Annotated in this window: 48 protein-coding genes (2 of these 48 only partly in view); 27 read left to right on the forward strand and 21 right to left on the reverse strand. The window is 72.4% G+C overall.

What is annotated here, in order from left to right; translation table 11 throughout:
- Both ACSMXR_RS00550 and ACSMXR_RS00555 read right to left on the reverse strand, forming a co-directional pair.
- Window positions 1-437 carry the 5' portion of a DUF4389 domain-containing protein gene (locus ACSMXR_RS00550; protein ID WP_381795979.1) on the reverse strand. It extends 355 nt beyond the left edge of the window, so only the first 437 of its 792 coding nucleotides appear in the window; its start codon is at window positions 435-437; the stop codon falls past the left edge of the window.
- A 112-nt stretch (window positions 438-549) separates the two neighbouring features.
- Window positions 550-1,266, reverse strand: coding sequence for a VanZ family protein (locus ACSMXR_RS00555; protein WP_473172494.1), 717 nt, complete (start codon window positions 1,264-1,266; stop codon window positions 550-552).
- Between the two features lie 147 nt (window positions 1,267-1,413).
- On the opposite strand from ACSMXR_RS00555, the gene ACSMXR_RS00560 reads away from it, so the two are divergent.
- Both ACSMXR_RS00560 and ACSMXR_RS00565 read left to right on the forward strand, forming a co-directional pair.
- Window positions 1,414-1,914, forward strand: a complete 501-nt coding sequence (locus ACSMXR_RS00560) for a tetratricopeptide repeat protein (protein ID WP_381854093.1) — start codon at window positions 1,414-1,416, stop codon at window positions 1,912-1,914.
- A 166-nt stretch (window positions 1,915-2,080) separates the two neighbouring features.
- Window positions 2,081-2,764, forward strand: a complete 684-nt coding sequence (locus tag ACSMXR_RS00565) for a DUF1275 family protein (protein ID WP_381796335.1) — start codon at window positions 2,081-2,083, stop codon at window positions 2,762-2,764.
- 208 nt (window positions 2,765-2,972) lie between these two features.
- Here the strand turns inward: ACSMXR_RS00565 and ACSMXR_RS00570 are convergent, their stop codons facing one another.
- Together ACSMXR_RS00570 and rpmG are read right to left on the reverse strand one after the other, a co-directional pair.
- Window positions 2,973-3,248, reverse strand: coding sequence for a type B 50S ribosomal protein L31 (locus tag ACSMXR_RS00570; protein ID WP_381854095.1), 276 nt, complete (start codon window positions 3,246-3,248; stop codon window positions 2,973-2,975).
- Window positions 3,249-3,328: 80 nt separating this feature from the next.
- Window positions 3,329-3,493: a 50S ribosomal protein L33 gene (gene rpmG, locus ACSMXR_RS00575; RefSeq protein WP_030086513.1), complete on the reverse strand. Its 165-nt coding sequence runs from the start codon at window positions 3,491-3,493 to the stop codon at window positions 3,329-3,331.
- 311 nt (window positions 3,494-3,804) lie between these two features.
- On the opposite strand from rpmG, the gene ACSMXR_RS00580 reads away from it, so the two are divergent.
- Window positions 3,805-5,235, forward strand: coding sequence for a PP2C family protein-serine/threonine phosphatase (locus ACSMXR_RS00580; protein WP_381854097.1), 1,431 nt, complete (start codon window positions 3,805-3,807; stop codon window positions 5,233-5,235).
- Between the two features lie 91 nt (window positions 5,236-5,326).
- Here the strand turns inward: ACSMXR_RS00580 and ACSMXR_RS00585 are convergent, their stop codons facing one another.
- Window positions 5,327-6,814 (reverse strand): DNA-binding protein NsdB, encoded by a 1,488-nt coding sequence (locus ACSMXR_RS00585; protein WP_381911157.1) that lies wholly within the window; start codon window positions 6,812-6,814, stop codon window positions 5,327-5,329.
- Between the two features lie 231 nt (window positions 6,815-7,045).
- Between ACSMXR_RS00585 and ACSMXR_RS00590 the strand changes: the two genes are divergently transcribed.
- The 3 genes from ACSMXR_RS00590 (at window position 7,046) to ACSMXR_RS00600 (ending at window position 11,735) form a co-directional block, all read left to right on the forward strand.
- On the forward strand, window positions 7,046-8,182 hold the full coding sequence (locus tag ACSMXR_RS00590; protein WP_137231241.1) for an aminoglycoside phosphotransferase family protein: 1,137 nt from the start codon (window positions 7,046-7,048) through the stop codon (window positions 8,180-8,182).
- Between the two features lie 516 nt (window positions 8,183-8,698).
- Window positions 8,699-9,367: a transglycosylase SLT domain-containing protein gene (locus ACSMXR_RS00595; RefSeq protein ID WP_381795987.1), complete on the forward strand. Its 669-nt coding sequence runs from the start codon at window positions 8,699-8,701 to the stop codon at window positions 9,365-9,367.
- Window positions 9,368-9,518: 151 nt separating this feature from the next.
- The gene (locus ACSMXR_RS00600) at window positions 9,519-11,735 is read left to right on the forward strand and encodes a terpene synthase family protein (protein ID WP_473170923.1); all 2,217 of its coding nucleotides are present in this window, start codon (window positions 9,519-9,521) and stop codon (window positions 11,733-11,735) included.
- A 147-nt stretch (window positions 11,736-11,882) separates the two neighbouring features.
- Here the strand turns inward: ACSMXR_RS00600 and ACSMXR_RS00605 are convergent, their stop codons facing one another.
- From ACSMXR_RS00605 to ACSMXR_RS00625, 5 genes are all read right to left on the reverse strand, one after another.
- The gene (locus ACSMXR_RS00605) at window positions 11,883-12,383 is read right to left on the reverse strand and encodes a hypothetical protein (protein WP_003971159.1); all 501 of its coding nucleotides are present in this window, start codon (window positions 12,381-12,383) and stop codon (window positions 11,883-11,885) included.
- A 76-nt stretch (window positions 12,384-12,459) separates the two neighbouring features.
- Window positions 12,460-13,626 (reverse strand): thiolase domain-containing protein, encoded by a 1,167-nt coding sequence (locus ACSMXR_RS00610; RefSeq protein WP_218527230.1) that lies wholly within the window; start codon window positions 13,624-13,626, stop codon window positions 12,460-12,462.
- Window positions 13,619-14,671, reverse strand: coding sequence for a thiolase domain-containing protein (locus tag ACSMXR_RS00615; RefSeq protein WP_473170924.1), 1,053 nt, complete (start codon window positions 14,669-14,671; stop codon window positions 13,619-13,621). The genes ACSMXR_RS00610 and ACSMXR_RS00615 overlap by 8 nt, the downstream gene beginning before the upstream one ends.
- Complete coding sequence (locus tag ACSMXR_RS00620) at window positions 14,672-15,637, reverse strand: Zn-ribbon domain-containing OB-fold protein (protein ID WP_473170925.1); 966 nt, start codon at window positions 15,635-15,637, stop codon at window positions 14,672-14,674.
- 15 nt (window positions 15,638-15,652) lie between these two features.
- A complete protein-coding gene (locus tag ACSMXR_RS00625) occupies window positions 15,653-16,453 on the reverse strand; it encodes a crotonase/enoyl-CoA hydratase family protein (protein WP_473170926.1) in 801 nt (266 codons plus the stop codon).
- Between the two features lie 166 nt (window positions 16,454-16,619).
- Between ACSMXR_RS00625 and ACSMXR_RS00630 the strand changes: the two genes are divergently transcribed.
- Window positions 16,620-18,242 carry an acyl-CoA synthetase gene (locus ACSMXR_RS00630; protein WP_473170927.1) on the forward strand — a complete coding sequence of 541 codons (1,623 nt, stop codon included), beginning with the start codon at window positions 16,620-16,622 and terminating at the stop codon, window positions 18,240-18,242.
- Between the two features lie 139 nt (window positions 18,243-18,381).
- On the opposite strand, the gene ACSMXR_RS00635 is transcribed toward ACSMXR_RS00630, so the two are convergent.
- A complete protein-coding gene (locus ACSMXR_RS00635) occupies window positions 18,382-19,377 on the reverse strand; it encodes an AraC family transcriptional regulator (protein WP_381795998.1) in 996 nt (331 codons plus the stop codon).
- Window positions 19,371-20,921 (reverse strand): alpha/beta fold hydrolase, encoded by a 1,551-nt coding sequence (locus ACSMXR_RS00640; protein WP_381796000.1) that lies wholly within the window; start codon window positions 20,919-20,921, stop codon window positions 19,371-19,373. The genes ACSMXR_RS00635 and ACSMXR_RS00640 overlap by 7 nt, the downstream gene beginning before the upstream one ends.
- Before the next feature lie 169 nt (window positions 20,922-21,090).
- On the opposite strand from ACSMXR_RS00640, the gene paaK reads away from it, so the two are divergent.
- From paaK to ACSMXR_RS00660, 4 genes are all read left to right on the forward strand, one after another.
- Window positions 21,091-22,386 (forward strand): phenylacetate--CoA ligase PaaK, encoded by a 1,296-nt coding sequence (gene paaK / locus ACSMXR_RS00645; protein ID WP_218527223.1) that lies wholly within the window; start codon window positions 21,091-21,093, stop codon window positions 22,384-22,386.
- Between the two features lie 109 nt (window positions 22,387-22,495).
- The gene (locus tag ACSMXR_RS00650) at window positions 22,496-23,374 is read left to right on the forward strand and encodes an ABC transporter substrate-binding protein (RefSeq protein ID WP_137231220.1); all 879 of its coding nucleotides are present in this window, start codon (window positions 22,496-22,498) and stop codon (window positions 23,372-23,374) included.
- Window positions 23,371-24,252, forward strand: a complete 882-nt coding sequence (locus ACSMXR_RS00655) for an amino acid ABC transporter permease (RefSeq protein ID WP_137231218.1) — start codon at window positions 23,371-23,373, stop codon at window positions 24,250-24,252. Before ACSMXR_RS00650 ends, ACSMXR_RS00655 begins: the two co-directional genes overlap by 4 nt.
- The gene (locus ACSMXR_RS00660; RefSeq protein ID WP_473170928.1) at window positions 24,249-25,013 is read left to right on the forward strand and encodes an amino acid ABC transporter ATP-binding protein; all 765 of its coding nucleotides are present in this window, start codon (window positions 24,249-24,251) and stop codon (window positions 25,011-25,013) included. The genes ACSMXR_RS00655 and ACSMXR_RS00660 overlap by 4 nt, the downstream gene beginning before the upstream one ends.
- A gap of 9 nt (window positions 25,014-25,022) precedes the next feature.
- Here the strand turns inward: ACSMXR_RS00660 and ACSMXR_RS00665 are convergent, their stop codons facing one another.
- Window positions 25,023-26,522, reverse strand: a complete 1,500-nt coding sequence (locus tag ACSMXR_RS00665; protein ID WP_473170929.1) for an acyl-CoA synthetase — start codon at window positions 26,520-26,522, stop codon at window positions 25,023-25,025.
- Between the two features lie 153 nt (window positions 26,523-26,675).
- Between ACSMXR_RS00665 and ACSMXR_RS00670 the strand changes: the two genes are divergently transcribed.
- The gene (locus ACSMXR_RS00670; protein ID WP_473170930.1) at window positions 26,676-29,090 is read left to right on the forward strand and encodes an acylase; all 2,415 of its coding nucleotides are present in this window, start codon (window positions 26,676-26,678) and stop codon (window positions 29,088-29,090) included.
- 100 nt (window positions 29,091-29,190) lie between these two features.
- On the opposite strand, the gene ACSMXR_RS00675 is transcribed toward ACSMXR_RS00670, so the two are convergent.
- The 3 genes from ACSMXR_RS00675 to ACSMXR_RS00685 form a co-directional block, all read right to left on the reverse strand.
- A complete protein-coding gene (locus ACSMXR_RS00675; RefSeq protein ID WP_473170931.1) occupies window positions 29,191-29,466 on the reverse strand; it encodes a hypothetical protein in 276 nt (91 codons plus the stop codon).
- A 112-nt stretch (window positions 29,467-29,578) separates the two neighbouring features.
- A complete protein-coding gene (locus tag ACSMXR_RS00680) occupies window positions 29,579-31,129 on the reverse strand; it encodes an acyl-CoA synthetase (RefSeq protein ID WP_473170932.1) in 1,551 nt (516 codons plus the stop codon).
- Window positions 31,126-32,235, reverse strand: a complete 1,110-nt coding sequence (locus ACSMXR_RS00685; protein WP_473170933.1) for an NAD(P)H-dependent flavin oxidoreductase — start codon at window positions 32,233-32,235, stop codon at window positions 31,126-31,128. Before ACSMXR_RS00685 ends, ACSMXR_RS00680 begins: the two co-directional genes overlap by 4 nt.
- A gap of 224 nt (window positions 32,236-32,459) precedes the next feature.
- Between ACSMXR_RS00685 and ACSMXR_RS00690 the strand changes: the two genes are divergently transcribed.
- Window positions 32,460-34,433, forward strand: a complete 1,974-nt coding sequence (locus tag ACSMXR_RS00690; RefSeq protein ID WP_473170934.1) for a serine hydrolase domain-containing protein — start codon at window positions 32,460-32,462, stop codon at window positions 34,431-34,433.
- A gap of 109 nt (window positions 34,434-34,542) precedes the next feature.
- Here the strand turns inward: ACSMXR_RS00690 and ACSMXR_RS00695 are convergent, their stop codons facing one another.
- Entirely contained in the window at window positions 34,543-35,664 is a 1,122-nt protein-coding gene (locus tag ACSMXR_RS00695; RefSeq protein ID WP_240805859.1) for a LacI family DNA-binding transcriptional regulator, read from the reverse strand.
- Window positions 35,665-35,889: 225 nt separating this feature from the next.
- Between ACSMXR_RS00695 and ACSMXR_RS00700 the strand changes: the two genes are divergently transcribed.
- The 11 genes from ACSMXR_RS00700 (at window position 35,890) to ACSMXR_RS00750 (ending at window position 50,038) form a co-directional block, all read left to right on the forward strand.
- Window positions 35,890-37,155, forward strand: a complete 1,266-nt coding sequence (locus ACSMXR_RS00700; protein ID WP_137231203.1) for an ABC transporter substrate-binding protein — start codon at window positions 35,890-35,892, stop codon at window positions 37,153-37,155.
- 12 nt (window positions 37,156-37,167) lie between these two features.
- Window positions 37,168-38,133 carry a carbohydrate ABC transporter permease gene (locus ACSMXR_RS00705; protein ID WP_308342439.1) on the forward strand — a complete coding sequence of 322 codons (966 nt, stop codon included), beginning with the start codon at window positions 37,168-37,170 and terminating at the stop codon, window positions 38,131-38,133.
- Entirely contained in the window at window positions 38,120-39,046 is a 927-nt protein-coding gene (locus tag ACSMXR_RS00710) for a carbohydrate ABC transporter permease (protein ID WP_137231199.1), read from the forward strand. The genes ACSMXR_RS00705 and ACSMXR_RS00710 overlap by 14 nt, the downstream gene beginning before the upstream one ends.
- Window positions 39,047-39,145: 99 nt before the next feature.
- Entirely contained in the window at window positions 39,146-39,910 is a 765-nt protein-coding gene (locus ACSMXR_RS00715; protein WP_473170935.1) for an SDR family NAD(P)-dependent oxidoreductase, read from the forward strand.
- The gene (locus ACSMXR_RS00720) at window positions 39,898-41,691 is read left to right on the forward strand and encodes a heparinase II/III domain-containing protein (RefSeq protein WP_473170936.1); all 1,794 of its coding nucleotides are present in this window, start codon (window positions 39,898-39,900) and stop codon (window positions 41,689-41,691) included. Before ACSMXR_RS00715 ends, ACSMXR_RS00720 begins: the two co-directional genes overlap by 13 nt.
- Window positions 41,692-41,694: 3 nt before the next feature.
- Window positions 41,695-43,680, forward strand: coding sequence for a hypothetical protein (locus ACSMXR_RS00725; protein WP_473170937.1), 1,986 nt, complete (start codon window positions 41,695-41,697; stop codon window positions 43,678-43,680).
- Between the two features lie 63 nt (window positions 43,681-43,743).
- Window positions 43,744-44,361, forward strand: a complete 618-nt coding sequence (locus ACSMXR_RS00730; RefSeq protein WP_381854137.1) for a hypothetical protein — start codon at window positions 43,744-43,746, stop codon at window positions 44,359-44,361.
- The gene (locus ACSMXR_RS00735) at window positions 44,358-45,437 is read left to right on the forward strand and encodes a DUF1565 domain-containing protein (RefSeq protein ID WP_473170938.1); all 1,080 of its coding nucleotides are present in this window, start codon (window positions 44,358-44,360) and stop codon (window positions 45,435-45,437) included. The genes ACSMXR_RS00730 and ACSMXR_RS00735 overlap by 4 nt, the downstream gene beginning before the upstream one ends.
- On the forward strand, window positions 45,434-46,582 hold the full coding sequence (locus ACSMXR_RS00740; RefSeq protein ID WP_473170939.1) for an SGNH/GDSL hydrolase family protein: 1,149 nt from the start codon (window positions 45,434-45,436) through the stop codon (window positions 46,580-46,582). The genes ACSMXR_RS00735 and ACSMXR_RS00740 overlap by 4 nt, the downstream gene beginning before the upstream one ends.
- Before the next feature lie 59 nt (window positions 46,583-46,641).
- The gene (locus tag ACSMXR_RS00745) at window positions 46,642-49,059 is read left to right on the forward strand and encodes a polysaccharide lyase 8 family protein (RefSeq protein ID WP_473170940.1); all 2,418 of its coding nucleotides are present in this window, start codon (window positions 46,642-46,644) and stop codon (window positions 49,057-49,059) included.
- Window positions 49,060-49,063: 4 nt separating this feature from the next.
- The gene (locus ACSMXR_RS00750; RefSeq protein ID WP_473170941.1) at window positions 49,064-50,038 is read left to right on the forward strand and encodes an acetylxylan esterase; all 975 of its coding nucleotides are present in this window, start codon (window positions 49,064-49,066) and stop codon (window positions 50,036-50,038) included.
- Window positions 50,039-50,047: 9 nt separating this feature from the next.
- Here the strand turns inward: ACSMXR_RS00750 and ACSMXR_RS00755 are convergent, their stop codons facing one another.
- The 3 genes from ACSMXR_RS00755 to ACSMXR_RS00765 form a co-directional block, all read right to left on the reverse strand.
- Window positions 50,048-51,667 carry a phytoene desaturase family protein gene (locus ACSMXR_RS00755; protein WP_240805856.1) on the reverse strand — a complete coding sequence of 540 codons (1,620 nt, stop codon included), beginning with the start codon at window positions 51,665-51,667 and terminating at the stop codon, window positions 50,048-50,050.
- Window positions 51,668-51,759: 92 nt separating this feature from the next.
- Window positions 51,760-53,988: a serine/threonine-protein kinase gene (locus tag ACSMXR_RS00760; protein ID WP_473170942.1), complete on the reverse strand. Its 2,229-nt coding sequence runs from the start codon at window positions 53,986-53,988 to the stop codon at window positions 51,760-51,762.
- Between the two features lie 48 nt (window positions 53,989-54,036).
- On the reverse strand, window positions 54,037-54,933 hold the full coding sequence (locus ACSMXR_RS00765; protein WP_473170943.1) for an oxygenase MpaB family protein: 897 nt from the start codon (window positions 54,931-54,933) through the stop codon (window positions 54,037-54,039).
- Between the two features lie 137 nt (window positions 54,934-55,070).
- On the opposite strand from ACSMXR_RS00765, the gene ACSMXR_RS00770 reads away from it, so the two are divergent.
- Window positions 55,071-55,517: a hypothetical protein gene (locus ACSMXR_RS00770; RefSeq protein ID WP_137231179.1), complete on the forward strand. Its 447-nt coding sequence runs from the start codon at window positions 55,071-55,073 to the stop codon at window positions 55,515-55,517.
- Window positions 55,518-55,568: 51 nt separating this feature from the next.
- Here ACSMXR_RS00770 and ACSMXR_RS00775 read toward each other — a convergent pair whose 3' ends face one another.
- Window positions 55,569-56,495 (reverse strand): SDR family oxidoreductase, encoded by a 927-nt coding sequence (locus ACSMXR_RS00775; RefSeq protein WP_473170944.1) that lies wholly within the window; start codon window positions 56,493-56,495, stop codon window positions 55,569-55,571.
- A 117-nt stretch (window positions 56,496-56,612) separates the two neighbouring features.
- Here ACSMXR_RS00775 and ACSMXR_RS00780 point away from each other — a divergent pair, with 117 nt between their 5' ends.
- Window positions 56,613-57,290: a TetR/AcrR family transcriptional regulator gene (locus ACSMXR_RS00780; RefSeq protein WP_137231175.1), complete on the forward strand. Its 678-nt coding sequence runs from the start codon at window positions 56,613-56,615 to the stop codon at window positions 57,288-57,290.
- A 103-nt stretch (window positions 57,291-57,393) separates the two neighbouring features.
- On the forward strand, window positions 57,394-57,465 hold the start of the coding sequence (locus tag ACSMXR_RS00785) for a TetR/AcrR family transcriptional regulator (protein ID WP_473170945.1). It continues 624 nt past the right edge of the window; only the first 72 of its 696 coding nucleotides appear in the window; it begins with the start codon at window positions 57,394-57,396; its stop codon lies beyond the right edge, outside the window.

The raw sequence follows: 57,465 nt of genomic DNA on the forward strand, positions 1-57,465 counted from the left end.
GCGAGGCTCTGCACGATCGCCGCCGGGATCATCAGGAAGACGCGGAACAGCACGGCCAGGCGGTTGAGCGGGGTGGGCCGTACCTCGATCTGCGCCGGATAGTCGGCCGGCGGGGTCAGGGCGAAGGGCGGGTAGCGGTCGATGAGCAGCATGTCGCTCGCCGATACGCGCATGTCGTAGCCGAGGACGCCGGCCAGGAAGCGGAAGACGGGGTCGGGCAGCCGCCCCAGCACCAGGGCCGCGAACCAGCCCACGATCACGGTGAAGAACGCCGCGATGTGCAGGACGAACAGCACGATGAAGTGCGGGATGAGCAGCAGAAGTCGCAGAAGGACGGTCAGCCGGCGCTGACGTGCCGGTTCGACGATGTCCAGGACGGGCCTGAACTCCTCCGCGTCCATCTCCTTGCGGCCCGGGCTCCACTGGCCTTCGGCCATGTCGCTCCTCCTCGGCAGGGGATCCGTACGGCATCCGCGCGCAGGACGTGTCCCCACCGTGCGTCCGGTCCGGGCCGCCCGCAAACGGCCCGGGCCCGAACGGGTGCCCCGCTCAACGGCTGCGGATGCGGGTACGGACGCGGTCGAGGAGGGAGCGGGACTTCTTCGTACCGGTGCTCTTCGTGGCGGCGGTCTTTGTGCCGGTGCCCTTCGTGGCGGCCGGCTTTGTCCTCGTGCCCTTCGTGCTCGTGCCCTTCGTGGCGGCGGACTTCGCACTCGCTGCCTTCGTGGCGGCCGGCCTCGTACGAGCGGGCTTCGTGCGAGCGGTCGGCCTCGGTGTGCGCTTCGGCTCGGGCTCGGGTTCCGTCGGCCGTTCGGAAGAGGCGGGAACGTCGGCGTACATGTAATAGCGGTGGGTGATCCGGCGGCCCAGCACGAAGTAGCCCAGCAGCGCGCCCGCCGTGTTGAGGATGACGTCGTCGATGTCGAAGGCGCGGCCCGTGACCAGCGCGCCCTGGATCAGCTCGACCACGGCCATGACGACGGCCGTCAGCAACGTCATCCGGATCATGCGCAGCCGGCGCGGTACGAAGAACGGCAGCAGGAGGCCGAACGGCACGCCGAGCAGCAGGTTTCCGCCCGCCTGCTTGCACGCGGCGAGGAAGGTGTAGTCCTCGGCGTACTGGCGCAGCGAGCGGCCGGGGCGGAGGTTCGAGGTCACGAGGTCCTCGGAGGCCGGTGAGGGTGTGAGCGTCACCTTGGCCAGCAGGACGGAGAACACCACCAGCCCCAGCAGCACCACCGTCAGGACTGCCCCGCGCACCAACACCCGTACCCATGTCCCCTGGCGTGTCCGGGGATTCGCCTCTGCTGTCATGGCCGACAAGTGCCCCCGCCCGGCCGGAACACACTCCCCGGCGGCCCCGTGGGACGAAATCTCACCTGCCTGTCCGCGACCTCCTGCGACGATGTGCGCATGAGCGCACGTACGAAGAAGGACCTGTTGGACGAAGCCGAGCGGTTGCGTACCGGAGGACGGCCCGAGGAGGCGCGCGAGCGGCTTCTCGCCCTGACCGCCGAGTACCCCGACGACGCGGAGGTGGCCTGTCGCACGGCGTGGATCCACGATGCGCTGGGCCTGGAGTCGGAGGCGGTGCCGTACTACGAGCGCGCGCTGGCCGATCCGGAGCTCGCCGAGGAGGACCGGCTCGGGGTGCTCCTGGGACTGGGCAGTACATACCGGGTCCTCGGCCGGTACGGGCAGGCGGTGGAGACGCTGCGCCGGGGCGTGGAGGAGTTCCCGGACCACGGCGCGCTGCGCGCGTTCCTGGCGATGGCCCTGTTCAACACCGACGAGCACCACGAGGCGATGCGGCTGCTGCTGGAGCTGACCGCCACGACCAGCCAGGACCCGTCCGTCCAGGAGTACCGGCGGGCGATCGAGCACTACGCGAAGGATCTCCACGAGACCGTGTGACGACGGGCTCCGGGACCGAGCTGTCGGCCGCGGCGCGCCGCAGCGTGGGCGACGCGCCGGTCCGGGAGGGGCGGGTGCCGAGAATGCTCGGGTGTCCACCGCTCCCCCGGCCCCTCCGCCGCCCCCGCCCTCCTCGACCTCTTCCGCCGCGCCCCGGGCCGGTGATCTGCCGTGGCGCGGCGAGGGGGCGCTGCTTCTCCTGTCCGCGGCTTCCGGGGCGGCGGACGCGTTCGTCTTCCTGTGCGTGGGGCAGGTCTTCGCCGGGGTGATGACCGGGAACCTGGTGCTGCTCGGGGCCTCGGCCGCCGGTGCGGGCGAGGACGGTGTGGCGCTGAAGGTGGCCGTGGCCCTGGGTGCGTACGTCTGCGGGGCGGCGGCGGGTGCGCTGATGACCGGGCGGCTCGGGCTCCGGGTTCCGGTGCTGCTGGGTGCGGAGGTCGTTCTGCTGGGGGCGGCGGCCGTGCTGTGGGGGCTGGAGCTGGTCCCGTCGTACGGGGACCGGCTCGGGCTGCTGGCCCTGGTGGCGGTCGCGATGGGCGTCCAGGGGCGGGTTCGGGTGACGCCGACGAACTACTTCACCGGGACGCTGACCTCGCTCGCGGGCCGGGTGGCCCTGCGGGAGCTGCGGGGCGGGGACGGCTGGGTGCTGGGGCGGCTGGCCGCGGTGGTGGCCGGGGCGGCGGTCGCGGCGCTGGCCGAGCGTTGGTGGAGCCCCGGGGCCGCGTTGGGCGCGGTGGTGCTGGCCGGCGGTGCGCTGGTGCTGGAGACGGCCCCGTTCCGGGGCGGCGGGCCGCGGCCGGACAAGGGGAAGCCCCGGCCGGATCGGGGGAATCCAGCCGGGGCGGCTTGAGTGCGGGCGTGAAGGGCGGTCGCCTCTCGGCGAAAGGCTCCATGGGGCTTCGGTGGTCCGATCTTCCCCATGGGCTATAGGTGAGGCCCGGGGACACTGTCCCCCTCACACCCACGTATAGATGAACGATAAACCATCTTGGACTGTTCCCGGGAATCCACCTCCGTGGATGTGATCCACGGCACGGAATCCCGGGCTCCGCCCCTGGTCAGCTCTCGTTCGGTCGACTTCCGGACGTCTCGCCGGTGCCGTAACGGCGCCGGAACTGTTCGACCCGGCCCGCCGCGTCGAGCACCTGGCGGCCGCCGGTGTAGAACGGGTGGCTCGCCGACGAGGTCTCGACGTCGATGACGGGGTAGGTATTGCCGTCCTGCCACTGCACGCGCTCGCCGGAGTCGGCGGTCGAGCGGGTCAGGAAGGCGACGTCGGCCGCGCGGTCGCGGAAGACCACGGGACGGGAGACGGGGTGGATACGGGGCTTCATCGATGCGTTCCTTCCTCACCACGGAGAGCGGTGACAAACAGGAGATGGACTTCTTCCGGCCGGTCGGCGGACCCGGTCGGTCAGCGGGTCTCGCGGAACAGGACGTGCCGGCCGGCGGCGGAGTCGAACTTGCGGAGCTCCAGCCGGTCGGGGGTGTTGCGGCGGTTCTTGCGCGTCACATAGCTCCGGCCCGTTCCGGCTGTGGAGCGGAGAGTGACGACGGGCCTGATCTCACTGCGTGCCATGGGCGCCTCCCTGATGCCTCTGCCGACCCCACTCCCGTATCGGGAATGGGATTCGTTTTCGTTCTGGTGAGGTAACGCGAGCCACCCCCTCGGCATTCCCGCCCCACCACACACCCCGAACCTTGTGGTCAACTCACCCCGAACGCATGCCTGTTCGGATTATCATCGCGCCGGAGAGCCGCTGGCATATGCCAGACGCAACAACGCATCGAGTGTTGCCAAATCCCTTACGGCCTGCCGTGGCCTGTGCGACAGTCGGTAGCGATCCACCCTTCAGAACCGGCTCGGCCGCGCCTGTATCGGAGTACGAGATGCCGTCCCCCCTCTTCGCGGACCGCCCCGCACCACAGCCTCCCGCGCACGACGCCGTCGACGACCTGATCCACCGGACGCGTCGGCTCCGGGGGGACGTGGACGCCGTGCGGCGCGACGCCGCCCTGTTCGACGAGGACGATCCCCAGCTGCGCTGGCAGCGCGCCCTGTGCGAGCTGGCCGTGCACCACCTGGACAATCTCGACGAGCACCTGGGCCAGCTCAGGGCGGGTCTGCCGGGTCCGCGCACCGAGGACTCCGCCCCCCGGGACGACGAGGCCCCGGCCGGGCCGGGTGCCGGTTCCCCGCTGAACCGGGTGGGCAGCGCCGAGTGGAACCTCCTCACCGACGAGTCCAGCTGGTCCGATGAGCTGTACGAGATCTTCGGCAGGCCGCCCGGGTCCACGCCCCTCTCGCTGGACGACCTGCCGTCCGTGCTGCTGCCCGAGGACCAGCCGCTGCTGACCGCCATGGTGACGGGCTGCCTCGTCGACGGCCGGCCGATGGACGGCGAGTTCCGCATCGTGCGCCCCGACGGCGACACCCGCACGCTGCACATGACGGGCGAGCCGGTCCTGGACGCCGAGGGCTGCACCGCCTCGATGTGGGCGGTGCTGCGGGACGTCAGCGAGCTGCGCCGCAGCGAGCAGGCCGTGAGCAGGAGCCGTGCGACGGTGCGGCGCGAGAAGCACATCGAGCGGACCGAGCACCGCATGGCCGTGGAGCTCCAGGAGACCGTCCTGCCGCCGTGGCGCGGCTCGCTCCGCCTGCCGCCCCAGGGCCCCGGCGCCCTGGACATCGCCGCGCACTACCTCCCTTCCGCGTCGAGCGGGCTCATCGGCGGCGACTGGTACGACGCGATGGAGCTCCCGGACGGACGCACCCTCCTCACCGTCGGCGACCTCACCGGGCACGGCATCCCCGCCACCTCGGCGATGGCGATGATGCTGGGCGCGCTGCGGGGCATGGCGGTCGCCGGCATCGAGCCGGGCGCGCTGCTGGGCCACCTCAACCAGGTCCTCGAAACGTCGGTCCAGCCCGCGCTGGGCAGCGCCCTGTGCTGCCGTTTCGACCCCGGCACCTCCCTTCTGTCCTGGGCGCAGGCCGGACACCCCGCACCGCTGCTCTTCCGCGACGGTTCGGGACGGCTCCTGCCGCCGCCGGACGGCATGCTGCTCGGCGCCGCGTCCAACGTCGTCTTCGAGCAGGACGACGTACGGCTGCTCCCCGGCGACGTGCTCGTTCTGCACACCGACGGCCTGACCCGACGCGGCGACCGGGGTGCGGGCCCGGAGGCATTGCTCGCCCTCGCCCCCCGCTTCGCCGAGGCCCGTACGGCACAGGAATGCGTCCGGAGCGTCGTCGAGGAGTTCGGCGGGACCGAGCGACCGGACGACGCGTGTGTGCTGGTCGCCCGTATCGGGGCATGACGAGGCGCTGACGTGTCGGGGCTGTGTCAAAGCCCTGCCGGAGAGCCCTGTCGGGGCGTGCCGGAGCGCGGAACAGCGCGGCCGGGCCGGGTCAGATCTGTGTGCCCTTGGCCTTCTTCTGGTTCGGCATCGAGAGCTCGATCTCCTCGCGCAGATCCTGGATCCCGGCGTATCCCGCGAACTGACCGGTGAGCCGGTACATCTCGCGGAGCCGGTCCCAGGTGCGGTGCGAGGAGGTCTCCCCCATCGACACCAGCGCGAGCCGGGCGTAACGGTCGGCCTGTTCGGGGTCGTTGGCGATGAAGCAGGCCGAGGCCAGCGAGATGTAGTCGAAGATCTTCGACCGCTGGCGCCCGTTGATCCGCAGTTCCAGGGCCTGCTTGGCATGGCGTTGGGCGATGATCGCCGCTCCCGGGTCGTGCTCGGCCAGGGTGCGGAAGGCGAGCGCCTGCATGCCGTGCATATCGGCCTCGTCGAACATCTGCATCCAACTGGGCGGCGGCACATCGCCCTTGTCCGACACGAAGAGCTCCTCGGCCTCGCCGAGGGTACGCCGCATGGCCTGGCCGCGGCCCATCGACGCCTGTGCCCAGGCCTCGATGGTGCGCAGCATCGCCTGCGTACGGGGCAGGGTCTCGTCGCCGGAGCCGGACTTGGCGAGCTTCATCAGGTCCAGTGCGTCGTCGGGCCGGCCCAGGTGCACCATCTGGCGTGCCGCCCGGGAGAGCGCTTCTCCGGCGCGTGGCCGGTCGCCGCCCTCGCGGGCCGCGTGCGCGGCGATGACGAAGTACTTCTGGGCGGTGGGTTCGAGGCCGACGTCGTGGGACATCCAGCCCGCCAGGACGGCGAGGTTGGCGGCGACGCCCCACAGGCGGCGCTGGAGATGGTCGGGGTGGCGGTAGGCGAGCATGCCGCCCACCTCGTTGAGCTGGCCCACGACCGCCTTGCGCTGAAGTCCGCCGCCCCGGGACGCGTCCCAGGCGCGGAAGACCTCGACCGAATGCTCCAGGGCCTCGATCTCCTCGGAGCCGACCGGAGCGGCCTCGTACCGGTCGAAACCGGCGGGGTCGGCGTGCAGGGCATCGTTGGTACGTGGAGCGTCGGCCGCCAGAGCGGGGTCGCTGTGCAGCCAGTCGTACATGGGGCCGGCGATGGTTGAGCCGGCGGCGAGCGCGGCGCCCGCACCCACCAAGCCGCGTCGGTTGAGCATGAGGTCCATTCCCGTGAATTCGGTGAGGACCGCTGCCGTCCGTTCGGGCGCCCACGGCAATTGATCGGGATTGTGTTCCGTCCCGGAGTCTCGCCGTTTCCCCACACGCCCGCGTCGGCCGAACCCGAGGTCCTCGATGGTCACGACACGGCCGAGCCGCTCGGTGAACAGAGCCGCCAGCACTTCGGGCACGGGATCACGGGGGGATTCCCCCATGTCGATCCAGCGCCTGACCCGCGAGGTGTCGGTGGCCAGCTGCGGGTGGCCCATGGCCGCCGCCTGCCGGTTCACCATTCTCGCGAGTTCGCCCTTGGACCAGCCGGCCAGGCCGAACAGGTCGGAAAGACGGGTGTTGGGTTCTCCGGTCACTTCAAGCCCCCAGGTTCTCGGCTGACTTGACACTAACCCCCTGTCAGATGCGCTGTGACTATTCGCCAGGGTTCGCCAGGGTCCGCCAGATGGTCTGCCACCCGCGACCCGGTGTCAGGTAGGAAAGCGCCACCCCGCCCGGCAGCCCTAGGTACTCCCCAGGGTGCCGAACGGCCGTCGGCCGGGTTGGCGCACGTACCTTGTCGGCGCACGAAGGGATCTGTCTCGCCCATGTACACAGCATCGTCCTCCGTGTCCGCCCCGCCTCGTCCGCTCCGCCCGATGGGCGCGGGCGGCGGCCCCTATCTCGCTCCTCACGCCGGCGGACCGGCGCAGGGTCCGGGCCGGGCCCGACGGGCCGCGGGACCGGGCGCCGGACCGCTCAGCGGAAGAATCGACCTGTCCGGCCCGCAGGGCGCGCAGGTGCGGATGGCCATCGCCTCCGTCCAGCGCATCTGCCCCGAGTTCAACCCGGTCCAGGTGCTGCGCCGCAGCGGCCGTTCGGTCCTGATCGTCGGAGCGACCGGGCGGGCCACCGCCGTCGCGAAGTGTTTACTGGACCACTCGCCGGCGTGGACCGAGCGGTTCCGGCACGAAATAGCGGCGTACCGCGCGTTCGTCCGGCACCGCCCCCCGGTTCGGGTGCCCCGGCTGATCGCGGCGGATCCGGAGAACTGCACGCTGGTGATCGAGCGGATGCCCGGCCGGGTCGCCGCCCTCACCCGGCATCCGGCGGAGGCGCCGCCGCGGGCCGACATCCGTGCCGCGCTGGGCGCGATCGCCCGGGTGAACGCCTGGCGGCCGCCGCCCGGGCTGTTCGAGGCGCCGCTCGACTACGCCTCGCGGATCGCGCGCTATCACGAGCTCGGTCTGTTCACCGACCGTGACCTGGGCGACCTGCAGAAGCTGCTGCACGGCCTGGCCCACGCGGGCGGCCGGCAGGGCATGGGGCAGTTCTGCCACGGGGACGCGCTGCTCTCCAACATCCTGCTGTCGCCGACCGGACCGGTGCTCGTCGACTGGGAGCACGCCGGCTGGTATCTCCCGGGGTACGACCTGGCGACGCTGTGGGCGGTGCTGGGCGACGCGCCGGTGGCGCGCCGCCAGATCAGCCAGCTCGCCCAGGCCAGGGGCCCGGCCGCGCGGGACGCGTTCCTGGTGAACCTGATGCTGGTGCTGACCCGCGAGATCCGTAACTACGAGACGGCGGTGCAGCGCACCATGCGCGAGGCGCCCTCGGTGGGCGCGGGGCAGGACCGTCCCGGCGTGCTCTCCTCGGGCGAGGAGCAGCGGCTGCTGCTGCGGAGGCTGCACGACGACTGCGCCATGGCGCGGCGGGCGGTGCGGGCGGCGGTCGGCACCCGCTGAGCAGGGACGAGGACGGAATACGACGCGGGCCGACGGCCCGCCTGCCGAGAACCACAGTGACCAGACCACTGTGAGGAAAGCGCGCTGCGGGACCGGTGCCGACACACCGGTCCCGCAGCGCGCTGTTGTGTGTTCCGGGGCCCGGACGGGCGGTTGCGACCGCCGTCCGGGCCCTGTCCGCCCGTGACCGGGTGCTGACCCTGTGCTGTCCCGGGGTCCCCGGCGGGTGAGGCCCGCCACGAGACCCACGTCACCTACGACCTCCGGTAGTAGGCGCGAACGGCCCCGTCCGGCGTAACGAACAGCCCATATGGCTCATAAATTGGCATCTCACGATGAAGAGTAGTAAAGGCGGTCATTGCTTCCCATGTCGGACAGCGCTAACCATGGATCCCGGCAAGCACCGAGTACGAGCCAGCGTCGATCGCCCACCGGCGGCCGCGGCCCGGACACCCCGGTTCCTGCCGACGCGGCGCGAAGGCCGCGAAGCCCGTCCCCCATAGGAAGAGCTCACGCATGCCCCGCATCTCCACCCTGCGCATCACCCGCTCGCACAAGATCGCCACCGCTGTGCTCGTCGCGGCCGGTTCGGTCACTGCCATAGCCGCCACCGGCGGTGCGAGCGAGGCGCAGACCCCCCAGGCCCGCTCCTCCATCTCCGTGGAGCCGGTCGCCGCCGCGGGCATCCCCACGGCGAAGGACGCCGCGGCCAAGAAGGCCGCCCAGGAGACCGCCGCCAAGGAAGCCTCCGCGAAGAAGGCCGCTGCCAAGGCCGCCGCGGAGAAGGACGCCACCGAGGCGCGCTCCGAGAAGCAGGCCGCCAACCGCTCCACCGAGCGCAAGGCCGTCACGCCGAAGAAGTTCGCGAACAACCTCGACGGCTGGATCCGCGAGTCGCTCGACATCATGAAGAAGAAGAACATCCCCGGCTCCTACGAGGGGCTGCACCGCAACATCATGCGCGAGTCCAGCGGCAACCCGAACGCCGTCAACGACTGGGACATCAACGCGCGGAACGGCATTCCCTCCAAGGGTCTCCTCCAGGTGATCCAGCCCACCTTCGACGCGTACCACGTCAAGGGCACCCCGAAGAAGCTCACCGACCCGGTCGCCAACATCACCGCCGCCGCGAACTACGCCGCGGACCGGTACGGCTCGATCGACAACGTCGACTCCGCCTACTGAGCGACCGACTTCCGAGCACGCACAGGCCAAGCCGCGATGATCTGACTAATCGCCGTCGTGCGTGCTCCGTATGGCCGAAGGGTAGTGCTGCGCGGACACCACCGGTCCGCGCGTTTCCCCGCGCGGAGGCTTCTGGAAAGGCCTGACGCACATGGCACAGCCCTTCTCACTGCCGGACTTCTATGTTCCGTATCCGGCGCGGCTCAACCCTCATGTGGAGGCGGCACGCACGCACACCCGGGCGTGGGCCCGCTCCATGGGGATGCTGGAGGGGTCCGGCATCTGGGAGGAGAAGGACCTGGAGGCGCACGACTACGCCCTGCTGTGCGCCTACACCCACCCCGACTGCTCGGCCGAGGCCCTGTCCCTGGTCACCGACTGGTACGTGTGGGTCTTCTTCTTCGACGACCACTTCCTGGAACTGTTCAAGCGCACCCCCGACCGGGAGGGCGGCAAGCGGTATCTGGACCGGCTGCCCGCCTTCATGCCGATGGAGCGCGGCGCACCGACCCCGGAACCGGAGAACCCTGTCGAGGCGGGGCTCGCCGATCTGTGGGCCCGGACGGTCCCGGCGATGACGGACGCCTGGCGGGCCCGGTTCGCGGAGTCGACGGAGAACCTCCTCAACGAGTCACTGTGGGAGCTCGCCAACATCCACGAGGGCCGCATCGCGAACCCCGTCGAGTACATCGAGATGCGCCGCAAGGTGGGCGGCGCGCCCTGGTCCGCGGGCCTGGTCGAGTACGCGGCGAACGCGGAGGTACCGGCGTCGGTCGCCGGGTCCCGGCCGCTGCGGGTGCTGCGGGATGCCTTCTCCGACGCGGTGCACCTGCGCAACGACCTCTTCTCCTACCAGCGTGAGGTGGAGGACGAGGGGGAGAACAGCAACGGCGTGCTGGTGCTGGAGAAGTTCCTCGACTGCTCCACGCAGGAGGCCGCCGATGCCGTCAACGACCTGCTGACCTCACGTCTCCAGCAGTTCGAGAACACCGCCCTCACCGAACTCGGCCCGCTCTGCGCCGAGAAGGGCCTGGACCCGACCGAGACGGCCGCCGTGCTGGCGTACGTCAAGGGGCTCCAGGACTGGCAGTCCGGCGGCCACGAATGGCACATGCGCTCCAGCCGCTACATGAACGGCGGCGGCGGCGCGGGCGAGGCCGTGGCCGGCTTCGGCATGTCCGCCGCCTCCATCAGGTTCACGCTCCGCTCGGAGACCGCGCGGGCCCGCAGCCACAGCCATGTGCCGTACCAGCATGTGGGCCCTTCGCTGCTGCCGGACTTCGACCTGCCGTTCGGCACCACGCTGAGCCCCCATCTGGAGGGGGCCCGGGTCCGGCTCGTCGAGTGGGCGCGGCGGATGGGCATCCTGGAGGCCCAGCCGGGCGTGCCGGGTTCGCACATCTGGGACGAGCGGCGGATCGTCGCGATCGACCTGCCGCTGTGCGCGGCGGGCCTGCATCCGGACGCGACCCCGGACGAACTGGACCTGTCCTCGGGCTGGCTGGCCTGGGGAACGTACGGGGACGACTGGTTCCCGGTGGTGCACGGGCGGGCCCGGGATCTGACGGGGGCGCGGCTGGCCAACGAACGGCTGTCGCTGTTCATGCCGCTGGACGGCGAGGGGACGCCGGAGCCGGTGAACGCCCTGGAGCGGAGCCTGGCCGACCTGTGGCGCAGGACGGCCGCGCCGATGGACCTGAGCGCGCGACGCACCTTCCGGACCTCGATCGAGTCGATGACCGAGAGCTGGCTGTGGGAGCTGGCGAACCAGGCGCAGAACCGCATCCCCGACCCGGTGGACTACGTGGAGATGCGGCGGGCGACGTTCGGCTCGGATCTGACGATGAGTCTGTGCCGGCTCGGGCACGGCAGGACCGTTCCGGAAGAGGTCTACCGCAGCGGTCCGATGCGTTCCCTGGAGAACGCGGCGGCGGACTACGCCTGCCTGTTGAACGATCTGTTCTCGTACCAGAAGGAGATCGAGTACGAGGGCGAGGTGCACAACGGCGTCCTGGTCGTGCAGAACTTCTTCGGCGTGGACTATCCGACGGGCGTGGCGATCGTGCACGACCTGATGAACTCGCGGCTGCGGCAGTTCCTGCATGTCGCCGAGGTCGAACTCCCGGTGCTGTACGACGACTTCGACCTCGGTGCCGAGGCTCGGGAGATCCTGGCGGGCTATGTGCAGGAGCTCAAGCACTGGATCGCGGGGATCCTGATCTGGCACCGGGGCTGCCGTCGCTACCGCGAGGAGGATCTGCGGCAGGGGAACGACACCCCCTGGCACCTGAGCGGCCCCACGGGGCTCGGCACCTCGGCGGCGCAGGTGACCCGGCTGATGGCCCAGCCGGTCGGCAGTTCCGTGTAGGGGACGATTCTGCGGCCCGCCCCGTACGGAGGAACGCGCGGCGGGCCGCAACCGACTCGAACAGTCGTTTCATTTTCCGCCCCGCCCTCTCCCGCAGGCAACGAAAGAGGCCGCCCGGCATATGCGGGCGGCCTATGGAGATACGTTTCAGCCTTGCTGGAACAGCTCCGCGGGCAGGGGCTTGAGCAGGGTGTACAGATCGTCGGTGATCGGCCGGTCCCAGCTGGCGATGGTCACCAGGACGCCGTCGCTGCGGTCGAACTGAACGCAGGCGATGCGGCTCTCGGAGAGCTTCACCCGGCGGACGATCAGCAGATTGTCGCCCTGCATGACCGGGACGTCCTCGGAGCTGACGACCTCGATCGGCTCGTCGTTCTCCAGGGCGAGGAGCAGCTGGGCCACCTCGAAGGGGACCTGGCCCTCCTCGGTCTCGCGGGCGGGCGAGCCTTCCGGGAGGTTGCCGATGATCATCGCCGGGCCCCGGCCGCCGTACAGGTCGTAACGGAGGAAGACGCCCTGGCAGCTGCCGTCGGGGGCGGGGAGCAGACCGGCGCCGAGGTTGCCGGGCCAGTCCCCGGGGTCCATGGCCAGGACGTCGAAGTCCGGGCCCGCGGGTGTTGCGGCGCTACGGCGGCGGAGGAAGGACATGCTGCCATGTTACGTGTCCCGGCTCACGTTGCGGAGCCGGGCCCGGGCCCCGCGGGACCGGGCCCGCCGCGTTCTCTCAGCCGGGCGGGGGCTCCGCTCCCACGAGCCACATGGCGAAGAACTGCGCCCCTCCCCCGTAGGCGTGCCCGAGCGCTCTGGCGGCCCCGTCGATCTGGTGTTCGCCGGCCCGCCCGCGTACCTGGAGGGCCGCCTCGGCGAAGCGGATCATGCCGGACGCTCCGATGGGGTTGGTGGACAGCACGCCGCCCGAAGGGTTGACGGGGAGGTCGCCGTCGAGTTCGGTGACGCCCGCCTCGGTGAGCTTCCAGCCCTCGCCCTCGTCCGCGAAGCCGAGGTTCTCCAGCCACATCGGCTCGTACCAGGAGAACGGTACGTACATCTCGACGGCGTCGATCTCACGGCGCGGGTCGGTGATCCGGGCCTGCCGGTAGACGTCGGCCGCGCAGTCCTTCCCGGCCTGCGGGGAGACGAAGTCCTTGCCCGCGAACAGGGTCGGTTCGCTGCGCATCGCCCCGCCGTGCACCCAGGCGGGCGGGTGGGGCGAGCGGGCCGCGCCTTCCCGGTCGGTGAGGATCATGGCGCAGGCGCCGTCGGAGGAGGGGCAGGTCTCGGAGTAGCGGATCGGGTCCCAGAGCATGGGGGCGGCCCGGACCTTCTCCAGGGTGATGTCGTGGTCGTGGAGGTGCGCGTAGGGGTTCTTCAGCGCGTTGCGGCGGTCCTTGTACGCGACGAGCGATCCGACCTCGTCGGGCGCTCCGGTACGCCGCATGTACGCGCGCACGTGCGGGGCGAAGAAGCCGCCCGCCCCGGCCAGCAGCGGCTGCTGGAAGGGGACGGGCAGGGAGAGCCCCCACATGGCGTTGGACTCGGACTGTTTCTCGAAGGCGAGGGTGAGGACGGTGCGGTGCACGCGGGCGGCGACGAGGTTGGCGGCGACCAGGGCGGTGGAGCCACCGACCGAGCCCGCCGTGTGGACGCGGAGCATGGGTTTGCCGACGGCGCCCAGCGCGTCGGCGAGGTAGAGCTCCGGCATCATGACGCCCTCGAAGAAGTCGGGCGCCTTGCCGATCACGACGGCGTCGATGTCGCTCCAGGTCAGCCCGGCGTCCGCCAGGGCGCGGACGGCGGCCTCGCGGACCAGTCCGGCGATGGAGACGTCGTGCCGGGCGGCGACGTGTTTGGTCTGGCCGATGCCGACGACGGCGACGGGCTCTTTAGGCATGAGCGCTCTCCCCTTCCAGGACGGCGACCAGGTTCTGTTGCAGGCAGGGTCCCGAGGTGGCGTGCGCGAGAGCCCGGTCGGACTCGCCGCGGTGGATGCGGGCGGCGGCCTCGCCGAGCCGGATCAGTCCGGCGGCCATCACCGGGTTGGCGGCGAGCGCCCCGCCGGAGGGGTTGACGCGGACGTCGTCACCGAGCCCGAGAGCCTTGCGCAGAACGACCTCCTGCGAGGTGAACGGGGCGTGCAGCTCGGCGGTGTCGACGGGCCGTTCGAAGGCTCCGGCGTGCTGGGCCGCGAGCCGGGCGGAGGGGCTGTCGGTCAGGTCGCGGACGCCGAGGCCGTGCGCCTCGATGCGGTGGTCGATGCCCCGGATCCAGGCGGGCCGTTCGCACAGGGCGCGGGCGGTGTCCCCGGCGGCGAGGATCACGGCTGCGGCGCCATCGCCGATGGGCGGGCAGTCGCCGGTGCGCAGCGGCCGTACGAGGTAGTCGCCGGCGGGGACGTCGCCGGTGAGCTGGGCGTGCGGGTTGTCGGCGGCGGCGGTGCGGTTGCGGGCGGCCACCTCGGCGAGGGCCGGTTCGTCGGTGGCTCCCGCGTCGACGAGGGCCTGCGCCTGGAGGGCGGCGAGCGCGACGGAGTCCGGCCAGAGCGGGGCGAGGTAGTAGGGGTCGAGCTGGCGGGTGAGGACGTCGCGGACCTGGCCGGGCGAGGACTTTCCGTAGGAGTAGACGAGCGCGGTGTCCGCCTCGCCGGTCTGGATCTTGACCCAGGCCTCGTACAGCGCCCAGGCCCCGTCCATCTCGACGTGCGACTCGGAGATGGGCGGATGGGCGCCGACGCCGTCGAGCGCCATGGTGAAGGAGAAGGCCCGCCCGGCGAGGTAGTCGGCGGAGCCGGAGCAGGTGAACCCGATCCGGTTCGCCTTGAGGCCGGTCGCGCCCAGGACCTCGTGGAGGACGGGCATCAGGAGGTCGACCTCGGAGAGTTCGTCGGTGCGCCGCCGGTGTGCGCTCTGGGCGAAGGCGACGATGGCCACGTCCCGCATCTACACCAGCTCCTTGTACGTGTCGTAGTCGGCGTCGGGCTCTCCGGTGGGCCGGTAGTGGTCGGGGTGGCGGGACCCCCGACCGGCACCGGCCCAGACGGGTTCGACGCGCAGTCCCATGCGGACCTGGTCGTACGGGATGCCGGCGATGCGTCCGTGCAGCGCGAGGTCCGCGCCGTCGAGGGCGATGTGGGCGTAGACGTACGGGACTTCGATGTCGAGATTCGCCGTATGAGCAGCCTTGATGTTGACGATGCAGAACGTGGTGACCGTGCCGCGCGGTCCGACCTCGACCTGTTCGGCGGTGGCGACCCCGCAGGTGGGGCAGGCTCCGCGTGGCGGTACGTAGACCTTGCGGCAGGCGGGGCAGCGTTCGCCGACGATGCGGTGTCCTTCGAGGGCGGTGAGGTAGGCGCTCTGCGCGCGGCCCGGGGTGTGGACGTAGTCGAGGCGGGCCGGGGTGACGATGCCGGTGACAGGGTCGGCGAACTCCCCTGTGTGCGGGGTGGGTTCGGAGTCGCCGGGCTCACCCTCGTACGGTTCGAAGCAGGCGATGTCGGTGATGGCGCCGGTGCGGGTCGCGGCCCAGCGGATCCGGACGCGCATCCCGGTGCGCACGGCGTCCGGGCCCGGTGCGTCGAGGGCGTGCAGAAGCGCGGTGCCGGCCCCGTCGAGGCGGACGAGGACCCAGGCGAAGGGGGTGTCGAGCGGCTGGTCGCGGCGGGGGGCCGGGTTCCAGGCCCAGGTGGTGACGGTGCCGATGGGGGCGACCTCGACGAGGTCGCGGATCTCGTTCGCGGTGATGGGGTCGTACTCGACGGGCGGCACGAGCACCGTGCCGTCCTCCGTGCGGACGCCGAGGACAGTGCGTTCGCGCAGTCCGGTGAGGAAGGCGCTCTGCACCGGCCCGAGCGAGCGGGTGAAGGGGAACTCGACCACCAGCGGGGCGCTGAGGACGTCGGTCATGGCTCTCTCCTGGGGTCAGGCGCGCCGGTAGACGGGCGGGCGCTTCTCGGCGAAGGCGCGGGCGCCCTCCTTGGCGTCCTCGGTGGCGAACACGGGCCAGCCGCGCTTGAGTTCGGCGGCCAGTGCCTCGGTCTCGGTCAGCTCGGCGCCCTCGTAGACCGAGGCCTTGACGGCCTCGACGGCGAGCGGCCCGCAGGCGTTGACCTGCTCGGCGACGGCGAGGGCCTCCGCCAGTGCGGTCCCGTCGGGCACGACCCTGCCGACGAGCCCGATGGCGGCGGCCTCGTCGGCGGTGTAGGAGCGGCCGGTGAGCAGCATTTCGAGGGCGTGGGTGCGGGGGATCTGGCGGGGCAGCCGGACGGTGGAGCCGCCGATCGGGAAGAGGCCCCGGCGCACTTCGAAGAGTCCGAAGGTGGCGCCCGCTCCGGCGATGCGGATGTCGGTGCCCTGCAGGATCTCGGTGCCGCCCGCGACGCAGGGGCCTTCCACGGCGGCGATCACCGGTTTGCGTGGACGGTGGTGGCGCAGCATCGCCTTCCAGTGGAGGTCCGGGTCGGCCGTCATCCGCTCCCGGTACTCCTCCCCCGCCATTCCGCCGCCGGCCAGCGCCTTGAGGTCCATGCCCGCGCAGAACGCGCCGCCCGCGCCGGTGAGGACGACGGAGCGGATCGCGTCGTCCTCGTCGGCCTCGATCCAGCCGTCGTGGAGGCCGACGAGCATCGGCAGCGAGAGCGCGTTCCTGGCCTGTGGTCTGTTCAAGGTGAGCACCAGCGTGGCGCCTTCACGCCGCACGGTGAGGTGTTCCGTACCGCCCATGACCGACTCCTGTCTCCAGACCTGGAACAGGTTGCAGGAGGAGGGGTCGCAGTTCAATAGTTTTCTGACAGCTCGTCAGATTGTTTCGACGCCACCTCTTCCCACTTGTGCCGCCCGGCGCTCTAATGACGGCCGAGTCGCCAGTCATCCGGGGTCAGGAGGAACGGTGGAGTACAACCTTGCCGACCTGTTCGAATCGGTCGTCGACGCGGTGCCCGACCGCGAGGCGCTCCTGTACGTCGACCATCCCGGTACGGGCGCGGAGCGGCGGCTCACCTACGCGGAGCTGGACGCCGCCGCCAACCGGATCGCCCACCACCTGATCGACGCGGGCATCCGGCCGGGCGAGCATCTGGGGCTGCACCTCTACAACGGGGTCGAATACCTCCAGACGGTGCTGGGCGCCCTCAAGGCCAGGATCGTTCCGGTGAACGTCAACTACCGTTACGTGGAGGAGGAACTGGTCTATCTCTACCGGGACGCGGACCTGGCGGCGCTGGTCTTCGACGGCGAGTTCGACGAGCGGGTCGCGGCGGCCGCCCCGCAGGCCCCGGGGCTGCGCCATCTGATCCGGGTGGGCCCTGCCGACGCTGCTCCTCCGGCCGTGCCGGTCGTGCCCTTCGCCGAGGCGGAGGAATCGGGCGCGGCCGGGCGCGGCTTCGCGGCCCGCTCCGCCGACGACCAGTTCATCATCTACACCGGCGGCACGACCGGCATGCCGAAGGGCGTGATGTGGCGTCAGGAGGACCTGTTCTTCTCGGGCCTCGGCGGCGGCGCACCGACCGGCGAGCCGGTGAAGGCCCCGCAGGAGCTGGCGGAGCGGGTCGCCGCGGGCGGCGACGGGATCACCTTCTTCCCCACCCCGCCGCTGATGCACGGGACCTCCACGCTGACCGCGTTCATCGGCTTCAACTTCGGCCAACGCGTCGTCGTGCACCGCAAGTTCGTGCCCGAAGAGGTGCTGCGGACGATCGAGAGGGAGAAGGTCACCAGTGTGTCGCTGGTCGGCGACGCGATGCTGCGTCCGCTGATCGACTGTCTGAAGGGGCCGCTGCGCGGGACGGACTGCTCGTCGCTGTTCTCCGTCTCCAGCTCCGGGGCGATCATGTCGGACTCGGTGCGGGCGGAGTTCCAGACGCTGGTGCCGACGGTGATGCTGCTGAACAACTTCGGCTCGTCGGAGTCCGGCTTCAACGGCACGGCCACCGCCGACTCAGGGCCGGAGAAGGGCTTCCGGGTACAGGTCAACGCCCGTACGGCGGTGGTCGATCCGGTCACGTACGAGCCGGTGGCCCCCGGTGAGCCGGGCCGCATCGCCCAGCGCGGCCATGTCCCGCTCGGCTACTACAACGACCCGGCGAAGACCGCCGACACCTTCTTCCGCCGGGGCGAGGAACGGTGGGTGCTGCTGGGCGACATGGCGACCGTGGACGCGGACGGCATCGTCACCGTGCTCGGCCGGGGCTCCCAGTGCATCAACACCGGGGGCGAGAAGGTGTATCCGGAGGAGGTCGAGCAGGCGCTGAAGTCCCATCCGGACGTGTACGACGCGCTCGTCGCGGGCGTTCCGGACGAGCGCTGGGGCAACCGGGTCGCCGCTGTGGTCCAACTCCGCGACGGAGCCGATGCGTTGACTCTGGAGTCGGTGCAGACGCACTGCCGGACGCGGCTCGCCGGCTACAAGATCCCCCGCACCCTGGTGCTGGCCGACCGGATCCAGCGCTCGCCGAGCGGGAAGGCGGACTACCGGTGGGCGAAGACGGTGGCGGCGGGGGCCGCGTCGAGCTGAGGGCCGCCCCGGTCGCTGATCGTCAAACGCCCCGTCGCCCATCGTCAAGGACAGGGCGGGAGGCGAACCGCAGACTGGTGGGGCGGGCGTCGGGGTGCCCGGTGCCACGGGGGTGTGCCGAGCACCTCCCCCGCCTTCGTCAGCGCGCCGGTTCCGCCCCGTCCCGGAGTCCGGCGTCGCGGTAGTCGCTGGGGGACATGCCGTGGGCGGCCCGGAACACCCGGCTGAAGTGGGCGGGCGCGCCGAAACCGCACCGGGCGGCGATCGTGTGCAGCGGTGTGTGGGCCAGGGCGGGGTCGGCGAGGTCCCGGCGGGCCCGTTCGAGGCGTCGGCTGCGGATGAGGGCGGCCACCGTGGTGCCCTCCTGCTGGAAGAGCCGGTGCAGATGGCGGGTGGAGATGTGGTGCGCTGCGGCGACGGCGGCCGGGGTGAGCCGGGGGTCGTGGAGATTGCGGCCGATGAAGGTGCGGATGGTCAGGACGAGGTTGCGGGTCCGGGTCTCCGGCGACAGGGCCGTCTCCCGGTCGAGCCCGCCGGCGAGCAGTCCGGCCGCGAGATCGAGCAGGACCCGGTTCAGCCGGGGCCCGTCGGCCGGGCCGTAGGAGTCCGACTGGTCCACCAGATGCGTGACGAACTGGCTGAACAGCGCGCCGAAGCCGTGCCGGCCGGAGAGGCTCCGGCCGAGCACCTCGTCCAGTGAGGTGCTCATCGGCAGGGGCAGCAGCGACCGGGGGAAGTCCACGCCCACCCCCACGATCGGCTCGTCGACGGTGCCGACGTCACTGGGTCTGGACACGTCGAGGACATAGAGGTCGTACGGCCCCACGGCGCTGCGCAGCCCGCCCTGTTCGACGAACACGGTCCCGCTGCCGGGCAGGACCAGCGTCATGTGGAGCAGTCCCGGGTCGGACTGCCGGATCAGCCGGGGTGTGCGCCGGTAGCGGGAGGCGTGCAGGCAGGTGGGCCAGAGCAGGGTGTCCTCGATGCGCAGGAGCCGGTGGTCGGCCCAGAAGTCGTCGGCGTACGGGCTCGTGATCTCCATGGGCGCGACGACATCGGTCATGCACTGCTGCCAGCGGGCGAACCGGTCGCTCCGCGGCAGGGCATCGGTCCTGAACCGTCCTTCGGTCAGCACGCGCCGCCGCTTCCCTTCCGGTCGGTGAGCCCGAACGACCGGATCGCCGCGAGGAATTCCTCCGGCCGGTCCGTGTGGATCAGATGCCCGGCGTCGATGGTGACCAGCTCGGCGTCCGGTATCGCGCGGACCATCCGCGCCAGCTGTTCCTGGTCGATGTGGCTGGCGGGGCCGCCGCCGATGACGAGGGTGGGCGTGGTGATCTCCGGGAACCGCCCGGGGACGGCCGGGTCGGGGTCGTTCAGCTGGGCGTCGATGTCGGGGACGACGGGCCAGTCGAAGTCGAGGTCGCCCGCCGGGCGGACGGAGAGCGGCCGGGGCGGGTCGAGCGGGAACAGGGGCGGCGCGTCCTCGATGATCAGCCGCCCGATCAGGTCCGGTTCCCGCTGGGCCAGGAGGTAGGCGGCGACCCCGCCCATGGAGTGTCCGACGACGGTCGCGCCGGCCAGGTTGCGGGCTTCCAGGAAGGCGTGCAGGTCGTCGCGGAACATCTCGAAGGAGTAGCGGCCGGGCCAGTCGCTCAGCCCGTGGCCCCGGAAGTCCGGGGCGTACACCCGGTGGTCGGCGGCCAGGTCCTCCGCGATCCGGGTCCAGGTCGCGCCGGAGCCCGCCCGGCCGTGCAGCAGGACGACGGGCGGGGCCTCGGGGGCGCCCCACACCCGGTAGGCCAGCCGGACCCCGCCGGCCTGCACGCTCAGGATCTCCGGGTCGAGGAAGGCCGCCACCGTACGGGCGAAGGCGCCGGGGTCGTCCAGCCACGGGAAGTGCCCCGCGCCGCGCTGGACGACGAACTCGGCGTGCGGGAAGAGCGCGGCGAGCTCGGTGGCCCGGTCCGGGCTCGGGTGGCCGTCGTACTCCCCGGCGAGGACGAGCACCGGCACGGTCACCTCGCGCAGGGCGGCGGCGGTGGCGGCGGGGTCGAACGCGCCGTCGGCGGCGTAGTGGTCGCGGGCCTCGTGGTTGGTCTGTCCGGCGGAGGCCGCGGCGTGGGCGCGGGCCGCCTCGTCCCAACGGCCGTAGGTGAGCGGCCGGACGGCGGGCCACAGCTCGGCGAACGGCCCGCCGGCGAGCAGCGCCTCCTGGGCGGCCCGCGCCTCGGGATACCAGGGCTCGTCGCGCCGCAGTTCGGCGGACTCGCGCAGGTCCTGGTCGGTCACCTCGATGCCCACGGCCCGGGTGCTGGGGGTGATCAGGGTCAGGGTGCGCAGCCGTTCCGGGTGGCGGGCGGCGTACAGCAGGGCGAGGTCCGCGCCCGCGGAGTGGGTCAGTACGTCGATCCGGTCGAGCCCCAGGTGTTCGCGCAGCGCCTCCACGTCGTCGACGAGGCGGTCGCAGCGGTACGTCGAGGGGTCGTCGGGCACCCCGGAGTCGCCGGTGCCGCGCAGGTCCGGCAGGACGAGCTGCCGGCGGGCGGCGAGCCCTCCGAGGTCCCCGAGATACGCGCTCGCCCGCATCGGCCCGCCGGGCAGACAGATCAGCGGTTCGCCCTCCCCCACCAGGCGATAGGCGAGCGGGGTCGTGTCGTACGCGGAGAAGATCGGCATACGCCCCATCCAAACAGGAACCCGTGTACGGACGCACCGGACTTCGCGGGGAGCTGATCCACAGCGATGTGTGCGCCCCTCTTGCCAGCGCCCCCGGCCTCCTGAATTACTGCTCCCAGGAAGATCGACCGAATGATCGGTCGCCCGCTTCGGGAGAGGAAGGGTCCTTATGACGGCCATGCTGGACGCGGCGGAACGGCTCGGCCGGGGCGAGCTGGAGGCCCTGCAACTGGAGCGGATGCGGACCACGCTGCGGCACGCGTACGACAAGGTCCCCTTCTACCGCAACGCCTTCGACCGCGCCGGGCTGAAACCCGAGGACTGCCGGACGCTCGCCGATCTGGCCCGGTTCCCGTTCACCGCGAAGACGGATCTGCGGGACAACTACCCCTTCGGGATGTTCGCCGTACCGGAGCACGAGGTGCGCAGGATCCACGCCTCCAGCGGCACGACCGGGCGTCCGACGGTCGTCGGGTACACCGAGCGGGATCTGGACCACTGGGCGGACGTGGTGGCCCGTTCGATCCGGGCGGCGGGCGGACGGCCCGGCCACAAGGTCCATGTGGCGTACGGATACGGGCTGTTCACCGGCGGCCTCGGGGCGCACTACGGGGCGGAGCGGCTCGGCTGCACGGTGATCCCGGCCTCCGGGGGCATGACCGCGCGCCAGGTCCAGCTGATCCAGGACTTCCGGCCCGAGATCATCATGATCACGCCGTCGTACATGCTGACGCTGCTGGACGAGTTCGAGCGGCAGGGCGTCGATCCGCGCTCCACGTCCCTGAAGGTCGGGATCTTCGGCGCGGAGCCGTGGACCGAGGGGATGCGCCGGGAGATCGAGGACCGGTTCGCCATCGACGCGGTCGACATATACGGGCTCTCCGAGGTGATGGGCCCGGGGGTCGCGCAGGAGTGCGTGGAGACGAAGGACGGGCTGCACATCTGGGAGGACCACTTCTATCCGGAGGTCGTGGACCCGTTCACCGGTGAGGTGCTGCCCGACGGCGAGGAGGGGGAGCTGGTCTTCACCTCGCTGACCAAGGAGGCGATGCCGGTGATCCGCTATCGCACCCGGGACCTGACGCGGCTGCTGCCGGGGACGGCGCGGACGTTCCGGCGGATGGAGAAGGTCACCGGGCGCAGCGACGACATGGTGATCCTGCGCGGGGTGAACCTCTTCCCCACCCAGATCGAGGAGATCGTGCTGCGTACGCCCGCCGTCGCCCCGCACTTCCAGCTGCGGCTGACCCGGCACGGGCGGCTGGACGCGCTGACGGTCCTCGCGGAGGCGCGGGCGGACGCGACGGGCGACGAGCGGGAGAAGGCGGCGCGGTCCATCGCGGCGGCGGTGAAGGACGGCGTCGGGGTGTCGGTGAGCGTCGAGATCGTGGATCCGGAGTCGCTGGAGCGCTCGGTGGGCAAGATCCGGCGGATCGTGGACCTGCGGGAGTCCGGCACGGGGTGAACGGCGCCGGTGACCGGCGCGTTCACACCACCGCAACACCCGTTCCCACTATGCGGACAGCTGCGCGAAAATCTCGACAGAGGGGGCCGGGCACTGCGAGTCTCCCGCTATGCATCTCGCCAACCGGTCCCTGGTCACCGCCCTGTGCTCCGCCGTCGCCCTCTGCGCCGCCCTCACGGGATGTGCCCCGCAAGCGGAGGAGAAGGCGCCGGACCGGGCCGCCGGTGCCACGGCGTCCTGCGCTCCCGGCAAGCTCGCCACCCGGGCGACCGGGAAGCTGACCGTGGGCACCGACAAGCCCGCCTACGCGCCCTGGTTCTCCGACGACGAGCCGTCCAACGGGAAGGGCTTCGAGTCGGCGGTGGCCTACGCCGTGGCGAAGGAGCTCGGGTACGACCGCGACGCGGTGGTGTGGCAGCACACGCCGTTCAACAGCGCGTTCGCGCCCGGTGCGAAGAAGTTCGACTTCGACATCAACCAGGTCTCCATCAGTGAGGAGCGGAAGAAGGCCGTCGCCTTCTCCTCCGGCTACTACGACGTGCGCCAGGCCGTCGTCGCCCTGAAGTCGTCGAAGGCGGCGAAGGCGAAGAGCGTGGCCGACCTCAAGGACGTGAAGCTCGGCGCCCAGGTCGGCACCACCAGCCTGGACTTCATCACCGATCTGGTGAAGCCGGGCGAGAAGCCCGCCGTCTACCAGCGCAACGACTTCGCCAAGTCGGCCCTGAAGACCGGCCAGGTGGACGCCATCGTGGTGGACCTGCCGACCGCCTTCTACATCACCGGGGCGGAGGTGCCGGAGGCCGAGGTGGTGGGCCAGTTCGCCGACTCCCCCGGCGATCCGGAGCAGTTCGGGCTGGTCCTCGACAAGGAGTCCGCGCTGACCTCCTGCGTGAGCGGTGCGGTGGACGCCCTACGGAAGGACGGCACGCTGGCCGCCCTGGAGAAGGAGTGGCTCTCCGACGCCGTCGACGCGCCGGTGCTCAAGTGACCCTGCACAAGACGCCGGCCGTCGTCGAGGACGGCTACGTCCCGTCCGAGCGCCGGATCGCCCGCGAGCGCCATCGGCGGGCCCGCACCCGGCGGGCCACCGCGATCGCCGCGACCAGCACCCTGGTCGTGGGCGCGGTGCTGTTCCTGCTGATCACGAACTCGCCGGGCTGGACGCGTACCAAGGAGACGTTCTTCAGCGCCCATTACGCGCGCGTCGCCTTCCCGCAGGTCCTGGAGGGCCTGTGGCTGAACCTCCGGCTGCTGGCCGTGTGCGGTGCGGCCGTGCTGGTGCTCGGTCTGCTGCTGGCCGTGGCACGGACCCTGCGCGGTCCGGTGTTCTTCCCGGTGCGGGCGCTGGCGACCGCGTACACGGACTTCTTCCGGGGGCTGCCGCTCATCATCTGTCTGCTGATGGTGGTCTTCGGGGTGCCCGCCCTGCGGCTGGAGGGGGTGACCACCGATCCGGTGCTGCTGGGCGGCGGCGCGCTGGTGCTGACGTACTCGGCGTACGTCGCGGAGGTCTTCCGAGCGGGCATCGAGTCCGTGCATCCCTCGCAGCGGGCGGCGGCGCGTTCGCTGGGGCTGAGCAGCGGGCAGGCGCTGCGCTTCGTCGTACTGCCGCAGGCGGTGCGCCGGGTGGTGCCGCCGCTCCTGAACGACCTGGTGTCGCTCCAGAAGGACACCGGTCTGGTCTCGATCGCCGGGGCGGTGGACGCCGTGTACGCGGCGCAGATCATCGCGAGCAAGGACTTCAACTACACCCCGTACGTCGTCGCGGGTCTGGTCTTCGTGGCGCTGACCATCCCGATGACCCGGCTCACCGACTGGGTGACGGCCCGGATGGACCGGCGGCGGGCCCAGGGAGGGCTGGTATGAGCACGGCGGTGGAAACAGCTCCGGTGCTGCGGATGGAGGCGGTCCGCAAGTCGTTCGGTACGTCACTGGTGCTGCGGGACGTGGACCTGGAGGTGGCCCCGCACACGGTGACCGCGCTGATCGGGGCTTCCGGCTCCGGGAAGTCGACGCTGCTGCGCTGCGCCAATCTCCTGGAGGAGGTCGACGACGGGGCGATCTGGCTGGAGGGCGAGGAGATCACGGACCCCCGGGCCGACGCGGACTCGGTGCGCCGCCGGATCGGCGTGGTGTTCCAGGCGTACAACCTCTTCCCGCATCTGACCGTGCTGCAGAACATCACGCTGGCCCCGCGCCGGGTCCACGGCCTGTCCCGGCCCCGGGCCGAGGCGGAGGCCCGGGAGCTGCTGGAGCGGCTGGGGCTCGGGGCGAAGGCGGACGAGTATCCGGACCGGCTCAGCGGCGGACAGCAGCAGCGGGCGGCGATCGTGCGGGCGCTGGCGGTACGGCCCCGGCTGCTGCTCCTGGACGAGATCACGGCCGCCCTGGACCCGGAGCTGGTGGGCGAAGTGCTCGCTCTCGTACGGGAGGTGAAGGACGACGGCATGACGATGGTGATCGCCACCCATGAGATGGCGTTCGCCCGCGAGGTCGCCGACCAGGTGTGCTTCCTGGACGCCGGAGTGGTGCTGGAACGCGGCACGCCCGAGGAGGTGTTCGGCGCGCCCCGCGAGGAGCGCACCCGGCGGTTCCTGCGGCGGATCGTGGAGGCGGGGCGGCTGTAGCGGCCGGGTTCAGGTGAGCTCGTCGCGCAGTTGCCGCTTGAGGATCTTCCCGCTGGCGTTGCGCGGCAGTTCGTTCACGAACACGACGCGCTTGGGGGCCTTGAAGGCGGTGAGCCTCTCGCGGGCGTGGGCGATGAGTTCGGTGTCGCTCGCCTCGCCGCGCAGGACGACGACGGCGGTGACGGCCTCGATCCAGCGGTCGTCCGGCAGGCCGATGACGGCGGTCTCGGCGACGGCGGGGTGGGTGTAGAGGGCGTCCTCGACCTGGCGGGAGGCGACGAGGACACCACCGGAGTTGATGACGTCCTTGACCCGGTCGACGACGGTGTAGAAGCCCTCGGCGTCACGGACGGCGAGGTCGCCGGAGTGGAACCAGCCGTCGCGGAAGGCGGCCGCCGTCTCCTCGGGCTTGTCCCAGTAGCCGGAGCACAGTTGGGGCGAGCGGTAGACGACCTCGCCGGGGGTGCCGTCGGGGACGTCCTGGCCCTTCTCGTCGACGACGCGGGCCTCCACGAAGAGGACGGGACGGCCGCAGGAGTCCATTCGGCCCTCGTGCTCGTCGGGACCCAGCACGGTGGCCAGCGGGCCGATCTCGCTCTGGCCGAAGCAGTTGAAGAAGGCCAGGTGCGGGAGGCGTCTCCGCAGCCGCTCCAGGACGGGCACGGGCATGATCGAGGCCCCGTAGAACGCCTTGCGCAGACCGCCGAGGTCGCGGGTGGCGAACTCCGGGTGGTTGGCGAGGCCGATCCAGACGGTGGGCGGGGCGAACAGGCTGTCGGCCAGACCCGCTTCGACGAGGTCGAAGACGCGGACGGCGTCCGGCGCGTCCAGGATGGTGTTCTCCGCGCCGACCGCCAGATAGGGCAGCAGGAACACATGCATCTGGGCCGAGTGGTAGAGCGGCAGCGAGTGCACGGGCCGGTCGGCGGCGCTGAGGCCGAGCGCGGTGATCGCGCTGACGTACTCGTGGACCAGGGCCCCGTGCGTCATCATCGCGCCCTTGGGCAGGGCGGTGGTGCCGGAGGTGTAGAGCAGCTGCACCAGGTCGTCGGAGGCGGGCGGGCGCCGCGGGGTGAACGGCCGTTCCGTCTCCAGGGCGTCGAGGAGAGCGCCGGGGGCGTCGCGCAGCGCGCGCACCGGGAGTCTGTCGGGGAGCCGCCCGGCGAGGTCCGGGTCGGTCAGGACGAGGGCGGAGCCGGACTGGTCCAGGAGGTAGGTCAGGTCGTCGCCGGTGAGGTTCTGGTTGACCGGCACATGGACGAACCCGGCCCGTGCGCAGGCGAGGAAGCCGATGAGATAGGCGTCGGAGTTGTGCGCGTAGGCGGCCACCCGGTCGCCGGGGGCGAGGCCGTGTTCCTCGGTGAGGACGGCGGCGGCCGTGGAGACGGCGGCGTCCAGCGCGCGGTAGGTCCAGACCCGGTCGGCGTACCGTACGGCGGTCCGGGCGGGGGTGCGCCGGGCGCTGCGGGTGAGGACGCCGTCGACTGTGCTGCTGCGTACACCTGTCATGGCGTGATCCTTGTGCGGCCCGGGCCCCGGGGTCAAGAGGCTGGATACCGACCAGACGGTTGACAGTTCCCGGGGCTCCCTGGCTGAGTGGCGCGTGGCTGTCCGGACGGTCCGGGCCGCCGCCGTGCCACCCGCACCGCTGGGAGGAACACCTTGACGTTACGCAACCGTCTGAGACTGCTCGGGGTCGCCGGTCTCGCCCTGTTCACCGTGTCGGCCTCGCTGCCGCCGGCCGCCGCGTCCGGGGCCGGGCCGGAGCGGCACCCGTCGGGCGGCGGGCTCTCCGCCGTCATCCGGTACACGGAGTACGGCATTCCGCACATCGTGGCGAAGGACTACGCACAGCTCGGCTTCGGCACCGGCTGGGCGCAGGCCGCCGACCAGGTGTGCACGCTGGCGGACGGTTTCCTCACGGTGCGCGGGGAACGGTCGAGGTTCTTCGGCCCGGACGCCGCCCCGGACTTCTCCCTCTCCTCGGCGGCGACGAACCTCTCCAGCGATCTGTACTTCCGGGGTGTCCGGGACAGCGGCACGGTGGAGAAGCTGCTGAAGGCGCCCGCGCCCGCCGGTCCGAGCCGGGACGCCAAGGAGACGATGCGCGGGTTCGCCGCCGGGTACAACGCGTGGATCGAGCAGAACCGGATCACCGATCCGGCCTGCCGGGGCGCGTCCTGGGTGCGTCCGGTGACGGCGCTGGACGTGGCGGCGCGCGGGTACGCGCTGGCCGTGCTCGGCGGCCAGGGGCGCGGCATCGACGGCATCACGGCGGCGCGGCCGCCGACCGCCGCTCCCCCGGCGGCCGGGGTCACCCCCGAGGAGGCGGCGACGGCGGCCCAGCGGCTGCTGTCGGCGCAGAACGCGGACATGGGCTCCAACGCGGTGGCCTTCGACGGCTCCACCACGGTGAACGGGCGCGGGCTGCTGCTCGGCAACCCGCACTACCCGTGGCAGGGCGGACGCCGCTTCTGGCAGTCGCAGCAGACGATTCCCGGTGAGCTGAACGTGTCGGGTGCGTCGCTGCTGGGCGCGACGACGATCTCGATCGGGCACAACGCGGATGTGGCGTGGAGCCATACGGTCGCCACGGGCGTCACGCTGAATCTGCATCAGCTCACGCTCGATCCGGCCGACCCGACCGTCTATCTGGTGGACGGCGAGCGGGAGCGGATGACGAAGCGGACGGTGAGCGTCCCGGTGAAGGGCGCGGCTCCCGTCACCCGCACCCAGTGGTGGACCCGTTACGGTCCCGTCGTCGACGCGATGGGCTCGGCGCTGCCGCTGCCGTGGACGACGAGCACGGCGTACGCGCTGAACGATCCGAACGCGACGAATCTGCGGATGGCGGACACCGGTCTGGGCTTCAGCAGGTCCCGCTCCACGGCGGACGTGGAACGCTCGTTGCACCGGAATCAGGGCATGCCGTGGGTGAACACGATCGCCGCGGACCGGGCGGGGCACTCGTTCTTCGCCCAGTCGCAGGTGCTGCCGAGGATCACGGACGAGCTGGCCGAACGCTGCTCGACCCCGCTGGGCCGGGCCACGTATCCGGCGTCCGGACTGGCGGTGCTGGACGGTTCGCGCGCGGACTGCGCGCTGGGCAGCGACCCGGACGCGGTGCAGCCGGGCATCTTCGGCCCGAGCCGGATGCCCACGCTGAAGAACCGGCCGTACGTGGAGAACTCCAACGACAGCGCCTGGCTGACCAACGCGGAGCAGCCGCTGACCGGGTACGAGCGGATCTTCGGCACGGTCGCGACGCCCCGGTCGATGCGGACGCGTGGCGCGATCGAGGATGTCGCGGCGATGGCGGACCGGGGCCGCCTCCGGGTCGCGGATCTCCAGCGGCAGCAGTTCGCCAACCGTGCGCCGGCCGGTGACCTGGCCGCCTCGGAGACGGCGAAGTGGTGCGCGGCGCTGCCGGGCGGCACGGCCGTGGGCACGGGCGGTACGCCGGTCGATGTGTCGGCGGCCTGCCGGGTGCTGCGGCGCTGGGACCGGAGCGTGGACAGCGACAGCCGGGGCGCGCTGCTCTTCGACCGCTTCTGGCGGAGGGCCTCGGCGGTGCCCGCCGCCGAGCTGTGGCGGACCCCGTTCGACCCGGCCGACCCGGTGCGCACCCCGCGCGGTCTGAACACCGCCGCGCCCGGTGTGGGCACGGCGCTTGCGGACGCGGTGGCGGAGCTGCGGGCGGCGGGCATCGCGCTCGACGCGCCGCTGGGCAAGCACCAGTTCGTCGTACGGAACGGCAAGCGGCTCCCGATCGGCGGCGGGACGGAGTCGCTGGGCATCTGGAACAAGACCGAGCCGGTGTGGAACGCGGCGGCGGGCGGCTATACGGAGGTGTCGTCGGGCTCCAGCTACATCCAGGCGGTCGGCTGGGACGACAGCCGCTGCCCGGTGGCCCGGACGCTGCTGACGTACTCCCAGTCGGAGAATCCGAAGTCACCGCACTACAGCGACCAGACCCGGCTGTACGCGGGCGAGCGCTGGGTGACGTCGCGGTTCTGCGAGAAGGACATCGCCCGCTCGCCGGCCCTGCGGGTGGTGCGGGTGCACGAGCGGCGGTAGCGCGGTGCGCGGTTGCGCCCGCTGTGAGAAGGGCGTCCGCCTCGGTGGGCGCCCTTCTCGCTGGCGTGTCGTGACGGCGTTCCCGGGCGTTCCTGGCGGATCATCCCGGGACGGCTCCGCCCTCCGCGCGCGCCCAGGCCAGCTGCGCGGCGCTCAGCGGCGGGTCGAAGCCCTCCGGGAACAGCAGCATGCGCGGCTGCGGCCACATGTTCTCCGGTCCGTGTTCCTGGCAGTCCAGGGCGAGGAGGTGCGGCCCGTCCCCGCAGGACTCGTGCCGGTAGGGGCGGTCGTGCGCCCGGCAGAAATAGCCGAACGCCGAGCAGTGGTCGTCGCCGCCCGGTTCGTGGAAGCCGGGGTCGCTGACGATCACGGTCACCGGCTCCTGCCGGTTGAGCCGAGGGACGGGCCGGGGATCACGCCACAGCAGTCGAGGAGGGAGCACCCGCCCATCCTGCCCCCGAGGCCGAGCCCGTGTGGACGCGCCCGCCTCAAAGAGGTCGCTCGAAGCCCTCCCAGTACGGTTCGCGCAGGCGTCGTTTGTAGAGCTTGCCGTTGGGGTCGCGGGGCATCGCGGTGATGAAGTCCAGGCTCCGGGGCCGTTTGTAGCCGGCGAGCCGCTCTTCGCAGTGGGCGAGGATCGCGGCGGCGAGTTCGGCCGACGGCTCGTGGCCGTCAGCCGGTTCGACGACGGCCTTGACCTCCTCGCCCCGGTCGGCGTGCGGGATGCCGAAGGCGGCGGCGTCCGCCACGGCGGGGTGGGTGAGCAGGGCGGACTCGATCTCGGCGGGGTAGATGTTGACGCCGCCCGCGATGATCATGTCGATCTTGCGGTCGCGGAGGAAGAGGTAACCGTCCTCGTCCAGCACGCCGAGGTCGCCGACGGTGAAGAAGTCGCCGATGCGGTTCTTGCGGGTCTTGGTCTCGTCCTTGTGGTAGCTGAAGCCGCCGGTGCTCATCTTCATGTAGACGGTGCCCAGTTCGCCCGCCGCGAGCCGGTTGCCGTCGTCGTCGAAGACGGCGAGTTCGCTGATCGGCCAGGCCTTGCCCACGGTGCCGGGCTTCTTCAGCCAGTCCTCGGCGGTGGCGAACGCTCCGCCGCCCTCGCTGGCCGCGTAGTACTCCTCGACACAGCTCCCCCACCAGTCGATCATGGCGCGTTTGACGTGGTCGGGGCAGGGCGCGGCCCCGTGGATGGCGTGCCGCATGGAGGAGACGTCGTAGCGGCCCCGTACGTCTTCGGGGAGTGCGAGCAGGCGGTGGAACTGCGTCGGGACCATATGGGTGTGCGTGCAGCGGTGGGTGTCGATCAGGCGCAGCATCTCCTGCGGGGCCCAGCCGTCCATCAGGACCAGCGGGTGCCCGATGTGGAGTGCGGCGCCCGCGAACTGGAGCACGGCGGTGTGGTAGAGCGGCGAGCAGACCAGGTGGACGTTGTCGTCGAACGGCCGGATGCCGAAGATGCCGAGGAACCCGCCGAGGTAGGTCTCCTCGGGCCGTTTGCCGGGCAGCGGACGCCGGATGCCGCGCGGGCGGCCGGTGGTGCCGGAGGTGTAGTTCATGACCCAGCCGAGGGTGCGTTCCTCGGGTGGGGTTGCGGGGTGGCCGTCGAGGAGTTCGGCGTAGGGGCGGCTGCCGGGGACCGTGCCGACGCCGTAACGGTGGGTGGCGGGCAGCTCCGCCTCGTCGGCGGCGGCCGTCGCGGTGGCCGCGAAACGTTCGTGGGCGATGAGGACGCGGGCCCCCGAGTCGGCGACGATCCAGGCGATCTCGGGGCCGACGAGGTGGTGGTTGACCGGGACGAGGTAGAAGCCGGCCTGCGAGGCGGCGAGGTAGGCGGTGAGGAGTTCGACGCCGTTGGGCAGGACGACGGCGAACGCGTCGCCCTCGCGCAGCCCGGCCGCGCGCAGTCCGTGGACCATGCGGTTGACGTCGGCGTACAGCCGGCCCGCGCTCCACTCCTCGCCGTCCGGGGCGATCAGGACGGTGCGGTCGGGGTCGGCGGCGGCCTGGGCCCAGAAGCCGTTGGGCGGCTGGTTCACGTGGCGCTCCTTCCGGCGATGCGGTTCATGCGGGTGACGGCGCGTTCGAAGCCGCGGGTCAGGTCGTCGACGACCGCCTGCACGCTGCGTTCGCTGGTCATCCGGCCGACGATCTGCCCGACGGGCGTGCCCAGCAGCTCCCCGACCTCGTACTTCTGGATCCGCGAGACGGCCTCGGCCACCAGCAGCCCCTGGAGCGGCATGGGCAGGGTGCCGGGTCCGGCCGCGTCGTCCCAGGCGTCGGTCCATGCGGTACGGAGCTGGCGTGCGGGTTTCCCGGTGAGGGCGCGGGAGCGGACCGTGTCGCCGGAGCCCGCGGCGAGCAGTTTGGCGGTCAGGGCCTCGGAGTGCAGGTCGGCCTCCTCGGTGGTGAGCCAGAGGGAGCCGAGCCAGACGCCCTGCGCGCCGAGGGCGAGTCCGGCGGCGACCTGTTCGCCGCTGCCGATGCCTCCGGCGGCCAGCACCGGCAGCGGGGCGACCGCCTCCACGACCTCGGGGACCAGCACCATGGAGCCGATCTCCCCGGTGTGGCCGCCCGCTTCGTACCCCTGGGCGACGACGACGTCGATGCCCGCCTCGGCGTGCCGCCGGGCGTGCCGGGCGCTCCCGGCCAGTGCGGCGACGAGGACTCCGTGGTCGTGGGCGCGCTCGATGACGTCGGCGGGCGGGGAGCCGAGGGCGTTGGCGAGGAGTTTGATCGGGTAGTCGAAGGCCACGTCGAGCTGGCCCCGGGCGACCTCCTCCATCCAGCCGGTGATGCGCCAGCCGGACGCCTCTCCTTCGGCCAGCTCGGGCACGCCGTAGCGGGCCAGGAGATCCCGCACGAAACCGCGGTGCTCGGCCGGGATCATCGCCTCGACGTCCGCCTCGGTGACGCCCTCGACCCTCTTGGCCGGCATGACGACGTCGAGGCCGTAGGGCTTGCCGTCGGCGAGTTCGTGCAGCCGGTCCAGGTCACGCGCGAGGTCCTCGGGCGCGGTGTAGCGGACCGCCCCGAGCACGCCGAAACCGCCGGCTCTGGTGATGGCCGCGGCGACCTCGGGGAACGGCGTGAAGCCGAAGATGGCGTGCTCGATTCCCAGTTGGCGGCTCAGTTCCGTCTCCATGGGCGGCAGGATGCCGCAGCCGGGCGGCCGAGGGAAGAGATTTTCTGATGCAGTGTCAGATTCTTTGCGGGCCGGGAGGCCCCCGGGAGCGCGGGGGTGACAGTAACCTCTGCGGCGGCAGGAACTTTCACTGCTCGGCGAGATTTCGGAAGTTACTTTCGCGCGGGCGCCGGCCCCCGGGTGCGCCCCGGTGACCGGGCGTCGGGCGCGGGAAGGAGTTGCGGATGACCGGGGACACGCGAGGGAACGGACGGGCGGCGGACGGCCGGGGCACGCCAGGGGGCGGAGGCCCGGCCAAAAGCGGAGGCCCGGCCGGGAACGGAAGCCCGGCCGGGGGCGGAGGCGGCTCTCCCTCCGGATTCCGTGCGGCCGGGAGCGGCATCGCCCGGCGGCGGCTGGGCGGCGGGATACTGGCGCTGGGCGGCGCGCTCGCGCTGACGCCGATTCCGCTCGCGGCCGCGGCCGCCCGGAGCGGGCCGGAAGCGAGCGCCGCGGACGGAGCGGCGGACACGGGAGCGGGCATGGAGTCAGGGGCGCACCGGCCCACGCTGCGACGCGGGAGCGCCGCGCGCGCCGGGCTGCTCCAGAGGCCGCTGGACCAGCTGGTGCGGGACGCCGAGGCCTATCTCGCCGACTCCCCCGAGCACCCCTGGTACGCGGGAGCGGTACTGCTCGCCGGGCGGGGCGGCACGGTGGCGCTGCACCGGCCGATCGGCAAGGCGGTGCGCTATTCGGCGTACGACGAGAAGACCGACACCGGAGTGGAGTTCCCGGCGGACCAGCAGATCGCGATGGCCGAGGACACCGTCTTCGACCTGGCCTCGATCTCCAAGCTGTTCACCTCGCTCCTGGCGGTCCAGCAGATCGAGCGCGGCCGGCTGGAGCTGGAGGCGACGGTCGCCTCGTACCTCCCGGACTTCGCGGGCGGCGGCAAGCAGGACATCACGGTCCGTCACCTGCTCACGCACACCTCGGGTTTCCGCGCCTGGATCCCGCTGTACCAGGAGCCGACGCGGGAGGGCAAGCTCCGCATGCTGTGGGAGGAGGTTCCCGCGAGCACCCCGGGCAGCGCCTACCTCTACTCCGACCTCAACCTCATCTCGCTGCAACTGATCCTGGAACACCTCACCGGCCGCCCGCTGGACGCCCTGCTCCGCGAGGAGATCACCGGCCCGCTCGGGATGCACCGCACCCGCTACAACCCGCCCGCCTCCTGGAAGCCGAAGATCGCGGCCACCGAGGACGCCCGGCTGCCCTGGTCCGGTCTCGATCGCGGTCTCGTCTGGGGCGAGGTGCACGACGAGAACGCCCACAGCTTCGGCGGGGTGGCGGGCCATGCCGGGGTGTTCTCCTGCGCCTGGGACCTCGCGGTCCTCGCCCGTACGCTCCTCAACGGCGGGGTGTACGGCCGCTCCCGCATCCTGTCCGAGGACTCGGTCGACCTGCTGTTCACCGACTTCAACACCGCGTTCCCGGGCGACGAGCACGGCCTGGGCTTCGAGCTCTATCAGCACTGGTACATGGGCGCGATGGCGACCCCGCGCAGTGCGGGGCACACCGGGTTCACCGGGACCAGTCTGGTGCTCGACCCGTCGACCGACACCTTCCTCATCGTGCTGGGCAACTCGGTTCATCCCGTACGGAGTTGGCGCTCGGGGAGCGCGCCCCGGGTGGCGGCCGCCAACCAGCTGGCGCGGGCCGTCCCGGTCCGGCCCGAGCGCGGGCGCACGGCCTGGTTCTCCGGGATGGCGAGCGCGTCCACCGCCACCCTCACACTGCCCGCGCTGCGCCTGGAATCGGCGGCGGCCCGGCTGGAGTGCGCGCTGTGGTGGGACACGGAACCGGGCTCCGACGGGCTCTTCCTGGAAGCGTCGGCGGGGCAGGACTGGCAGCCGGTGCCGTTCACCACCGTAGGTCCGGGACCGGGCCACCGGCCGGACCCGCAGCCGCATCCGGCCGGATCGGTGAGCGGCTGGTCGGGGCGCGTCTGGCACCGGCTGGAGGCGGACCTGACGGCCTGGCGCGGCCGGGACGTGCGCCTGCGGTGGCGTTACACCACCGACCAGCTATACGTGGGACGCGGCGCGTACGTGGACGGCCTGCGGGTCCGGGACGGCGTCCGCACGGTCTTCGACGCGGAACGGCCCCGGGACGCCGGCCGGATCGAGGCGACGGGCTGGACGCCGTCGGCCGACTGACCTGTCGTCCGTCCCGAACGAAAAGCAACGGACTCCAACGGACAACGAGGCGGGTCAGCCGCTCCGGGTGATCGCCCGGAGCGGTCGGCGCGTCAGCCGCCGGCGCTCCTCACACCGCCGGAGCGACCTCGTCCGGGGCGACCGCGCCCGGAGCGTCCGGAGTCTCCGCGTCCGCCGACGCGGGCTCGGAGGGCGCCGGCGCGGTCGACTCCCGGACCACCAGCCGCGGCCGGATCAGCAGGGAGCGGCCGGCCGAGGGCGCCGACTCGATCCGGGCGCGCAGCTGCTGGAAGGTCTCCGCCGCCATCTCCGGCAGCGGCTGGCGGACGGTGGTGAGCGGCGGCTCGAAGAGATCGGCGAGCAGGATGTCGTCGAAGCCGACCACCGACACATCGCGCCCCGCGGTGCGTCCGGCGTCCTTGGCGCCCCGGCAGATCCCGATCGCGCACATGTCGTTGATGGCGACGAACGCGGTCGGCGGACGGGGCCCGGAGAGCAGTTCGCGGGCGGCGTTGCGGCCCAGCTCGGCCGCGTCCTTGTCGCCGAACTCGCTGGTGTCGGCCCCGGGCCAGACCGTCGCGTCGGCCGGGTCGAGCCCGGCCCCCTCCAGCGCGGCACGGAAGCCCCGCAGCCGCTCGCGGCGGTTGACGCTGTTGACCGAGCCGGAGACGAACGCCAGTCTTCGGTGGCCGAGTTCGAGCAGATGGCGGGTGGCCAGCTCGGCTCCCATGGCGTTGTCCACACTGATGCTCGCCAGTGACGGCGGATCGCCCGCCTGGGCCGTACGGTCGAAGGCGACCATCTTCAGACCCCGGCTGAGCAGCGGCTCGACGTGTTCGAGGGAGGGCAGCGAGGAGCAGAGCACCACTCCGCTGACCCCGTCCGCCAACAGCTCCTCGCCGTACTTGAGTTCCCGGGCGGGATCGCGCTCGCTGTTGCAGAGCAGTACGTGGTAGCCCTCGGCGAGCGCGATGGCCTCCAGCTCCCGCGCGAGCGACCCCCAGAACGGGTTGGCGACGGAGGGCACGATCAGGCCGATCACCTTGATCCGGCCGGTGCGCAGCATCCGCGCCGCACGGTTGGGCCGGTAGCTCAGCCGCTCGATGGTCTCCTCGACACGCGCCAGGGTGGCCGCCTGCATGCGGTCGGTGCGCCCGTTGAGGACGTTGGAGACCGTACTCGCGGAGACGCCCGCAGCCGCCGCGACCTGATGGATCGTTACCCCGCTCATGCCACCTCCGGTTCGAAACTCCCTGACCACCCTAGTGTATCGATTTACTGAAGTCTCTCTACCGATACACCCGTTAACGTGGGCGAAAAATTCTTGTGCATCAGCTGTTGACGTCGCTCCGACGGCATTCCTAGTCTCAGTGCATCGATTTACCAGTACATCCCAGCCATGGCCGGGATCTCTTCACTGGATCGATCCACAGACTCCACCTCAAAAGGGGTGCTCATGGAACTCAACAGACGGTCGCTGCTCGCCGCCATCGGTGCGGGCACCGCCGCCGCGCTCACGGGCTGCGGCACCGGCACCTCCGCGGCCGGCTCCGCCGACGGTCCCGCCGAGGGCGAGATCACCCTCCTCACCCCGATCTACGAGGGCGCGAAGGGCAAGACGCTCCTGGAGGGCGAGACGCTGGGCGGGTTCCGGAAGAAGTATCCGGACGTCAAGGTGAACGTGGACTACACCACGTACGCCCAGCTCAACGAGAAGATCACCACCGGGCTCGCGGGCGGCCTGCTGCCCGACGTGCTGATGATGGGCGTCGGCTGGATCCCGCCGTTCGCCGCCAAGGGGGCGATCGCGGAACTGCCGGAGAAGCTGGCGAAGGCCCACGACTACGAGAAGCGGGTGCTGGAACCCTCCCGCCACGACGGCAGGCTGTACGCCCTGCCCGTCGTGCTGGACACCCGCATCGTGGTCTACCGCAAGGACCACTTCGCCGAGGCCGGCATCCGCAGGACGCCCGGCAACTGGTCCGAACTGCGCGCCGTCGCCAAGCAGTTGACGAAGAACGGCCGGGTCGGCTTCGACCCCTTCTCCATCGATCTGCGCCAGTGCTGGGAGACCTTCCTCTTCGCCAACGGCGGTCAGCTGTTCAGCGCGGACGGCAGGAAGGTGCTGTTCACCGACGCCCGCGGGGTGGAGGCGCTGCAGTTCTTCAAGGATCTGGTGGCCGACGGTTCGGCGGACTACGCGCGCAAGACCGACGCCGGAGCGCCGTCGAACGTGCAGACGGGCCGGGCCTCGATGATGATGACGACCAGCGCGCTGTGGGTCCAGGTCAAGGAACAGAACCCGGAGCTGATCGAGGAGGACAAGCTCGGCGCGTTCGTCCTGGCCAACCGCAGGCCCGCGATGCTCCAGGGCGGCACCCTGGTCACCCAGTCGGCGAGCTCCCGGCATCCGGCGGCGGCCCGCGCGCTCGTGGAGTACCTGGCCACACCCGAATCGATCCTCGGCGCGGCCCGGCAGCGCGGCTCGGTGCCCGGACTGCGGGATCTCAATGACACGGGGTACGTCAAGGAGAACCGGTTCGTCGACCTCTCCCTGAAGAACCTCCAGCACGCGGCGTCCGAGGGCGGCACCGCCGCCTGGATGGAGATCCGCGAAAAGATCAAGCCGACGCTGGAGCCCGCGATCGTGGGCGGCCAGTCGGCGAAGGACGCCGTCGCGGAACTCGGCCGGCTCGCCGAGGCCGCCATCGGCCGGATGTGAGGACCCGTCACCGTGGGAGCGACATCCGTACTGAAGGCGCGGCCCGTGCGGCCGCCCGCACCTCCTGAACCGGCGCCGCCCCGGCGCACCCGCCGGACCCCGACGGGCCCCGGACGCCGACGGCGCCGGGCCGGCATGCTCATGGTGGCGCCCGCGCTGCTGCACGCCTCGCTCTGGATCGGCCTGCCCGTACTGGCCGCGGTGGTCCTGGCGTTCACGAAGTACGACGTGCTGACCGCCCCGCAGTTCGTGGGGCTCGACAACTTCCGGGACATGCTGGACGACGCGGTCTTCCGCAAGTCCATCGTCAACACCGTCGTCTACACCTTCTTCACCGTGCCGTTCGGCATGCTGCTGGGCCTGCTGCTGGCGCTGGCCCTGCACACCGGGCTCAAGGCCCGCGGCATCTTCCGCACCGCGGTCTTCCTGCCGCAGGTCACGGCCACGGTCGCCATCGCGCTGGTCTGGCTGTGGATCTACAACCCGGGCAACGGCCTGTTCAACGCGCTGCTGTCGTTCATCGGCATCGACGGTCCGGCCTGGCTGTCCTCGACGCGGTGGGCGATGCCCTCGGTGATCCTGGTCGGCATCTGGCAGGGCATCGGCATGAAGATGCTCATCTATCTCGCCGCGCTCCAGTCGCTTCCCCGGGAGCTGTACGAGGCGGCGTCGGTGGACGGCGCCTCGAAGGTCCGGCAGTTCTTCTCCATCACGCTGCCGCTGCTGAAGCCCGCCACGTTCTTCGTGCTCATCACGTCGATGATCGGCGCGTTCCAGTCCTTCGACCAGATCTACATCCTCACCGACGGCGGCCCCGCCAACAGCACGACGATGATGACCTACGAGATCTACAAGTCCGCCTTCCGGGAGTTCCGCGTCGGATACGCCTGCGCCCAGTCCCTGGTGCTGTTCGTGCTGCTGATGGGCTTCACCCTGGTCAACCGGCGGATCATGGGAGGCACCCGTGGCCACAGTTGAGACGCGGAAGCCGGTGGACGTCAGCACCGTGAAGCGCGGACGCGACGGCCGGCGGCCGGTGTCCCCGGGCCGGATCGCGCTCTATCTCACGCTCTCGGTGATCTCGCTGCTGATGGTGGTGCCGTTCGTCTGGATGGTGCTCACCTCGCTGAAGTCTCCGGTGGAGATCGCCTCGCAGGACGCCGGACTCCTGCCGAGCAGCTGGCAGTTCGGCAACTACGTCGACGCGTTCGAGGCGGCCCCGTTCGCCACCTACGCCCGCAACAGCTTCATCATCGCCTTCAGCCACACCGTGCTGAACGTGCTGGTCGCCTCCATGGCCGGGTACGCGCTGGCCCGGATCAGGTTCCGGGGCAGCGAGGTGATCTTCTACCTCTTCATCGCGGCGCTGATGATCCCGACGTACACGAAGGTGCTGCCGGAGTTCCTGATCGTCCGCTTCATGCCGCTGGCCGGCGGGAACGACATCCTCGGGCAGGGCGGGAGCGGCTGGCTCGACACCTGGTGGGCGCTGATCATCCCCGGCGCGGTGACGCCGTTCGCGGTCTTCCTCTTCCGCCAGTTCTACCTCGATCTGCCGGTGGAGCTGGAGGAGGCGGCCCGCCTCGACGGCCTCGGCGAGTTCCGCATCTACGCCCGGATCATGACGCCGCAGGTCAAACCGGCGCTCACCACCGTGGCGCTGCTGACCTTCGAGTCGTCCTGGAACAACTTCCTGTGGCCGCTGCTGGTGACCCGGACGGACAGCCTGCGGGTCATCCAGGTCGGGCTGTCCGTCTTCAAGACGGAGAACGGCACTCAGTGGCACTACCTGATGGCCGGCACCACGCTCGCCACCCTTCCCATGGTGCTCCTCTTCCTCATCGGCCAGCGCTACTTCGTGCAGGGCTTCGCCACCGCCGGTCTCAAGTGAACCGCCGGTCCCACGTGAACCGCCGGTCCCACGTGAACCGCCGGTCCCACCTGACCGGCCCCCGGCCCGCCGCGGCCGGAAACCGAAAGGGCTTCACCCATGTCTGCTGATCTTCACGGCTCCCGTGCGCTGGTCACGGGGGCGGGGCACGGCATCGGCCGCGCCATCGCGCTCGCGCTGGCCGAGGCCGGCGTCGATGTCGCCGTGCACTACCACTCCTCCGCCGACCGGGCCGCCGACACGGTCTCCGCGATCGAGGCGCTCGGCCGGCGCGCCAAGGCGTTCGCCGCCGATGTGACCGTGAGCGCGGAGGTGGACCGGCTGGTCGAGGAGGCGGCCGGGTTCCTCGGCGGACTCGACGTCCTGGTCTGCAATGCCGGTCACCTCGTCGGCCGCGCGACCATCGCCGAGATGACCGACGAACACTTCGACCGGGTGATCTCCACCAACCTGAGTTCGACGTTCCGCACGGTGCGGGCGGCGCTGCCGCATCTGCGGCGGTCCTCGGCCGGACGCGTCATCACCATGTCCTCGCTCGCCGCGCACAACGGCGGCGGCCCGGGCTCGGTGGCGTACGCCGCCGCCAAGGCCGGGATCCGCGGCTTCACCAAGGGACTGGCCAAGGAGCTGGCCGGAACCGGCATCACCGTCAACGCGGTCGCGCCGGGCTTCATCAAGGGCACCGCCTTCCACGACACCTTCACCGCGCCCGCGGCGCAGGAGGCCATGGAGGCGGGCATCCCGGTCGGCCGGGCCGGCACCCCCGAGGACGTGGCGTCCGCCGTGGTGCATCTGGCCTCGCCCGCCTCGGGCTTCCTCACCGCGACCACGATGGACATCGACGGTGGCGTATGGCCGCGTTGAGGCGGATCGCGCGGGAGCGCGGCGGCTGGTGGCACGCGTACATCTGTCCGGCGCACGGGGTGGAGCTGGAGCACGGCGATCTCCTGGCCGGGGTGTTTCCCGAGGGCGGTGCGCGGTGTGCGCACGGCTGCCGGGTGGACACCGAGGCGGTGCGCGGCGCGTGGCTGGTCCTCTCGCACCAGGCCTGGGCCCGGCGACTGCGGGTGCTGGCTCACCGGGGCGAGCGGGCGGAGGCGGTGGAGCGGCTGGTCGAGTACGCGGGCCTGTACGCCGAACTGGCCGCCGGCCGGCACGGCGAGGCCCAGAGCTGGATGTTGCGCGGCCGGCTCTTCCACCAGGCGCTGACGGACGCCATCTGGGCGGTGAACGTGGGGCACGCGGTGCTCACGCTCGCGGAGAAGGAGGCCGGTGACCTGGCGGCGGTGCTGCCGCTGCTGGAGGCGCTGGAGGAAGCGGCGCTGGAGGCCCGGGAGGTGCTGATCTCCCAGGGGCAGCTGGCCTCCAACTACACGGCGTGGCTGAACGCGGCCGGTGTCGCGGCGGGCCGGGCGGCGGCGGCCGTCCGGGAGGAGGCCTGGGAGGGCTCCGGGTGCTGGCTGGAGGGCGAGCACGGGCTGTACGCGCATCTGCGGGCGGCCGTCGCGGACGACGGCTGGGAGTGGGAGGGCAGCACCTATTACCACGGCTTCGTGCTGCGGGCGGCGCTGCTGGCGCTGCGCTCCACCGTCCCCTCCGCCCTGCCCGCCGACGTGGTGGGCGTGCTGGCGGGGATGACGGACGTGCTGGCCGCCGTCGCGACGCCGGGCGGTGTGCTGCCCGCGCTGCACGACGGCCCCTACCGGCGGAACGCCCTCGGCCTGGAGTGGCTGGAACTGATCGCGCTGGCCCAGCAGTCGGTGCCGTCGGACGCGCTGGCGGTGGTGGCGGACCGGGTCCGGGCGGAGCTCGGCGACGCGGACGACGCCCTGGACCGTGAGCTGGGCGGCTGGTTCGCCGGTCCGCCGCTCCCCCGGCGGGCCGCGCCCGACCCGGTCACCGTGTTTCCCTCGACCGGGTACGCGGTGCTGCGGGCGGCGGGCATCCACGCGCTGGTGGACTTCGGCCCGCACGGCGGGTCGCACGGCCACCGGGACAAGCTCTCGCTGTATCTGTACGGCGACACCACCGCGTGGCAGCCGGACCCGGGGCAGGTGCCCTACGCCCACCCGGAGTTCCGCGATCTGTACACCTCGACGGCGGCGCACCCCGCGTTCCGGGTGGACGGCGCCGAGCAGGCCGAGTGCGCCGGTGCGCTGACCGCGGCGGACGCCGTGTCGGTGACCGCCGAGGTGACGGAGGCGTACGAGGGCGTCCGGGCGGTCCGCCGGGTGACCGTCGGCCCGTGCTATCTGGTGGACCTGCTGACGGTGGAGGTCACCGGGCGGGAGAACCCCCGGGTCACCGCCCAGCTGCGGCCCGGCACCGCGCTGGACGTCCAGGTGCAGGCGGCGGGCCCGGTGCGCACCACCTGGTACGGGGACGAAACGCTGCACGGCTGGCACACGCAGAGCGCCGGAGTGCCGGTGCGCCCGCTCACGCTGCCGGGCCCCGGTCCGGCGGACGACCCGCAGCGCACCCGGACCCGGGTCGACTTCACGGCCGAAGCCGCGCACACCGTCTTCGCCTCGGTCTACCAGGCGGCCTCGGCGGGCCCCGCGGTGAGCGACGTACGGCTGGACGGCGGTGAGCTGACCGTGGAACTGGCGGACGGTTCGACGGCCCGCTTCCGGACGGAGGGCTGAGCCGTGCTGCTCTCGGCGACCCCACCGCCCGGTCCGCGCCCCGCGCAGGAGGCCCGGGTGCGCGAGGAGGCGGCCCGGCACCGCGCCCTGACCCCGCCCCGCACCCATCCGATGGCCAGCATCACCTGGCTCGGCCCGGCCGCGTCGAACCCTGCCCTGGCCTACCGGGTCGGCGGCGATCCGGCCGATCTGGCGGAGAGCATGCGCTGGATCGAGGCGGCGGTACGGCTGCCGCACTGGGGCCGGGCCCATATGCCCGACCACGACCTGGACGCCGGCTGGCTGCTGCACCATCTGGCGCTCGCCCTGCGCTGGATCGGCGACGATCTGCCGGAGGACGTGGGCGCGCTGCTCCGGTACAAGCTGCTGCTCCAGGGGCGTCGCCTGTACGACTTCGCGGTGGCGAGCGAGGGCCGCTGGTGGTCGTCCTCGTACTGGCAGAACCACAACTGGATCTGCTACGCGGGTCTGGCGACGGCCGGCTATGTGCTGGGCAAGGAGGAGTGGACCGAACGGGCGAAGTCGAACCTCGCCACGGTGCTGGAGGTGATGCCCGAGGACGGTTCGCACGCGGAGGGGGTCGTCTACTGGCGTTACGGAGTCCCGTTCCTGGCGATCCATCTGGATCTGCTGGCGGAGGCCGAGGGCGTCGACTGGTGGGACCGGGGAGGCTTCATGGCGAACACCTTCGGCTACCGGCTGCACCAGAGCGCGCCCGGCTTCGCGTTCACGGTCGACCACGGCGACTGCCACGACCGGCGCAGCGGCCACAGCGCCGCGCTCTACTACCGGCTGGCCGCTCAGTACGGCATCGCCGAGGCGCAGTGGCTGGGCGATCTGGCCTCGGGCGAGCTGCTGTGGGCGGAGGCGGAACACAGCGGGGTGCGGCCGGGCATCCTGCCGGAGGCGTACCTCGAATACCTCTGGTACGACCCGGCCGTCGCGCCCGCCCGGCCCACCGCCACCCGGGCGTTCTTCCCGGATCTGGGGCTGCTCGCGGCCCGCACCGGCTGGGGCGACGACGCCACCGCGGTCTCGTTCAAGGCGAGTCCGGGCGGCGGCCACCGGGCCTGGGAGACGAGCGCGAAGCACCGGGCGGAGCTGGGTCACGAGACCCTGAACCAGGGTCATCACCACCCGGACTCGGGCTCCTTCGTCCTGCTGTCGCAGGGCGCGTTCCTGGCCGTGGACGACGGCTACAGCAACCGCAAGCGGGCGGCGCACCACAATCTGCTGCTGGTCGACGGGCAGGGGTACGCGGACGAGGACCGCTACCACGTCTACGAGGGGATTCCCTTCGAACGGCAGGCCCGGCAGCGGGACGTGCTGGTGGGCGAGGAGGAGGGGTGGGCGCACGCCACGGCGGAGATCGCCGCGATGTACGACCCGGCCCTCGGAGTCCGCCGGCTGGACCGGACGCTGGTGTTCACCCCGGCGGGGCGGCTGGTGCTGCTGGACCTGGCGGAGGCGGACGAACCACGCGCGTGGACGTTCCTGCTCCGGACGGACCGGCCGACGGAGGAACACGCCGACGGCTCCCGGCTGATCAGGTCCGGGGAGGCGACCGCGCGGGTGCGGCGGCTGGCCCCGGACGAGGCGTCGGTGCGCACCGGGGTCACGGAGGTGGAGGCCAATCCGACGTCCAGCACTCCGGAACTGCGGCTCGTACGCACCCTGCACACGCTGGACGTGACCACCGCCGCCTCCCGTACGGGCCTGTTCCTCACCGCCATCACGCCGGACGCCGCGTGCGCGGTCGCCGGGGCGGAGTCGGCCGAGGGGCACGGCGTGCGGTTCGCGGACGGCGAGGAGAGCGTGTTCCTCTCCCCCGTCGACCGCCGTGTCCGGGGCGACGGGCTCTCGGCGGACGCCGCCGCCGTCCTGCTCTCCGCCGGCGGAGCCCCGTACGTCGTGGCGGCGACCCGGCTGGAGCTGGCGGGCCGGGTACTCCTTGACGTGACGGAGCCGTACACCGGAAAGGTCGGGTAGCTCATGGGGACACCTCTCACATCTCCGCCGCCTCTGGCGCCTCCGGCGCCTCTGCCCGGGGCGGTGGCCCCGCCGCCCGCTCCGGAGGCCGCTCCGTCCGGCTGGCCGACGCTGCTGCGCCGGCTGGAGTTCATCGCCTATCCGGCCGCCGCCGGGGCCGCGTTCACGCTGCTGGCGCTGGGGGTGGTGACCTGGCTGCCCGCGCTCGCCGCGATGGGCCGTGCGCTCCAGCGGTGGCGGGTGGACGGGGACAGCCGCTGCTTCGCCAACACGCTGGCCGCCTTCGGCGGGTACTGGCGCGCGCTGTGGCGCCACAGTCTGCTGTCCACGGCCGCCGCGGTCGTGCTGGCCGCCAACACCGCGTATCTGCTGGGCCGTTCGGAGGCGTGGACGTTTCCGTTGCTGGCCGCGCAGGTGGGCATCGCGGCGGCGTTCGTGATCCACCATGTGGCGCTCGCGGCCGAGGCGGGCCGCGCGCCCGAGGGCGGTGTCCGGGGCTGGTCGGCCGGGGCGCTGTCGCTCGGCTTCGGGTCCCCGGCCCGGGGCACCGCCCTGCTCGGCGCGGTGGTCTCCGCCGTCCTGCTCTCCCTCGTCGTACCGCTGGGGCCGCTGCTGCTCGGCCCGAGCGTTCCGGTCCTGCTCGCCCTGTCCTTCGCCGATCCCAGGAGGCACACCTCATGAGCCGTGTTCCGCGCACTGCCCTGGCCGCCGCGCTCGTCGCCGGCCTCGCCCCGCTCCTCGTGACGACACCGTCGGCCGCCGCCCCGGCGGCGAGCGCGTACTACGTGTCGCCGTCCGGCAGCGACGCCAACGCCGGTACGTCGGCGGGCGCCCCGCTGGCCACGATCCAGAAGGCGGTGGATCTGGCCCCGGCGGGCGCGGTGGTGCACCTGGCCCCGGGCACCTACCGGCAGGACGTGGTGACCGCCCGGGCCGGGGTCACCATCACCGGTCCGTCGAACGCCGTGGTGAAGGGCGCGGGCGAGGCCCGGATCATCCAGGTCCGGCACGACAGCACGACGCTCAGCGGCTTCACCGTCGACGGGCTGCACGGCTCGGCCTCGGACGTGTCGGGCTACCGGCTCAAACTCATCTATGTCATGAGCACAACCCCCGGGAACGGGGTCGGCGGTCTGCGCATCACCGGCATGACCCTCAAGAACGCGGCCGACGAGTGCCTGCGGCTGCGCTATCTCGTCACGGGTGCCGAGGTGAACGACAACACCATCACCGACTGCGGGGTCGCCGACTTCGTGTTCGACGGCGGCGGGAAGAACGGCGAGGGCATCTACCTCGGCACGGCCCCCGAGCAGCAGGGCTCCAACGGGGCCCCGGACGCGGCGGCCGACGTCAGCCGGAACAACCGCATCCATCACAACACGATCGTCACGCGGGGCAACGAGTGCGTGGACGTGAAGGAGAACGCGACGAACAACTACGTGGAGCACAACGACTGCAGCGGCCAGCGCGACCCCAGCTCCGGCGGGCTCGACGCCCGGGGCAGCGGCAACATCTTCCGCTACAACACCGTCCACGACAACGTCGGCGCGGGCGTCCGGCTCGGCGGTGACACCGCGACGGACGGCACCGCGACCTCCGTCTACGGCAACACCATCACCGGCAACGCGGGCGGCGGCATCAAGTTCATGCGCACCCCGCAGGGCCCGGTCTGCTCCAACACCATGAGCGGCAACACCGGTGGCGACGCCGTGGGCACCTACGGCAGCTCCTACGACCCGACCGGTGTGTGCCCGTGACCGCCCGGGGGCCCGCGAGACGCGGGGTTCTGTACGCGGCGGCAGCCGGAGCCGCCGCGGTCGCCGCCACGGCGACGGAGGCGCGGGCGGCGGGCGCCACCGGCCCCGGACGTTCACGCTGGACGACGTCCTGGGCCACCGCCCAGACCGCGCCGACACCCACCGATCCGGTGGCGTACGCCGGTCTCACCGACGGCGACTGCACGGCCCTGCTGCGGCTGTCGGCCGGCGGAGCGGTCCGGCTGCGGTACGCGAACACCTTCGGGGCCGCGCCGGTGCTGGTCGGGCCGGTGACGGCGGACGGCCGGCCGGTGACCTTCGCCGGGCGGAGCCAGGAGTGGCTGGCGGCGGGCGCGAGTCTGACCAGCGACCCCGTCGCGGGGCTGCGGGTGGCGGACGGGGCGCGGCTGGAGGTGCGGACGCGGGTCCCCGGCCCGACCGGTCCGCTCTCCTTCCACCGCAACACCCATGCCTGGCACACGGTCGACGGGGTGCGCACCCGGTCGGTCCTGCTGCTGACCGGGGTGGAGACCACCGGGGCGCGCGGCCCGGTGGTCGCGGTGTTCGGCGACTCCATCGCGGAGGGCGTCGGCACCCCCGACGACGCCGATCTGCGGTGGCCCGACCAGCTGGCGCGGCGGCTGCCCGGTTCGGCCGTCGCCAACCTCGGGATCAGCGGCAACCGGCTGCTGCTCGACGACGTCCGCTTCGGGCCCGGCGGCCAGGCCCGCTTCGACCGCGATGTGCTCGGGCTGCCGGGGCTCCGGACGGTCCTCGTGCACCTGGGCGTCAACGACCTCCAGCAGCCGCCCGGTCAGAGCGGCCCGGACCCGGTGCTGTCCGGCTACCGGCAGCTGGCGCTGCGTGCCCGGGGCGCCGGACTGCGGGTCGTGGGCGCCACCATCACCCCGTTCGAGGGGTGGACCCGCTGGTCGCCGGAGCTGGACGCCGTCCGGGAGCGGATCAACCGGGCCGTGCGCACCGGGCGGATCTTCGACGGCGTGGCCGACTTCGACGCCGCGCTGCGCGACCCGGACCGCCCTTCCCGGATGCTTCCCGCGCACGACAGCGGCGACGGTCTGCATCCGGGCCCGTCGGGTCACGCGGCGCTCGCCGCCGCCGTCGACCGCCGACACCTGCTGTGAGCCGAGGCCTTCCGTGAGCCGACACCTTCTGTGAGCCGACACCTTCCGTGAGAGGCGACATGACGAACCGAGGCACCACCCGGCGCACCGTCCTGACCGGTGCGGCCGCCCTGGGCGCGGCGGCCACGCTGCCCCTGGCCCTCGCCGGCCCGGCCCGCGCCGCGTCCGGCACCGCCCGGACCGGGGCGCCGGACGCGGCGGCGCTGCGCGCCCGCTGGCACACGCTGCTGACCGGCGGCCCGGACCTCGACCGGGACGACGAGCGGATCGCCGCCGCCGTCGCCCGGGTGGGGCGGGCCGGGGCCACCGCCGCCACCGGCCTGGACCCGACCCGGACGGACGGGCTGTTCCCCGACCTGACCAGCACGACGCTCTCCAACCATGTGACGACGTCGTGCAAACGGCTGGCGACGGCGGCCACCGCCTGGGCGGTCCCGGGCACCCCGCAGCACGGCGACCCGGCGCTGCTGGCGGCACTGCTGGGCGGCGTCGACTGGATGCTGACCCACCGTTACGGCCCCGAGCACACCCGGTTCGACAACGACTGGGACTGGGAGATAGGCGCGGCGCTCGCGCTCGGCGACACGGCGGTGCTGCTCCACGACGAGCTGGGCGCGGAGCGCCTGGAGCGGGTCACGGCCGCCGTACGGCACTACACGCCGGACCCGAACCTGTGGCGGGCCGACCGGCAGATCGCGACCGGCGCCAACCGGGTGTGGGTCTCCACCGTGGTCGCCGTCAACGCGGTGCTGCGCGGCGACGGCGATGCGCTGGCCCGGGTCCGTGACGCTCTTTCGGACGTCGAGGGTTCGGGCGCCAACAGCGTCCTGGCCTTCAACGACACGGGCGGCGCGGCGGCCGGCACGGGCGAGGGCTTCTCGTCCGACGGCTCATTCCTCCAGCACTACAAGCACCCGTACAACGGCGGTTACGGCAAGGAGCTGCTGGGCAATCTGTCCCGGCTGCTGAATCTGCTGGCCGGCACGGCGTGGGAGGTGACCGACCCCGATCTGGACAACGTGCGCGGCTGGGTGGACGACGGTTTCGACCCGCTGATGTTCCGGGGCGATGTGATGGCGTCGGTGTGCGGGCGGGAGATCGCCCGGCCGAGCAAGCAGGGGCACGCCTCGGCGCAGACGGTGATCGAGGCGGTGCTGCGGCTGATCCCGTGCTTCCCGGGCGAGCCGGCGGACCGGTTCACGGCGCTGGTGAAGCAGTGGATCGCCGAGGACGGCTACCGCGACTTCCTCGCCGCGACGGACCTCGCCTCGCTGGTCGCCGCGCAGCGGGCGATCGCCTCCGCCGTCCCGGCCCGCGGCCCGCTGGTCGCCCACCGGCAGCACCCCCGGATGGACAAGGCGGCCCACCACCGCCCCGCGTTCGGGCTCGGCATCTCCGCGTACTCGACCCGGATCTACAACTACGAGTCGATCCAGAACGAGAACCTCCACGGCTGGCATCTCTCGGACGGGATGGTGCTGCTGTACACCGACGATCTCGGGCACTACAGCGAGGACTACTGGCCCACCGTCGATCCGAAGAGGCTGCCCGGCACCACCGTCCTCGCCGGACGTCCGGCCGACGCGGCGGGGCAGCGCACCACCAGCACCGCCGACTGGGCCGGCGGCACCGCGCTCCCGGGCACCACGCTGGGCGCGTACGGGATGGAGCTGCGGGCCTTCGGCAGCACGCTGCACGGGCTCAAGAGCTGGTTCTGCCTCGACGACGTCATCGCCTGTGTCGGCTCCGGCATCACCGCGGATGCGGGGACCGCGGAGACCGTGGTGGAGAACCGCAAGCTGCGCGACCCGCGGGCCGCGCTCCTGGTCAACGGCACGGCGGCCCCGGACGCTCCCGGCTGGTCCGCCGGACTGACGGACGTCCGGTGGCTGCACCTGGCCGGAACCGGCGGGTACGTCTTCCCGAGGCCCGCCTCCGTACGCGCCCTGCGCGAGGAGCGCACCGCGACCTGGCGGGAGATCAACCTCAAGTACGGCACCGACACCCCGGTCACCCGCCCGTACCTGACGCTCTGGCACGACCACGGCCCGGCCCCGAGCGGCGCCGGCTACTACTACCTCCAGCTCCCCGCCGCCTCCGCCGGGCGCACCCGGCTGCTGTCGGCCGCGCCGCCGGTGGAGCTGGTCGCCGACTCGACCGCCGTGCACGCGGTGCGGCGCGGCGCGGACGGGCTGCTGGCGGCCAACTTCTGGCGGGCCGGCTCGGCGCGCGAGCTGCGCTGCGACGGTCCGGCGTCCGTCCTGGTGCGCCCGAAGGATCGGACCGTGGGCATCGCCCTGTCCGATCCCACCCAGCTCCGGTCCACCGTGGTGGTCGAACTGGCCGGGCGCGGGCTGACGCTCGCCTCGGGCGGCCCCCGGGTGAGCGCGGCCCGCACGCCGGGCGGCATCCGGATCACCGCCGACACCTCGGGGCTGAACGGCGCGACCCTCGACCTCACCCTGAAGAGGAGCTAGAGCCTTGCTGTTCGACATGGAGCTGGAGCGGCTGCGGGAGTACCGCCCCGAGCCGCAGGAACCGGCCGACTTCGACGCCTTCTGGGCGAAGACCCTCGCGGAGACGGCCCGGCACGACGTCGACGCCCGGTTCGTGCCGTACGGGACGGGCCTGGCGACCGTCGACGTACTCGATGTGACGTTCAGGGGCTGGGAGGGGCAGCCGGTGAAGGCGTGGCTGCTGCTGCCGAAACAGCGTTCGGGGCCGCTGCCCGCCGTGGTGCAGTACATCGGGTACAACGGCGGCCGGGGCATCCCGTACGCGTGGCTGACCTGGAGCGCCTTCGGCTACGCGCACCTGGTGATGGACAACCGGGGGCAGGGCGGCGGCGGCAAGAACACCGCCGACACCCCGGACATCGGGCCCGAGGGCCACGGTTCGTCCTCACCCGGCTTTCTGACCCGGGGCATCGAGGACCCCCACCGGCACTACTACCGGCGGCTCATCACCGACGCGGTCCGGGCCGTCGACGCGGCGAAGGCCCATGAGGCGGTGGACGCGGAGCGCGTCGCCGTCCTCGGCGGCAGCCAGGGCGGCGGGCTCGCGCTCGCCGTCGCCGGGCTGCGTGACGATGTGTCGGCGGCCGTCGCCGATGTGCCGTTCCTCTGCCACTACCGGCGGGCCTCGCAGATCACGGACACCGGACCGTACGCGGAGATAGCCCGCTGGCTGTCGGGGCACCGCTTCCGGATCGAGGAGGCGATGGAGACCCTGTCCTACTTCGACGGGGTCAACTTCGCCGCCCGCGCGAACGCTCCCGCGTGGTTCTCGGTGGGGCTGATGGACCGCGTCTGCCCGTCCTCCACGGTGTTCGCCGCCTACCACCGTTACGCGGGAGAGGCCGAGATCGAGGTGTTCCCGTACAACGGGCACGAGGGCGGGGCGGAGTACGACCTGCCGCGCAAGCTGGGTGCGCTGCGGGGCGTGTTCGGGGCCTGAGCCACGGTGTCACCGGCCCAGCGCGGCCATCGCCGCGTTGTGGCCGGGGACGCCGCTGACCCCGCCGCCGCGCACCGCGCCCGCCCCGCAGAGCAGGACGTTGGCGTGCGCGGTCTCCACGCCCCAGCGCCCGGTGCCCTCCTCCGCGTACGGGAAGGAGAGGTCGCGGTGGAAGATGTGGCCGCCGGGCAGCCGCAGATCGCGCTCCAGGTCGAGCGGGGTCTTGGCCTCGATGCAGGGTTCGCCGTTCGCGTCGAGGGCCAGGCAGTCGGTGACCGGCTCCTCCAGATGCGCGTCCAGTTCGGCCAGGGTCGCCTTCAGCAGGGCCGCGCGGGCGGCGTCGTTGTCGGCGGCGAACAGCCGGGCCGGGGCGTGCAGACCGAAGAGGGTGAGGGTCTGGTAGCCGCGCGCGACGAGCTCGGGGCCGAGGATCGACGGGTCGGTCAGCGAGTGGCAGTAGATCTCGGAGGGCGGAGCGGCGGGCAGCCGGCCGGCCGCAGCGTCCCGGTAGGCATCGGCGAGCTGCCCGTACCCCTCGGCGATGTGGAAGGTCCCGGCGAACGCCTGCCGGGGGTCGACGGACCGGTCGCGGAGCTTCGGCAGCCGGGTGAGCAGCATGTTCACCTTGAGCTGGGCGCCCTCGGCGGGCGGCGGCGGGGTGTCGCCGAGGAGGGCGGCGAGCGCCTGCGGGGAGGCGTTGACGAGCACCCGGCGGGCGGCGACGACGTGTTCGCCTTCGGGGGTGCGGACGGTGACCTCGGCGGCGCTTGTGTCCGTCTCGATCCGGGTCGCCTCGTGCTGTACGCGGATCTCGGCACCCGCCGCGCGGGCGGCTCCGGCCAGCGCGTCGGTGAGCGCGCCCATGCCGCCGACGGGGACGTCCCAGTCGCCGGTGGAGCCGCCGATCACGTGGTAGAGGAAGCACCGGTTCTGGAGGAGCGAGGTGTCGTGGGCGTCGGCGAACGTACCGATCAGGGCGTCGGTGAGGACGACCCCGCGCACCAGGTCGTCGGTGAAGTTCTCCTCGACGGCGACGCCGAGCGGCTCCTCGAAGAGCATCCGCCAGGCGTCGGCGTCGTCGATCCGCTCGCGCAGCGCGTCCCGGCCGGGCAGCGGTTCGGTGAGCGTCGGGAAGACCCGCTCGGCGACCCGCCGGGTCATCCCGTAGAACCGCTGCCACGCCGCGTACTCCCGCTCGCCGCCGGTGAGCGCCGCGAACGACTCCCGGGTGCCCTCGCCCGCCACGAGCAGCCCGGTGGGGCGTCCGTCGCGGACGGCGGGGGTGTAGGAGGAGACGGTCCGCTTGCGGACGGCGAAGTCCAGGCCGAGATCGCGGACGATCTTGTCGGGCAGCAGGGACACCAGGTACGAGTAGCGCGAGAGCCGGGCGTCGACCCCGGCGAAGGGGCGGGTCGAGATCGCCGCTCCCCCGGTGGTGCCGAGACGTTCCAGGACGAGGACCGACTGTCCGGCGCGGGCGAGGTAGGCGGCGGCGACCAGACCGTTGTGGCCGCCGCCGACGATCACCGCGTCGTAGCGGTCCCGGGCGGGCGCGCCGGGCCCTGAGGACTCCCGGGTGGCGGGCTGACCTGCGGATGTGCGGGGTGCGGGTGTCTGGGGTGCGGGCATGCACCTTCGTAACACGCCGCCGTCCGTCCCGGCCAGAGGCGGCGGGAGGCTGCCGTCGGCGGAAGCGGCGGGAGGCCGGCCCCGGACAGGCCCTAGGGGGTGTCCGGCCGGTCGGCCCCGGCCGCGATCGACGGGACGCCGCCGGTGGCCTCCGGCGGCCGTCCGAGCCGCGCCAGACAGTGCGCCTCGTCGTCACGGGCCGCCAGCGTCTGGGGGTGGTCGGGTCCCAGCACCCGGGCGCGCGCCTCGGCGACCTGGCGGTACGCCACCAGCGCCTCGCTCCACCGGCCGAGCCAGCCGAGCCCGGCGGCGACCTCCCGGCGGCTGATCACCGTGTCCGGGTGGTCGGGTCCCAGGGTGCGTTCCCGCAGCGCGCAGACCTCGCGCGCCTCCGCGAGGGCCTCCTCCCAGCGGCCGAGCCGCCCGAGGTTGACCCCGAGGCCGTGGCGGGCGCGCAACGTCTCCGCGTCGGCCTCCCCGGCGGTCCGGGTACGGTCGGCGACCAGGGACCGGTACAGCTCCAGGGCCTCGCCGTCGCGGCCGAGCCGGCCGAGGCTGATGCCTGCTTCGTAGCGGGCGGCGAAGGTGTCGGGGTGGTCGGCCCCGAGGGTGCTCGCCCGGGCCCGGGCGATGTCCTGGTAGGTCTCCAGCGCCTCCGCCCAGCGGCCCAGCCGGCCCAGGGTGTACGCCACTTCGTAGCGGGTCGCGAGGGTGTCGGGGTGCGTCGGGCCGAGCAGCCGGGCGCGGGCCTCGGCGACCTCGCGGGCCACTCGCCAGGACTCCTCGGGCCGCCCCAGCCGGCAGAGGTTGAACGCCAGGTTGTGGCGGCAGCGCAGGGTGTCGGGGTGGTCCGGGCCCATGACGCGTTCGCGGACGGCGAGGACCGCCTCGTACACCTGGTGGGCCTCGGCGTGCCGGCCGAGGCGGCCCAGGGCGTGGGCGGTCGCCTGGCGGGCGGCGAGCGTCTGCGGGTGTTCGGCGCCCAGGGCCCGTTCGCGGCCCTCGGCGACCCGGGTGAACTCGCGCAGCCCTTCCTCGGCCCGGCCCGTACGGCTGAGGGTGAGGCCGATCTCGTAACGGCTGGCGAGGGTGTCGGGGTGGTCCGGGCCGAGGACGCGGTCGCGCTGGGCGGCGACCTCTCGGTGCACCTCGCCCGCCTCCTCCCAGCGGCCCAGCCGGCCGAGGTCGATGCCCGCGCTGTGCCGGCCCTCCAGTGCGGCGAGGAGGTCCGGGGCGGGCTCCGGGGCCGTCAGCGAGACGAAGGTGTGGGCGTGCGGGGCGGTGGCGCCGGAGGCCGCCGTGGTCCACTGGCCCGTCAGGGCGGCGGCCGGGTCGGGCGGTTCGGCGACGGGGTCGCTCGCGCCGAACGCGCGGTGACCGGCGGTCATGGTCCGGGTCCAGGCGGGCAGGGCCGGTGGCCGGGCGGGTCCGGAGTGCGCGAGGGGGCCCGGTCCGAGCGCGGGCTGTTCCCCGGTCCGGCCGAGGACGATGCGGCGGCGCAGGTCGCCCGCGTCCACGGGCCGCTCGTCGGGGGCCTTGGCGAGCAGGTCGAGGACGACGCGGTCGAGGAAGCCGGGCAGCTCGGCCCGGTGGGTGCGCAGCGGTTCCGGCGGGGTGTCGCGGTGTCCGACGAGGACGGCCCAGGCGTCCTCCTGGTCGAACGGCGGTACGCCGGTGGCGATTTCGTACAGCACACAGCCCAGTGAGTAGAGGTCGCTGCGGTGGTCGACCTCCTTGCCGCTGATCTGCTCGGGCGACATGTAGTGCGGGGTGCCCATGGCGAGGCCGGTGGTGGTGAGCCGGGAGGTCATGCCGATGTCGTGGCCGAGGCGCGCTATGCCGAAGTCGCAGATCTTCACCGTGCCGTCGGTCAGCCGCATGATGTTGGCGGGCTTGAGGTCGCGGTGGACGATGCCCTGGCGGTGGGTGTAGCCGAGGGCGTCGGCGACCTGTTCCGCGATGTCGACGACATGGTCGACGGGCAGCGGGTGCTGCTGGTTGTCCGCCAGGAGCTGGCTCAGGTTCTGCCCGTCGAGCAGTTCCATGACGAGGTACAGCACGCCCTCGTGCTCGCCGAAGTCGTGGACGACGGTGACGCCCCGGTGCTGGAGGGACGCGGCGACCCGGGCCTCGCGCCGGAAGCGTTCGCGCAGGATCCGGGTGAACGCCCGGTCGTGCTGGGGGCCCATGGGCTTGAGGCATTTCACGGCGACCTGACGGCCCAGCGACTCGTCGCGGGCGCGCCACACCTCGCCCATGCCGCCACGCCCGATGAGTTCGAGCAGTCGGTACCGGCTCTGGATCAGCCTGGTGTCCGCCATCTGCCGCTTCCCGCCCCCGTTTGTTCCCCGCTGTTCCCGCTGCTGGCGCTATGCCCTCCCTGGCCCGTCCAGTATGGCGGCCGGTCCGCGGAGTTTGTACGCGGCGGGGCGGCTGCCGGGTCCCAGCCGTGCCATCGCCCCGAGGATATGACCGGGCGGCAGCTGCCAGCGCACCCGGTCCGGGATCGCGCGCAGGACGGCGCCGGCAGCGCGCAGCCGCCGGTCGACGGCGGCCGGCGGCGGGGCCGGTCTGCCGTACAGCTCGTGGGCGTACGGGGGCAGGGACTGGTAGGCGAGGGCCGCGACGCGCCGCCACAGCAGGGCGCGCGCCGGGACGAGCCAGGGGCGCACGGGCGGGCTGCGGAGGAAGTCGTCGACGTCGGCCGCCTCGGCCCCGGCGGCGAGTTCGGGGCGTACGCGCTCGAAGTAGGCGGCGAGTGCGGCGGTGGTGGCGGGCACCCGGTCCGGGTCGAGGCCGACGAGGCGGGCGCCGGTGCGGTGTTCGTCGATGTACCGGTCGGCCTGGGCGTCGGTGAGGGGGAAGCCGGAGCGGCGCTGGACCTGGAGGTAGGAGTCGGCCTCGGCGCAGTGCACCCAGAGCAGCAGCTCCGGTTCGTCGACGCCGTACGTCTCCCCGGTGTCCGGGTCGGTGGCCTTGAGGCCGCGGTGGATCCGGCGGACCCGGGCGCCGGCCTGTTCGGCGGCGTCGGTGGTTCCGTAGGTGATGGTGCCGACGAAGGAGGCCGTGCGCAGGAGCCGCCCCCAGGCGTCCCGGCGGAAGTCGCTGTTCTGGGTGACCCCGCGCACGGCGCGCGGGTGGAGTGCCTGGAGGTAGAGGGCGCGGATGCCCGCGATCCACATCATCGGGTCGCCGTGCATCTGCCAGGTGACCGACCGGGGCCCGAAGAGCCCCGGATCGGGCCGTCCGGGCGAGGTGTCGTTCATCCGCGGGTACCTCCGGCTCAGCGGTGCACGGGGGCGGTGCCGGTACGCGTACAAGATCGGGAACAATGGTACGCCGGGGAAGCGCGCTTGCGGCAGGGTGCTTCCGGCAAGGTGGGACGGACGACGATCGGGGGACGATGCCCAGGTGGGGGCTGATCGTGGAGCAGAATCTCGGATTCGGGGGGCAGCGCCGGATGTGGTCGGCCGATGTGCTGGGCCATGTGGACGGTACCCGCGAGGAGGCGTGGGAGGCCCTGCGGGTGCGCGCCGAGACCTATGCGCCGACCCATCCGTTCAGTCCCCGGCGCCGGCGGATCTACCGGGAGCAGGACGGCTTCCTGCTGGTCCTGGACGGGTCCTGGCAGAGCTTCCACTGCCGGTTCACGGTGGCCGAGCAGCTCCTGGACAGTGCGGCCCCGGAGCCGTCCGCCGCGCCGGAGCCCGCCCCGGAGGAGGAACCGGAACCGTCCGCACCGGCCCCGGTGCGCCGCCGGACGCCTCCGCCGCCGCCCGAACCGCCGAAGGCGTGGGACGCCGATGTGCCGGAAGTTCCTTCGTGGTTCGGCCGCGAGGACCTGTCCTGACGCACGGTCCGGCCGGGTCCTGCGGGGTCCTTCCGCTTCCCGCGCATCGGGTCAGGCGGCGTGGGCGGGCAGCGACACTCCGGTGAGCCGTTCGGACGCGGCCCAGAGCCGGGCGTTGGCGGCCGGGTCGAGGGCCCGGCGGGTGATGCGGGCGGGGGCGGTGGGACCGACGAGTCCGAAGCGTCCGCCGGGGCCGTAGTAGCTGCCGGGGGCGACGTCGGCGGCGGTGGCCGCGTACAGCAGGGGTTCGGCGCCCTGCTCGGGGAGCTGGGACGGCAGGATGTTCATCGAGTTGAGCATCGAGCGCTTGGGCTTGTCCCGGCCCAGACTCGCGCCCGCCGTCTGGAGGTTGGTGCGGGTGTACCCGGGGTGGGCGCCGGTGCTCAGCAGCTCCCAGCCGCGCTCGGCGGCCACGTCCGCCAGCTGCCGGGTCATCATCAGGTCGGCGAGCTTGGACTGCGCGTAGGACAGATTGGCGCTGTAGCGGCGGCGCTCCCACTGGAGGTCGTCGAACCGGATCCGGCCGTAGGCGGCGGTGCCGCTGCTCATCGTGACGACCCGGGGCGCGGGGGCGGCGAGCAGCAGCGGGAGCAGCCGGACGGTGAGCGCGAAGGGGCCCAGGTAGTTGCTGCCGAACTGCAGCTCGAAGCCGTCGGCGGTGGTCATCCGGGTCGGCGGGGCCATCACCCCGGCGTTGTTGAGCAGCAGGTCGACGGGGACGCCGTCGGCGATCAGCCCGTCGGCGAACGCCTGGACGGATGCCAGCTCCGCGAGGTCGACGCGACGGACCTCGATCCGGGCCCCGGGGTGCTCGGCGAGGATCTCGGCGCGGGCTCGCTCGCCCTTGGCGGGGGTGCGGACCGCCATGACGACGTGCGCTCCGGCCCCGGCGAGCCGGCGGGCGGCCTCCTTTCCGGTGCCGCTGTTGGCTCCGGTGACGACGGCGGTCTTCCCGCTCTGATCCGGAACGGCGTACATGGCGGACTCCTTCACGACAGACTGGACCCGCCGATAAAGAACCGGCGGTCTCTTGATGAAAACGCTAGCAGACCACCGGTCCGATAACAACAGACCGAGGGTCTGTAAGGTGTCCGTATGACAGAGACGCCCTTCCAGCGCGCCCGCAGCGAGGAGCAGCGCGCGGTGCGCCGCCGAGCGATCCTCGACACCGCGGCGGCGATGCTCACCGAGCTGCCCGTGGCCCAGGTGAGCCTGAACGAGCTGAGCCGGCGGGTGGGGCTGGCGAAGTCGAACGTGCTGCGCTATTTCGAGTCCCGCGAGGCCGTACTACTGGAGCTGCTGGGCAGCGCCCAGCGCGACTGGCTGGCCGGCCTGGACGCGGAGTTCGCGGCGACGGTGGACGCCGGGGCCCCGGCCGCCGAGCGCACGGACCGGGTGGCCGCGACCCTGGCCGCGTCGCTCGCCGCCCGCCCGGTGCTCTGCGATCTGATCAGCGCCCAGGCGGCGGTCCTGGAGCGCAACGTATCCCCGGAGGTGGCCGCGGCCTACAAGCGCGCCGCCCTGGCGAACGTCGCCGAGCTGGCCCGGCTCGTACGCGAGCGCGTGCCGGAGCTGGACGAGCACCGCGCGGGACGGTTCGCCGCCGGGGTGCTCCTGGTGACCGGCGCGATCTGGACGCACGCCCAGCCCTCGGCCGCGATGCTGGCGGCCTACGAGGCGGACCCTTCGCTGGCGGCCCTGCGGCTCGACTTCACCGCGACGCTCGAAGAGACGCTGGCCGTCCTGCTCACCGGGGTCCTCGCCCGCCCCTGAGACTCGCCCCGCACAGCACCCGCACAGCACCCGCACCGCCCCGCAGCGCCCGCCGGTCGCGAACGAACTTGTTCGTAACGAACATGTTCGTTACGGTGGTGGCATGACCCCTTCCTCCTCTCCCGCCCCCCGGAGCCGCCGGGAGCGTCCGGCGAAGCCCGCCCTGAGTCACGGG

It is taken from the genome of Streptomyces sp. DSM 106670, assembly GCF_055792845.1.

Coding starts and splice junctions, on each gene's coding strand:
- ACSMXR_RS00605 (WP_003971159.1), bottom strand. CDS start 12,383: ATGTCCTTCCTCCGCCGCCGTAGCGCCGCAACACCCGCGGGCCCGGAC.
- ACSMXR_RS00560 (WP_381854093.1), top strand. CDS start 1,414: ATGAGCGCACGTACGAAGAAGGACCTGTTGGACGAAGCCGAGCGGTTG.
- ACSMXR_RS00775 (WP_473170944.1), bottom strand. CDS start 56,495: ATGTACGCCGTTCCGGATCAGAGCGGGAAGACCGCCGTCGTCACCGGA.
- ACSMXR_RS00720 (WP_473170936.1), top strand. CDS start 39,898: ATGGCCGCGTTGAGGCGGATCGCGCGGGAGCGCGGCGGCTGGTGGCAC.
- ACSMXR_RS00660 (WP_473170928.1), top strand. CDS start 24,249: ATGAGCACGGCGGTGGAAACAGCTCCGGTGCTGCGGATGGAGGCGGTC.
- ACSMXR_RS00615 (WP_473170924.1), bottom strand. CDS start 14,671: ATGCGGGACGTGGCCATCGTCGCCTTCGCCCAGAGCGCACACCGGCGG.
- ACSMXR_RS00600 (WP_473170923.1), top strand. CDS start 9,519: ATGGCACAGCCCTTCTCACTGCCGGACTTCTATGTTCCGTATCCGGCG.
- ACSMXR_RS00640 (WP_381796000.1), bottom strand. CDS start 20,921: ATGCCGATCTTCTCCGCGTACGACACGACCCCGCTCGCCTATCGCCTG.
- ACSMXR_RS00765 (WP_473170943.1), bottom strand. CDS start 54,933: ATGAACGACACCTCGCCCGGACGGCCCGATCCGGGGCTCTTCGGGCCC.
- ACSMXR_RS00685 (WP_473170933.1), bottom strand. CDS start 32,235: ATGGAGACGGAACTGAGCCGCCAACTGGGAATCGAGCACGCCATCTTC.
- ACSMXR_RS00770 (WP_137231179.1), top strand. CDS start 55,071: ATGCCCAGGTGGGGGCTGATCGTGGAGCAGAATCTCGGATTCGGGGGG.
- ACSMXR_RS00665 (WP_473170929.1), bottom strand. CDS start 26,522: ATGACAGGTGTACGCAGCAGCACAGTCGACGGCGTCCTCACCCGCAGC.
- paaK (WP_218527223.1), top strand. CDS start 21,091: ATGACGGCCATGCTGGACGCGGCGGAACGGCTCGGCCGGGGCGAGCTG.
- ACSMXR_RS00715 (WP_473170935.1), top strand. CDS start 39,146: ATGTCTGCTGATCTTCACGGCTCCCGTGCGCTGGTCACGGGGGCGGGG.
- ACSMXR_RS00760 (WP_473170942.1), bottom strand. CDS start 53,988: ATGGCGGACACCAGGCTGATCCAGAGCCGGTACCGACTGCTCGAACTC.
- ACSMXR_RS00620 (WP_473170925.1), bottom strand. CDS start 15,637: ATGACCGACGTCCTCAGCGCCCCGCTGGTGGTCGAGTTCCCCTTCACC.
- ACSMXR_RS00590 (WP_137231241.1), top strand. CDS start 7,046: ATGTACACAGCATCGTCCTCCGTGTCCGCCCCGCCTCGTCCGCTCCGC.
- ACSMXR_RS00735 (WP_473170938.1), top strand. CDS start 44,358: ATGAGCCGTGTTCCGCGCACTGCCCTGGCCGCCGCGCTCGTCGCCGGC.
- ACSMXR_RS00745 (WP_473170940.1), top strand. CDS start 46,642: ATGACGAACCGAGGCACCACCCGGCGCACCGTCCTGACCGGTGCGGCC.
- ACSMXR_RS00700 (WP_137231203.1), top strand. CDS start 35,890: ATGGAACTCAACAGACGGTCGCTGCTCGCCGCCATCGGTGCGGGCACC.
- ACSMXR_RS00650 (WP_137231220.1), top strand. CDS start 22,496: ATGCATCTCGCCAACCGGTCCCTGGTCACCGCCCTGTGCTCCGCCGTC.
- ACSMXR_RS00690 (WP_473170934.1), top strand. CDS start 32,460: ATGACCGGGGACACGCGAGGGAACGGACGGGCGGCGGACGGCCGGGGC.
- ACSMXR_RS00780 (WP_137231175.1), top strand. CDS start 56,613: ATGACAGAGACGCCCTTCCAGCGCGCCCGCAGCGAGGAGCAGCGCGCG.
- ACSMXR_RS00625 (WP_473170926.1), bottom strand. CDS start 16,453: ATGGGCGGTACGGAACACCTCACCGTGCGGCGTGAAGGCGCCACGCTG.
- ACSMXR_RS00695 (WP_240805859.1), bottom strand. CDS start 35,664: ATGAGCGGGGTAACGATCCATCAGGTCGCGGCGGCTGCGGGCGTCTCC.
- ACSMXR_RS00580 (WP_381854097.1), top strand. CDS start 3,805: ATGCCGTCCCCCCTCTTCGCGGACCGCCCCGCACCACAGCCTCCCGCG.
- ACSMXR_RS00755 (WP_240805856.1), bottom strand. CDS start 51,667: ATGCCCGCACCCCAGACACCCGCACCCCGCACATCCGCAGGTCAGCCC.
- rpmG (WP_030086513.1), bottom strand. CDS start 3,493: ATGGCACGCAGTGAGATCAGGCCCGTCGTCACTCTCCGCTCCACAGCC.
- ACSMXR_RS00570 (WP_381854095.1), bottom strand. CDS start 3,248: ATGAAGCCCCGTATCCACCCCGTCTCCCGTCCCGTGGTCTTCCGCGAC.
- ACSMXR_RS00610 (WP_218527230.1), bottom strand. CDS start 13,626: ATGCCTAAAGAGCCCGTCGCCGTCGTCGGCATCGGCCAGACCAAACAC.
- ACSMXR_RS00595 (WP_381795987.1), top strand. CDS start 8,699: ATGCCCCGCATCTCCACCCTGCGCATCACCCGCTCGCACAAGATCGCC.